The organism is Desulfovibrio cuneatus DSM 11391, from assembly GCF_000430005.1.
GTDB classification, from domain to species: Bacteria; Desulfobacterota; Desulfovibrionia; order Desulfovibrionales; family Desulfovibrionaceae; genus Frigididesulfovibrio; species Frigididesulfovibrio cuneatus.
The window spans coordinates 1-56267 of sequence record NZ_AUCY01000023.1; the positions used below are offsets into that span (position 1 = coordinate 1).

Consider the following 56267-nt stretch of genomic DNA (forward strand, 5'->3'; position numbering starts at 1 on the left):
ACATGGTCTGTGAGCAAATGCCCTTCCAAAATCCTGCATTCCTTCTGTTGGGCAAGAGCGTGGAAGACATCACCAAGCTGCTTTCTCAAACCTTCAAAAAGCTTTTTCTTGCGGTACTTTGGAATCCAAACCACATGGTACTTGCAAACCCATTTGGAGTGACTTAAACTCAAGGCTCCATCCATTTGGGGCCTCCTGTTGATGAACTTTGAGCGGTTCAACAACGGAGGTCTCTTCTATTTCTGGAAAAGTCAAACTTTGGGAGTCCCCAGGCAGAGCCTGGGGTTTACCGATTTTTTATTACAACAGCCGTTTCCCCAAAGCTCACCGCCATGCTGGAACACACCCGTTTTTGGGTAAGCACACTCACCATAGGCATAAGCAACCTTGCCGTTTTTGCAAAATATTCCCCTGTACTGCGCCAAAACCCGGAACTGCTTTTGCCTGCCATGGGGGCCGCGCTGTTTTCAGGCCTTATTTTTCTTGCTTCTGCCGCAATACTTTCCTGGCGCTGGCCGGGGCCACAGCAAGGCTCTTTGTGCCTGTGTTTTGGGGCCACCAACAGCGTTCTGGCCATGATTCTGGGTATGGAATTTTTTGGTATGGCAGAAGCCCTGCCAGGGGCGATGTTTGCCGTTCCCGCTGTGCTTATGGTGCTCCCCGTGCGGGGGCTAATACATTGGAGAAGGGCAGAGGAAAACGAACTACAAGAAGATGCAGAAAAGGCGGAAGCAGGAAAAGTAAAGACACGAAAAGCGTAAAAAAAGTACAATAAAGAACGTAAGCAAAAAAAGCGGGAAATAGAGGTGAGTTAAGTTAGGGAATCACTGATTAAATGGTATCATTGAAACGCGCAGTTATTTCATTTGGCAAGGCGCGAGCTTTTTTTGAAGCAGGAGTGACAATTCCGCAGGAAAGCGGAAGTGGAACCGCCCGTAGGGCGGGAGCCGAAGGCCGAGGCCCAGGACGGGCCGAGTCAACTCTTCCGTCCTTGACTGTTTCAAAAAAATGAAGCAACGCTGCCAAACGGAATAAATCAGCGTTTCCTTAGTCTTCCAAAACACTCTGCCCTTGCACCAGTGCTGCCTTGCGCCGCAACCACCAGTATACCCCCGCGCACCCGCCACCCAAAGCGGCCAGGGCAGCGGCAACTGCACCGCCTGTTACCCCCACATAACGAGCCAAAATGCTGGGCTGCGCTTCTTTCATGGCGTCTGCACTAGGGTAAATGACTATGGAATAAACCAGGTCAGTATTCTGTATTTTGGTCACTGAGCCTGTTTCCTTTTCTGTAGCAAGCATCAAGTCTTCCACTACCAGGGTGCCTGTTTGCACGCGCTGCACGTTGCCCGCATGCAACGTGGCTTTCCATGTACTTTTCTTGCTGGTGGCATTTCCGCTTTCGCCTTCCAATGCAAATGAAAGTTTGGCAGAGCCAAGCCAGATAGGTTCCAGGTATTGGGGTTTGCCTGCATTTTTGGGCATGGGGCCAGAAATAACAGTACTTTCCCCACCTACCAGAGCCACTTCATTGCTGGGAGTGCACCAATAGCTTTGTAAGGCGTCCAGGCCAGCAAGGGCAGCCAATAAAAACAGCACACAGGCCACAACACCCCATACACAGGGGGCCCCACGTACATTTTGCTGTTTTGCATCCATATCAACCTCTCCTGCACATTCTGAATGATAGTGTACCTAGAGCCTCTATTATAACAATAAATATACACTTGTCACGAAATTACAACGAAGATTCCTCTTTATATTATGATAAGCTCTGGGTAAGTAAAGAAGAAAATGCTTGTAGCCCAATTTTTGGCAGCGTGCCACCGCAGGAACTCCCGCGTTACCATCTCTTACACAAACCACCCTCCCGCCACCCTTCCGGCTAAACAGCAAAGCCCCCGAAAGCAAATAACTTTCGGGGGCTTGAAATATGGTGGGTCGTGCGGGGCTCGAACCTGCGACTCTCTCCTTAAAAGGGAGATACTCTACCGACTGAGTTAACGACCCGTGTGGAGAAATCGATTTAGCCCAAACCCCTGCCAAGGTCAACTCTTTTTTTCATTTTTGCCGAAAAAAATTATTTTTTCGGCCAAGTTACCAGCCACGCCCACCGCCGCCGCCGCGTCCGCCGCCGGAAAAACCACCGCCCCCAAGGCCACTGCCCCCGCGGCGCGAAGCAAATTGTGCGGAAAAGGCTGCTGCCCTGCGGGCAGATTCACGGTTTACAGAACTTTCAATACGCCCCATAGAACGGTACAGGTGCCGGGTAAGCTGCATACGGTCCGTTACATTCCCGCCAGTATACCACACAGGGCTGTACCCCACGTCCCCAAAAGAGTCGGCAAACGAATCTGCCCAGGTTTGGGCCACCCCCAAAGCAAAGGCATAGGGTAAAAAACGTTCAAACTGAGCCGTGTTTTGTTCTGGTACAGGGCCGGAAGCCGGGAACAACGCTTCCAGCCTATGCTTTTCCGCGGTGTTCAAATACAGGGTGAACCCGGCAATGGCGTCTGCCAAGGTGCGCCAGGAAGGGGAATACACATACAGCAGCTTGGCATTGCCAATAAAAAGCCCCATAATGGTTAACAGTTGCGGGGCAATAGCCGCAAAAGACACCGTGTGTAACGCATTGAACAGCCCAATGCCCAGGGCAGGAACCAGCAGCAAACACACCCCGGCCATAGCCTTGCGCCGGTAGCGCGGGGAAGGCGTTTTTGCCAGCATTTGCAGCTTTGCCTGGTACAGCAATGCACTGTTCTGGCTCACCACAACCTGCTCATGGTTCGCAAACAGGCTTTCCAGCACAGCAACCGCCGCAGGGCTTAAGGAAGCAGAACTCAGGGATGCAGGCCCCGCGCCCCATGCAGCAGCTTCCCCGCTGCCGGGTGCTACCACTCCAGCGGCTTCGGTGCCGGGCACTGCCATGGGGGGCACAGGCAACACCTTATGCAGAATAATATCTTCGCCCTTATCTTCAATACGCACATAGCCTGCCACAGCCAATTGCAGCAGCGTGGCGCAAAAGCCTGTGTTATCCCACAAGAAGGTGGCGGCATAGCGCAACGCGTGTGGTTCCAGCCCTTGCGGGGAGTGGTACAGGGGAATAACAAGGCCCTGCCCCCGGCTTTTGCGGTACAAAAACAGCAGCAGCCCGAACAAACCAAAAGCCAGCCCTGCCAGCCCAAGGCTTACAGCAAAGGCATTGGCCTGCACAAACACCACTGCTTTTTCTTTAAGTGTTTGCTCCGGGGGGGTCACTACCCCTTTGGCAAACCCAACGGCCACGGTAAACCCTTCCCCTGGCATAAGCGCCCTGGTGGTGCGGAACACGCCATTTTCCAGGCGAAAATCCTGCCCCTTGGCTCCCAGCGGCCCGGTATAGGCGGCATATTCCTGCACCATGGCCCCATTTGGTAAATGCACCCGAAAGGAGGCCGCGCCAATGGGAAAATCCCACAGGTTGCCCGTCACGTTCCAGTACAGCTCGTCCAGCTTTTCCCCGTAATACAAATGGTTTGTCACGGTATAGCGCAGGGTAAAGGTATGCTCCCCCAGCGGTAGGGTACGCTGTGCATCCCCCAGGCGAATGGCAAGGTAGTCCCCTTCCCGCTCAATGGTATAGGGAACAGGGGCGCCATCTAACAGGGCTTCCTGCATGGTAAAGGTAGATGCCCGGCCATTAAAATACGCCCCCCGCGGCATGGGGAAGTCGCGTATAATGCCACGCCGAATGCGCACCCCTTCCACCCACAGGCCAATGGTTTCTTCCACGGCTACAGAAGAATCCGGCAGCACCGTGGCTTCAGCATGGAACTGAATAATCCGCTCTGCCCCGTGTGCGATGGGGGTAAACGCACACAGCACAACAAAAGCAAGTACGGCAACAGCAAAGCTGCCAGCCTGTTCACCCCGCCTGAAACAGCGCACGACCATAGCGTTCATTCCCGCGTTTCCCTAAAAAGACACTTTGGGGGTCTGCTGCGCCACATCAGGTGCTTCAAAAAATTCCATGGGCACATGCCCGAAGCGCGCAGCCAACAGCAGGGCCGGGAATGACCCCATGTACCCGTTATATTCACGCACAGCACCATTATAATAGCGGCGGGAAAGCTGCAATTCATCTTCCAGCCCTGTCAGGGCCGTTTGCAGGTGCATAAAATTCTGGTTGGCCTTCAGGTCCGGGTAATTTTCCGCCAGGGCAAAAATTTGGCGCAGGCCCGTGGCAAGCTGGGTTTCCGCCTCTGCCTTCTGGCCGGGGGTAATGGCCTGCTGGGCGCTGTTCCGGGCGGCAATCACCTTTTCCAGGGTAGCCAGCTCATGGCTGGCATAACCCTTTACCGTTTCCACAAGGTTGGGAATAAGGTCGTAGCGCCGGGTTAACTGCACACCAATGCCGCTCCACCCTTCCTGGGCCAGGGTGCGCAGCCGCACCAGTTTGTTAAAGGCCCCAATGGCCCACAGCACCAGGCCAAGGCCAAGCAGCACAGCACCTGCCATTACGGCAAAGCCAAAGGTAAATGCATCCATATATCATGTCCTTATGAAGATTATTGCACAATAAATGCAGGAACAAACTTATTTAATGGATTTGTTGAAACGCTCAGTTATTTTGCTTGGCAAGGCACGAGCTTTTTGGGAAGCGGGCGCTGGGCTCTTATGCCCTGCCCCGTTTCAAGAAAAAGCAACGTAACGCCGCCAAACGGAATAAATCAGCGTTTCCTTAGCATACCACAGCATGGAAGAACACGCCATACTGCCCACACACCTCCCTGCCCCTTGCCTTTGCCCGCAGAGTGCTTTAGGTTACACATGAAACGCCGCACCACGCGGCCCATTTTTTGTTGCGAGTACCCCCATGAGCCACGCTGCCCTTACTGCCAAATACCGCCCGCAAACGTTTGCCACTGTTGCCGGGCAGGAAACATTAAAGGCCATTCTTTCCCGCGCTGCGCTGGAAGACAAAGTGGCCCCTGCCTACCTTTTTAGCGGCACCCGCGGGGTGGGCAAAACCACCCTGGCCCGTGTGTTTGCCAAAGCCCTGAACTGCCGCCAGGCCCCCACAGCCGAACCGTGCAACCAGTGTGAAATGTGCCGCAGCATAACGGCTGGCAGCGCCATGGACGTGGTGGAAATTGACGGCGCTTCCAACCGTGGCATTGATGACGTGCGCCGCCTGAAAGAAGTGGTGGGCTATGCCCCCATGGACGGGCGCTACAAAATTTTTATTATCGATGAAGCGCACATGCTCTCGCGCGAGGCCTTCAACGCCCTGCTCAAAACCCTGGAAGAACCCCCGGCCCGCGTCACCTTTATTATGGCCACCACGGAACCGCACAAGTTCCCCGCAACCATCATTAGCCGTTGCCAGCATTACGTATTCAAGCGTGTGCCGGAAGCCACCCTGGTGGCGCATTTGGGTTCCATCCTCCAGCAGGAAAATATACGGTGTGAAGAAAGCGCCCTGCGCCTTTTGGCCCGGCGCGGTGCTGGCAGTGTGCGCGACTCCATGTCGCTTTTGGGCCAAGTGCTGGCCCTGGGGCCAGGGGAACTGACAGAAGCTGCCGTGCGCCAGGTGCTTGGCCTTGCCGGGCAGGAAGCCTTTACCACCCTGTTGGCCGCCCTTGCCACGGGGGATGCTGTTTCCATCAGCCGCCTGCTGCGGGAAATGCTGGACGGTGGCCTGGACATCGGCTTTTTCCTGCGTGAGCTTGTTACCCTGTGGCGCAACCTGTTTTTGCTGAACCAGTCAGGCAGGGCCGCCATACCTGTGGTGGAATTGCCGCAAGAAGAAGCCAACACCCTGCTCCAGCAGGCAGAAAAGCTTTCCCTGCGGCACATTCATGCTTGCTGGCAAATGACCCTTGAAGGCCAGCGCCGCGTGCTGACCAGTGTGGAACCTGCCCTGGCCCTGGAACTGCTCTTGCTGAACCTTGCCTTGCTGCCGCAGTTGCTTTCCCTGGAATCTCTTTCCGCCATTGGCAGGCGCACCACCCCGCGTGAAGCCCCGGCCCGCCCCCTGGCCCCAGCCCAGGGGCAACACCATGGGCTGGGAATAAGCCACACAAAAGACCAAGCAACAGGTCTGGCTGAAAAAAAAACTCCTGAGTTCGGGGAACTAGCCCCAGAAGCGGCACCAGCCCAGGAAGCGGAAGCAACGCCCGCAGGCATTATGCCCCCGGCTGCCACAAGTTTCGCCACAAGCACTCCAGAACATGTTGCCATGCCTGAACCAGCACCCATGCTGGAACCGGAAGCCATGCCCGACTATGTGCAAGAACAGGAAGCGTATTTTGCCGCCATGCCGCCAGAAGCAGACGTGCCCCACGATGCAGTCATGGCAGACGTGGCACCAATGGACTATGCAGTAGCCCCCCATGCTTCCCCTGTTCTGCCCACTGGCGCGGAGTTTGGGGCAGAGCCACCCCAGCCAGCCAACCAGCCCGAACAGGCGCAGCCAGGCCAGCAGGCAGCCCCCAGCCCCACAGGGTATGAGCCTGCCCTGGAAGATATTGTGGCCCGTGCCCTGCAAAATGAAGAAGCACCCGCCTGGATTGGCGCTTTGCTGCGCCGCATTACCGGGGTATGGGAAGGTGGCACCCTGGTGCTGCAACCGGAAGACACCTTCACCGGGCAGCGTGTGGCCGATACCATAGCGCAGAACCTGCTGCGGGAAGCCATTCAGGCATTGCGGGTAGAGCCCTTCACCATTACGGTGGCAGAACCTGTGGTGGTGCGTAAGGATAGAGACAGCCTGCGCAAGGAGATATTTGCGCATCCGCTGGTGCAGATAGCCGAGGAGAAATTTCAAGCGCGGATCATCGACTTTGGGCAGTTGCGTTAGGAAGTACTTTTGCCTGCACAAAAAATTCTATCTTTTCACCAACGCCCCGCCCAAGCACAGCCCCCCTTGCTCGCCCGTGAACGCGCAAAGCCGCGTCCCAACGCTCGCAAGGGCTTGGAATGTCCCTATGCCGTAGTGTTACCCAACACAACCCTACGCCAAGGTCTTCCCTAAAGCCGACGGCAGTCGCGAGCGTAGCGAGCCGTGGAGCGACAAGGCGGGGCGAAGGCGGCTTTGCCGCCGAAGCATCTAACCCGCCGCAGAAGCGGAAATATGTAAATTCACAGGAGCTATATATGTTCAATATGCAAGATATCATGCGCCAGGCCCAGGAAATGCAAGGGAAAATGGCGAAAATTCAGGAAGGTCTTGGGGAAAAGCAGGTGGAAGGGCAAAGCGGCGGCGGCATGGTGCGTGTGGTATGCACCGGCAAGCAGGAAGTGGTTTCCATAACCATAGACCCAGCCGCCATAGACCCTGCCGAGGCAGACATGTTGCAAGACCTTGTGTGCGCTGCGGTGAACGATGCCCTGCGCCGTGCCCGGGAGCTTGCCGAAGCTGAAATGAGCGCCCTGACGGGCGGCATGCGCCTGCCGGGCATGATGTAACCCCCAATTTTTTCCAAAGGACTCTCTGTGCATCCTCTTCCAGAACCTTTGCGTGCCGTGGTGGACCAAATGGCACGCCTGCCGGGGCTTGGCCCCAAATCAGCCCTGCGTTGCGCCATGGTACTCTTAAAATGGCCGGAAGCAGAAGCCCGCCGCCTGGGGCAGGCCATACACGACCTGCGCACCACCCTGCGCCTGTGTTCCCGTTGCGGGGCACTTACCGACCAGGAACCCTGCGGCATTTGTCTGGACGCCACCCGCAGCCGCGACACCCTGTGCCTTGTGGCCGACTGGGACAGCATGCTCACCCTTGAAGGGGGCGGCTTTTACACCGGGCAGTACCTTATTCTTGGTGGCCTGCTGGCCCCCCTGGATAACGTGAACCCGGACAGCCTGGAACTGGACGCCCTGCTGGCCCGCCTGGCAGAAGGTGAAGTGCAGGAAGTGATTCTGGCCCTTGGGGCCACGGTGGAAGCGGAAAACACCGCCTCCTTCATTTCCCGCAAGCTCCATGCCCGCTTCCCGCACGTGGCCATAACCCGCCTCGCCCAGGGCATTCCCCTTGGTGCAGAAGTAAAATTCATGGACAAAGAAACATTACGTCAGTCCCTCAAGCACCGCCAAGTTCTTTAGGGAAACGCTGATTTTTTCTTGGGGAAGCTCTGCCTCCCCAAACCCCTCCACCAAGGGCATAATGCCCTTGGAACCCCTATCAGCGTTTGCCTTCCCGCAAAGCGGGAAAGCAAACGCAAATATGGGGGTCAAGGGGCGTCACGCCCCTTGCAGGGGTTGGGGGACAGCGTCCCCCAAGTGCAATATCTCACGTAAATCAACATCTTTACTATAGACCTACCATGAGCAAGAAAAAAACACCGTTTTTCCCGGCACCGGCCCTGCCCTGCACCGGGGTGGAAACCCACGCCCATTTGAACAGCAAGCAATTTGCTGAAGACCTTGAAGCCGTGCTGCAACGGGCTGCTGCCGCAGGCGTTGCCCAGCTTATGCAGGTGTTCCTGCACCCCACAGTGTATGAAGCCCAAAAGCACCTGTTTGCCCCGCACAGCAACGTGTATTACCTGCTGGGCATTCACCCCACAGAAGCAGACCAGTACACCCCGGAAGCGGAAGCCGCTACGGCCCGCCTGATGCGCGAAGAGCCGCGCTTTCGGGCCATTGGGGAAATTGGGCTGGACTATTACTGGAAAGACCAGCCCGCAGACTTGCAAAAACAGGTATTTGCCGCCCAGCTTGCCCTGGCCAAAGCGTGCGACATGCCTGTGGTTATTCATTGCCGCGACGCGGAAGAAGACACCCTTGCCATGCTCCTGGAGCACGGTTTTTCCGGCAGGCCGCTGCTGTGGCACTGCTTTGGCGGCACCGCCGCCTTTGCCCAGCGTGTGGTGGAACACGGCTGGCACCTGTCCATTCCCGGCCCGGTAACCTACCCGGCCAACACCCACCTGCGCGAAGCCGTAGCAGCCATTCCCCTGGAACGGCTTATGGTGGAAACAGACTGCCCCTACCTTGCCCCGGTGCCCCTGCGCGGGCAGCGCAATGAACCCGCCTACCTTGGCTATACCATTCAGGCCATGGCAGAGGCACGGGGCATGGACGTTGCCGAGCTGTGGACCACTTGCGGCAACAACGCCCGGCGTTTTTTTGGGTTGCCGGAACTGGCGTAAGGCTTTGTGTTTGGCTTTGGGCGTGGCACTTTGGTAATACTAGCCTTTTTCACGAAATCTCATTTATTAGGCAATCACTGATTAAATGGCCTTTTGGAAACGCTAAGTTTTTCGTTTGGCAAGGCACGAGTTTTTTTGGTGGCGGGTGCTGGGCTCTTCGGCCCTGCCCCGCCGCAAAAAAAGCGAGCAACGTAGCCAAACGGAAAAATCAGCGTTTCCAGCCTGCTGCCAACCCCTGCCACGCTTGCTCCTTGGCTTCCAAACGCTGGCAGCGGCTACCGTAATACGCCATAAACTCCAGCACATCTTCTTCTGTTACGGATGCCAGTCGCCCTGCCACTCCGGCAGGCACTCCCTCTCGCGGGTCGTTTTGCGCGGTTAATACATTCCCGCTTCCTGCTGTGCCTACCCCCGGAACCCCGGCTCCAGCGGCAGCACTTGCGGTTCCTGCTCCAGCAGCACCCCCGGCACCACCGGGGGCGGGCACGGCACGGGGGGCGGGGCTAACCGCCCCGATGAAGCCGTTCCACAGCCGCACAAATTCAGCACTAAACACATGCACACTGCCAGCCGTCGCATTTTTAATTTCCCTCCGCATGGTTTGGGCCTGGGTTTCCAGGGCATTGTTTTTCGCACTTAAGGTTTGGGCTACCCGCTGCGCCGCTGCCACTTCCTGCTGGTAACGGGCAAGGGTTTCTGCCAGGGCAGTGCCATACGCCTCCGCAGCGGCCCGCCGCTCTTCTTCGCGTTCCACCTGCACAAGGCGCACGGCGGCAAGCCCTTCGGCTTCCGCCCTGCCAAAGCCCAGTTGGTATGCCCCAAAACACACGGCCCCAAGGCACACAACCAATATTCCCCACTTCATGGCAACACTCACACAGCCTCCTCCTTATTCTGCGCTTTTGCGGCGAAATACTCGGCCTGTCTGTCTGGCACCTGGCATACAGGCACAGCCCCAAGGGGCTTCCATGGCTCCGGCACCAGGGCCACCCGCACCCGCTTCAACCGCCCGGAATACGCCATGGTGGGGTCCACCCCTTGGGCCATATCTTCGCAGCTAAAGCCGCGCAGCCTGCGCCAGCAGTCTTCGCAGCGGTAATTGGTGGTGGGGGCACCGCAGGTGGTGCACCGCCTTCTTCTTTTTGCCTTCACCAGGGGGGCTTCCTGCAACGCCTCATCATACGTTTGCTGTTCTGCCATACTTGCCTGTGTTGCCTATCTCCCTGCAACGCGGGGCTTGCTCCCATTCCAGCGTTGAAAGCCTGCAATGGTCGTTACAAAAATTTGCCTCATGGCGCCTGCCTTTGCCGCGTGCAATAAAAGGAGCCTGTGCACCAATAATAAATAAGCGCATAGTGCAAAACCTTTACAAATCGTATATGCAATTGAAAAAGCATAAAGTCAAAGCAAAAATGAGGTAACGCAGCATATGCGCAAAAAAAAATGTGATTTTTCTGCACATGCTGGCAAGCGGCAAAAAAAACCCTGAATGAGGCAAGCACATTCAGGGCTATGTGGTGGTGCTCATACTTTGTAACGGTAGCCCACCCTGTGCGGCATAAAAAAAGGCCTGGGAGCTTCCCAGGCCTTTTTTTATGGCAAAAAACAAAAATACTCCGAGGGTTCCTTGGGCTAAAAAGCCAAAGGAACACCAAACGTGCGCAACACGGTACGGTCCATGCAAATACGGGCGGTCTTCAAAGGGTCTACCACCTGAGAAATGCGCGTCTGCCCACATGCGCTCATAAGCCAGCAATGCACACTGGCAACCTATTGATATTCCTGGTGGAGCTGATCAGAATTGAACTGACGACCTTTCGGATGCGAACCGAACGCTCTCCCAACTGAGCTACAGCCCCAATCTTATTTGGTTATGCGGGAAAGAGGAAGTGATGTCAACTCCTCACCAGGGTTTGCTCACGGCACCAGCGTTCCCCGCACAGCCTGTTCAGCCTGTATTATGGCAGGGGCGTAAAGGCAAAGCCCTGGCCCTGTTTTGCAATGGTGCCAAAGCCGGGCAGGGGCAAGTGCATACCGCCCACAGGGATGTTATGCTGGGCAACGTAGTCCAGCACGGTTTTGCGGCTTGCCACAGCGGTAGGGCCGTCGGTATCAAACACCAAAAAGGCTTCCGGGTGGGGCATTTGCACGGAAAGGGCATGCACCAAGTCACCCCATATAAGGAAATTTTTGCCTTCCGATTCCAGCAAATACATGGTGTGCCCCGGCGTGTGCCCAAAGGCCGCCACAGCCTTTATGCCGGGCACAACGTCTTTGGGGCCTTCGGCAAAGGTGGCAGGGGAAAAGGTGCGCAGCACCGGGGTGTAGGCATCAAGCACCCTGCGAGCCGCTACAAAGTAGGGTTTCACTTCTTCCGGTACAGAATTCATAATGGCATCATTACGCCAAAACGCCACTTCCTGTTCCGCTACGAACACAGCCGCCTTAGGGAACGCCACCTTGCCCGCTTGCAACATAGCGCCAATGTGGTCGATATGCATGTGGGTTAGCAGCAACACATCCACATTTTCCGGCTGCACGCCCAGGGTATGCAAGCGCTCCACCATGACATTTTCTGAAAATCCGGCATCCACCAGAATATTCTTGCCATTCACCTGAATAAGGTAGGCAGACATGGTAGAGGGATATTGCCCTTTGGGAATGAACTGTTGCATCACTTCAGCGGGCACACCCTTAAGGAGCGACTCCACCTTGGGGCCATCCCACATACCGCTTTTTTCCACAAGCTGGTGCACTTTGGCGCTGCCTAGCGTGTGGGACACAATGGTATTTTCTTCCTGCGCAGCATAGGCTGCCTGCGTTGCCAACAGCGCTACCAGCGCACAAAAAACGCCAACGAGAACGGATGAACGGATCATGATAATTCCTTGAATAAGAAGGGGTGAGCAAAATTGGGAACCGCAGGACGGAACCCGAAAACCGAGGCCCAGAAAGGGCCGAATCAATCATGCCCTTTACGCCAACGGCAGTTGCGAACCTGGTGAACCGTGGAATGACAAGGCAGGCTGTAGGCGGCTTTACCGCCGCAGCATCTACTGCGCTGCGGGAGAGGAAGGAGGCAAGGCTTGGGGAGGCAAAGCCCCCCCAATAAAGCAGCCTAACGCATGGAACTCATGCCCACGAGGCGTTCATATTCTTCCACCAGGGAATCAATGACGTCGGGGTTGGAAAGGGTTGTTAAATCGCCCAGTTCATCAATTTGCCCAGACACAATTTTGCGCAGCACGCGGCGCATTATTTTGCCGGAACGAGTTTTGGGCAAGCCCTCTGTAAACTGAATGTACTCTGGCGAGGCGATGGGGCCAATTTCACGGCGTACCCATTTGCGCAATTCACTGCGAATGCTTTCCGTTGCTTTTTCATCGGCGTTCAGTTGGACAAATGCGTAAATCACTTCGCCTTTCACCGGGTGGGCCATGCCCACCACGGAACTTTCCGCCACTGAAGGGTGGGCATTAAAGGCAGCTTCCATTTCCGCCGTGCTGAAGCGGTGGCCGGAAACGTTAATCACGTCATCCAGCCTGCCCAGCAGCCACAGGTACCCGTCTTCGTCCATGCGTACACCGTCGCCGGAAAGGTAGCGCCCAGGAAAACGGGAAAAGTAGTTTTCCTTGAACTTGGCCGGGTCGCCAAAAATACCCCGCAGCATACCGGGCCATGGCTTGTTAATAACCAGGTGGCCTTCCTCGTTCACTTTGGCGGGTTTACCGTCTTCGCGCACAACGCTCACATCAATTCCTGGCAATGGCTTTGTGGCGGAGCCGGGCTTGAGCGGTGTGGTAAAAGGCAGGGGGCTTATCATAATGCCGCCTGTTTCAGTTTGCCACCAGGTGTCCACCAGGGGAATATTCCCGTCCCCCACCTTGTCCCGGTACCAGTGCCAGGTTTCCGGGTCAATGGGTTCACCCACGCTGCCCAGCAGGCGCAAGCTGGAACGGTCGCTGCGCTCCAGCCATTCATCCCCTTCGCGAATAAGAATACGAATGGCTGTGGGGGCTGTGTAAAAGGTATTTACCCGGAATTTTTCAATAATCTGCCAATATCTGTCCGGGTCGGGCCAGCGCGGGCCACCTTCAAACAGCACCGTGGTGCCCCCCAGCAGCAGCGGGCCATACAAGGCATAGGTGTGCCCGGTTATCCAACCCACGTCTGCCGTACACCAGTGCACATCTTCCTCACGCGTATCAAAAATGGCCTGCGTGGTGTGGGCTGCATAGGTTAAATAGCCCCCAGTGGTGTGCATAACCCCCTTGGGTTTGCCTGTGCTGCCGCTGGTATACAAAATAAACAGCAAATCTTCTGCATCCATGGGTACGGCAGGCAGGCGGGCGTTCAAGGAACGGTCTGCCATGAGGTCGCGCCACCAAATGTCGCGCCGTTCTTTCATGGAAGTGGACATGTTGGTGCGGTTCACCACAATCACACGCCGCACGGTAGGGCAGTCCTTCAAGGCTTCGTCGATGTTTGCCTTCAAAGGCATCACCCGGCCAGCGCGGAACATGCCGTCTGCCGTAATAACCACCTTGGCTTCACAGTCTTGAATACGGCTTTGGGCGCTGGCAGCAGAAAACCCTGCAAAAACAAATACATGTACTGCCCCAATGCGGGCACAGGCCAGCATAACCACCACGGCTTCGGGTATCATGGGCAGGTACAGCACCACCCTGTCGCCCTTGCGCACCCCAATGTTTTTCAGCGCACTGGCGCAGCGGCACACCCTGTCGTACAGCATTTGGTAGGTCCAAATGCGCACATCGTCTTCAGGGTCGCCCTGCCAAATAAGGGCCACTTTGTTGCGGCGCGGGCCTTCCACATGCCTGTCTATACAATTGTAGGAAGCATTCAACTTGCCGCCAGCAAACCATTCCACCCTGGGTTCATTAAAATCGTAGCTCAGCGTTTTTTCCCAGGGCTTGAACCAGTGTAACAGACTTTTTGCCCGTTCGCCCCAATAGCCTTCCGGGTCTTCAAGGGCTTTCTTGGCAACAGCTTCATACTCTTCCATGCTGGCAAGGGGCTTGTACCCGTTCTTTCTGGTGCCTGCTTTATGGCTGGCAGGCGGGGTTGCCTTGGCTGCCCCGGTTTTTTGGCCTGAAGCGGCCTGAGGGGTTGTTTGCTGTGTTTGCGAACTGTTTTTTGTTTTTCCCTTAACACCATTTTTTGTAGGTTGAACCATAACGCCTCCGCTGGAAATGCTGTGTTGTAAAAGAACGCAACGTACTCTTCAACTGTACACACATGCGCCGTGCTTCGTGTGAAACCCATGCACGGCCTCAATCAACAGCAGCTCCAGCTTGTTTCCGGGGGTCCCGGAAACGGGTTCTGCAAGCCAGCTCACCACGGCAAAGCAAATACAGCCAGTGCCTTACGTGCTGCGCCTCCTTCCCACCACACTCTTACATGCACTGAACCACACTGCTTCTTCCAGGTGAAAACTGACCTAATACCAATTTTTGGCGCACACTGCTCAAATTGGTATTATGAAGTTTGCATAAGCAATGGAATAAGGCAGAATACAGAAAGACAGGATGCTCGCTAGACATACTGTTCTATAAATAGGCTGCCCCTGTCAAGAGAGGGCCATAAAATTATCTTACCATTCAAGACTATTGTGCAAGAGTCTTAAAGCGACTTCCCGCAGGGTAGACGCTGCAAAAAGCGCGAATACGGAAATTAATTTTCCTGTAAAATGAGTGCGTTTTGCGACTTAGGCCATATTTCGCGCTGCGCAGGCAAAGGGAAATAGAATGAAAAAAGCTCGCAAAACGTAGTTTTACAATGGTCGTCATTAGACAATTGCACCTTTTTGTACACACACCCCCTGCATACTGGCGTGTTATGGGTAACTATGCTAAGAGAAAATTATGTAAGATACTAATTCACTGGTGCACGCGGCCTTCAGGCCATGCCGCACCAGCCAAGAGGCCGCCATGCGCAAATATTTCCCCCTTTTCCGCCGTATTGCCCTTGTTTGCCTGTGCGCCAGCACCCTTGCGGGCTGCGCCCACGACGCCAAGCTGAAGCCTGCCCTGGAAGCCATGCACACCATTAACGATGCCACCCGCACCTTTGGCCCCCCAAGCAAGGTTGTGGACTTGCCTGATGGCACCACCACCTATGTGTGGAGTGCCGAACGCGCCAGGGTGTACCCCGGCCAGCCTGTGGTGCAGCGCTATGCCCGCCCGGCATGGGTGCCTGTGTACGACCGCCATGGCCGCCGCCGCTATGCACCCGGCTATGCGTATGATACCGCCGTGGTGGGCTACACCCCGGACGAAGTGCGCTACAGCGAGTGCGAACTGCGCATTCAGGCAGATAGCGTGGGGAGGATTCTTTCCTCTTCTTACCAGGGCAATAGCTGTGATGATTTACTGATGAGTGGCAATGTGGTGGTGCCAGGGCCTGCACCCATAGCGGAGCAGCCTGCCCAGCCTGCGGCTGCCCCTGCGAGCGCACCGGAAAAAGAGAATGGAGAAAAGCGGGAAGTGAAAGAACCTGCCAAGAAAAAGGCGCCTGCCAAAGCGGCACCCCCTGTGCAAAAAGAGGGTGAAAGAGCTGCGGGGCAGACGACGTAGTTTTTTTTACATTGAAGAAAACGGTTAGGGCATTACCATGGGGTGGTGCCCTAACCGCTTATGATCATTCGAGGAAACTTGATTTCGTGCGGCGTGCCGCCTTGCCTGCTCTTTCTTGTTTTGCTTCTCGCTCCGCTGGGGTATGTTCCCCCTCTACTCCAGCCCCTCAATAAATGCGCTGGCAAACGTAATGGCTTCCACTGTCAGGCCTTCGCATTGGTGGGGGGCGTCATCGGGCGTGAAGCCGCCGGGGCGCAGCACGCTGCATGAGAGCGAGCCGAAGCGTTCCGTAAAGCCAGCGGCGAACTGGAAGCAGTTTTCCGTAATGGCTTCCGGGGTTTTGCCCTGTGCCGTGCCAAGCATACCCAAAAACATCAGTGTGCCTTCCACAAGGCCGCATTGGGCGCGGAACCTCCCGGCCCCGTGCATACCAATGGAGGCATGCATCACCTGTGTATCCAGCGGCAGGTCGTGCAAGGTGGAAAGCACCGTCAGGGTGGTTCCGGCGCAGTTGGTGTCGTGTGTCCAGTAACTTTCGTGCACCATTTTCTGTATGGGCTTTGTCTTCATGGGAAGCTCCGTTGTAAGACGAGTGTTTGGTCGGAACTATGGGGGACGCTGTCCCCCATACCCCCTGCAAGGGGAATGATTCCCCTTGACCCCCATTTGCGTGCAGCTTTTCGCGTAGCGAAAAACTGCACGCTGATGCGGGGTTCCAAGGGCATCATGCCCTTGGCGGTGGGGGTTGGGGAGGCAGAGCCTCCCCAAGAAGTATTCAGCGTTTCCTAAGGGGTTATGAGCATGGCATCCCCATAAGAAAAAAAGCGATAACCCTGCTGCACGGCTTGGGTGTAGGCATCCAGCACGCGCTCCCGCCCGACAAGGGCAGAAACCAGCATAAGCAGGGAAGATTCCGGCAGGTGGAAGTTGGTAATAAGGCCGTCAATAACATGGAACTGCTTGCCGGGGTAGAGGAATGTGTTGATCCAGCCCTGGAAGGGAGCAAGGGAAAAGGGCCCAGGCTCCCCATGTGTTTGTTCCTGCCCTTCATGCTGCACCTGCCAAATGCCTTCCAGCACACGGGTGCTGGTGGTGCCCACGGTAATCACCGGGCGGCCTTCCTGCTTGGCGGCTTCAATGGCAGCGGCAGTGGCAGGGGAAAGTTCGGCATATTCCGCGTGCATGGGGTGCTGGCGAATGTCTTCACAGCGCACCGGGCTAAAGGTGCCATAGCCCACGTACAGGGTCACTTCTGCCCACTGCCGCCCGCTGGCCAGCAGGGCTTCCTTCAGGGCCGGGGTAAAATGCAGCCCGGCGGTGGGGGCCGCCACGGAACCTGCCTTGCCGCTGTGGGCGTACACCGTTTGGTAGCGCTCCGCATCCATGGCATCCAGTTGTTGGGCGGCACCCGGCTGGGCTGTTGTTGCGCCCGTTTCCGGTGCCACTACCGCGCCTGTTTCCGGTGCCGCTACCGCGCCTTGCTGGCGCTTGATGTACGGCGGCAAGGGCAGCCTGCCTGCCTCGGTTATGGCTTCCAGCAAATCGCCCTGCCAGTAAAAGGCCAGCTTGGCGTGCCCGAATTCACCGCGTTCCAGCAGGGTGGCCTGCAAGCGGGGGGAAAAGGCTACGGTTTCGCCCTGCGCCACTTTTTTGGAAGAACGCAGCAGCCCTTCAATTGCAGCCCGTTGCCAGCCTGTGCCCGTGGCAACTGTTGTTGCATCGGCCTTGGGCAGGCAGGCGCAGGGCTGGCCCTGCACCAGGGGCAGGGGGGTAAGCACCAGGCATTCCACCCGGCCCCCGGTAGGGCGCTGGCCGAACAAACGGGCAGGCACTACGCGGGAATTGTTGGCTACCAGCAGGCAGTTTTCAGGTAAGTGACTGATAAGTTCCGAAAAAAGCGCATGCTGCACAGGCCCTTGCTGCCGTGGCAGCACCATAAGGCGGGAAGCGCCACGCACCGCCGGGGGGCATTGGGCTATTTGAGCTTCCGGCAGGTCAAAGCGGTAGGAAGAGAGGCAAAAATCGGTTTCCAAGGTGTGTCCGTTGCGTGTGGCAAAAGGGGTTATGCAGGCGGTGCCGGGGCGGGGTAATTATCCGGCGTTGCTTTTTATCTGTTTTTCACTAGAATAAAGTGGGTGTCGGAACGTGTTTCCAAGGAAACGCTGATTTATTCCGTTTGGCGGTGTTACTTTATTTTTTTTGAAACAGTCGAGGACCGAAGAGTCCACTCCTGCTTCAAAAAAAACTCGTGCCTAGCCAAACGAAATAACTGCGCGTTTCCAAAATGCTATGTAATCAGCCATTCCCTAAGGAACCACTGATTTAATGGTATGTTGGAAACAGGCCTGTTCAGGCCACGTTGCCTTGGCGCAAACAATAACATACTTCATTTGCGGCGAAAACCCCTGTCCCCAGGGTGCCGAAGCAGGAGCCAGCAGTGCGCGTACTTATTATTGGTTCTGGCGGGCGTGAACACGCCCTGGCCTGGAAAATAAACCAAAGCTCCCTTAAGCCAGAGGTGTTCATTGCCCCTGGCAACAGTGGCACCGCCACGGAAGGCACCAACGTGCCCATTTCCGAAGGCAACATTGCCGCCCTTATGGCCTTTATTAAGGAAAAGGGCATCGACTTTGTCATTCCCGGGCCGGAACTGCCCCTGGTGCAAGGCATTGCCGATGCCTGTGAAGAAGCCGGGGTGCCCTGCTTTGGACCAAAGCGCTATGCCGCCGGGCTGGAAGCTTCCAAGTCGTTTTCCAAAACAATGATGCTGGAAACAGGCGTGCCCACCGCCCCCTTCAAGGTATTTACCAATTACGAAAAAGCCGCAAAATATGTGGACTCCTGCGCGCGCCCCCTGGTGGTGAAGGCAGACGGCCTTGCCGCAGGCAAAGGCGTGGTGGTGGCAAAAACAGCGGATGAAGCCAAAGCAGCCCTTAAAGCCATGCTGGTGGACAAAATGTTCGGTTCTGCTGGCAGCACCGTGGTGGTGGAAGATGTGCTGGTGGGGGAAGAAGCTTCCTTCCTGGCTTTTTGCGACGGCGAAACCGTTATTCCCCTGCCTTCCGCCCAGGACCACAAAGCCGTGTTCGATGGCGACACAGGCCCCAACACAGGGGGCATGGGGGCCTACAGCCCTGCCCCGGTGGCCCCGGAACATATGTACGACGAGCTTGTGGCCCTTAGCATGCGCCCCATTTTGAAAGAACTGAAAAAACGCGGGCAGCCCTTTACCGGCATTTTGTATGCAGGCCTTATGATGACAGAAAAAGGCCCCCAAGTGCTGGAATATAACGTGCGCTTTGGCGACCCGGAATGCCAGCCCCTGCTTATGCGCCTTGAAGGTGACCTGTTGCAGGTTATGCTGGCGGCCGCCCAGCACCGCCTGCATGAAGTAACCCTGGCTATTTCGCCAAAAACCGCTCTGTGTGTAGTGATTGCTGCCAAAGGCTACCCCGGCGAGTTCCCCAAAGGCATGCCCATTTCTGGCCTGGAAGCGGCAGAAGCCGCTGTGCCGGGCAAGGTAAAAGTGTTCCATGCCGGGGCACGCACTGAAAATGGACAGGTTGTTTCCGCTGGTGGGCGCATTCTTGGGGTAACGGCCCTTGGGGCCGACCTTGCCGAAGCGCAAAAAAATGCCTATGCCGCCGCTGCCGCCATTCGGATGGAAAACATGCACTTTCGCCGCGACATTGGCAGCAAAGGGCTTACTAATTGCTGGGCCTGTTCCGGCAAGGGGGAATAATGACACAAGTAGCCGTTTTTATTGGTAGCGGTTCGGACGAAGACACCGTGCGCCCATGTGTTGATATATTGGAAAAGTTGGGTATTTCCTACCTGTTCACCGTTACTTCCGCCCACCGCACCCCCCAGCGCACTGAAACGCTGGTGGAGCAAATGGAAAAAGAAGGCTGCCAGGTGTACATTTGCGCCGCTGGCATGGCTGCCCACCTTGCGGGCGCTGTGGCTGCCCGCACCATTAAGCCCGTGGTGGGTATTCCTGTAACGGCTTCTGCCCTTGGGGGCATGGACGCCCTGCTGGCTACGGTTATGATGCCCCCTGGCTTCCCTGTTGCCACGGTTGCCCTGGATAAAGCCGGGGCCCGCAATGCCGCCTGGTTTGCCGCCCAAATTCTGGCCCTGCACGACCCGGCCCTGGCAAAACGCTTGCAGGAAGAACGTTCCGCCTTTGTGGATGATGTGAAAAAGGCTGCCAAAAAAGTAGAAGGCCGCTAGGCATGGGTCCCCTGGCCCGCGTTGCGCGTTCGCTTGGGTTAAGTGCCGCCGTGCTTTGCCTTGCCATTGTGGCAGGGTGTGCGGGCAAGGGCACGCAGCCTGAGCCCGGCGGTGCCGGGGCCGCTGCCCCTGTGCCCCTGGCCCCTTTGGGGAGCTATGCCCTGGAAGGCCCCCCCCTGTTCATTGTGGGGGAATTTAAGGGCGTGGCCCTGGAAGGCACCATGGACAGGCACGTTATGGTGGGTCTTGGCAAAATGGAAATGCACGGCACGGACAAAGCCCAGGGTTTTTTTTGTGAATCCAGGGTGAATGCCCAGCCCACAGAAAAAGGCCGCATTCGCGGGGTGTTTGATTGCACGGAAGGTGTGGTGCTGCTCTTTACCATGCGCGCCCTTGGGCCAGACCAGGGCATTGCCGTGGGCAGGGCCGAAGCCAAGGGTGAAACGCTGGTGCTGTTCTTCCACAGCAGCAAGGAAGAAGCGGAACGCCGCTTCCCGGAAGTGAAGCGGACTGTACTGGAAGCCGTGAAGCGAACAAAGTAAAATTGTATTTTATTGGGGGACAGCGTCCCCCATACAATTAATACATTCAAGATGCAATGCTCTCTAATTGTTCTTAGATTTTAGTCTGGAGCCATTATGCCCACCGCCATCCACTGGAAGCACCGAATGTTCGCCGCCCTGCTGGGCATTGCCATGCCCGGTTTGGGGCAGCTTTATGGCGGGCAGCAAAAAAAAGGCCTGTGGGTGTATACCCTGATGCAGGTAGGGTTGCCATTTGCCTTTTTGGCGGTGTGGGGGCTTGCCCCGGCAGGGGCAGTGTACCCCATGTTGCTGGCCCTGGCAGCCACCACGTTTGCCCTGTTGCTGTGGAGCCTGGGGGATGCTGCGCTGGAAGTAAACCCGGAGTTGGAGCAGGCATTTTTTGTGGGCACTGGCAAGCAGCAGCTTACCAAAGTGGCCCTTGCCCTTGTGCTGTTTGCGGGCATGCTGCTGAACCCCTTTGAGCAGGTGTGGACAAACCGGGTAGCCAATTTTGTTATGGGGTCTACCTCCATGGCTCCTGTGCTGCAAAAGGACGATTCTTTTTTTGTGAACGTGCAGGCCTTTGCTGCCCATGGCCCCCAGGTGGGGGATATTGTCACGGTTCGTCCTATGGTAGGCAGTGAACATTCCGTGGTGCGCCAGGTGGCAGGGTTGCCAGGGCAGGTGGTTGCGCTGTTGCCAGAAACCGCTATGCCGGAAGGCTTGCCGCGGCCAGCAGCAAACGAGCCCTTTACCTTGCCCCCTGGGTTTATGTATGTGCGTACAGTGAACCCGGAATTTTCATCTGCTGGCATAATGCCAATAGGGTTGTTGCAGGGCAGGGTGGAATATATATTTTGGCCCCCCTCCCGCCTGGGTGCAGTGAGCGGTGCGGGGCACATGCCCATAGTTATTCAATAAATTTATTGGTTTATCTTGGGGGACGCTGTCCCCCAACCCCCCCTGCAAGGGACGTGACGCCCCTTGACCCCCATTTTCGTTCATGTTTCCGCTCTACGGGAACATGAACGTAGATGCGGGTTCCAAGAGGACAATTGTGCAGGAAGCACAATTGGGAACCGCCCGCAGGGCGGGAGCCGAAGGTCGAGGCCCAGGACGGGCCGAGTCAATCATGCCCTTGGCGGAAGGGTTTGGGGAGGCAGAGCCTCACCAAGTAAAGGACCACGACATGCCTACATCGCCGGAACGGCGTTTATTTAAGGAGCTTTTATGACTATTGTTCACGGTTTTTCCCTTGTGGAAGAAACACATATTGCCGAACTGGACAGCACGGCCCGCCTGTGGCGGCATGAAAAAACGCAGGCTGTGCTGCTTTCCTTTACCAATACCGATGAAAACAAGGTGTTCGGGGTGAGCTTTCGCACCCCGCCGCCTGATTCTACCGGGGTGGCGCACATTCTGGAACACTCTGTGCTGTGCGGTTCTGAAAAATACCCGGTGAAGGAACCTTTTGTGGAGTTGCTTAAAGGCTCGCTGCAAACGTTCCTCAATGCATTCACCTACCCAGATAAAACCTGCTACCCAGTGGCAAGCTGCAACCTGCGCGATTTCCGTAACCTGACGGACGTGTACCTGGACGCGGTATTTTTTCCGCGTATTACCGAAGAAATTTTCCAGCAGGAAGGCTGGCACCTGGAAGCAGACAGCGCCGATGCCCCCCTTACCTACAAGGGCGTGGTGTATAATGAAATGAAGGGTGTGTTTTCCTCGCCGGAATCGGTGCTGGGGCGCTATTCCTTGCATGCCTTGTTCCCGGACACGGTGTACGGCCTTGAATCCGGCGGCGACCCCAAAGTTATTCCGGCCCTGACCTATGCCGATTTTGTGGGCTTTCACCAGCAGTATTACCACCCCACCAACGGGCGCTTCTTTTTTTGGGGCGACGACAACGAAACGGAACGCCTTGAACTGCTGAACAAGGTGCTGCAACGCTTTGACGCCCGCCCTGTGGATTCTTCCATTGGCATTCAGCCCTTTTTTACTGCCCCGCGTGAAGTGCAGGTGCCGTTTGCCGCCGGGGAAGGGGAAAAGGCCATGGCCACCCTTAACTGGCTGCTGCCGGAAACGGCGGAAACAGAACTGAACCTGGGCCTGCGCATGCTGGAACATATTCTGCTGGGTATGCCTGCCTCGCCCTTACGCCGGGCGCTTATGGAATCTGGCCTGGGGGAAGATTTGGCAGGACAGGGCCTGGAAACAGAACTGCGCCAAATGACCTTTGACATTGGCCTGAAAGGCATGGCGGAAGAGAACATTCCCCACATGCAGGCCCTGATTCTGGAAACACTGCAAACCTTGGTGAAACAGGGCATTAGCCCCGAAGCGGTGGACGCTGCCGTGAACAGCATTGAATTTTCCTTGCGGGAGAATAACACAGGCAAGTTCCCTGTGGGGCTTTCCGTAATGCTGCGGAGCCTGACCACCTGGCTGCATGAAGGGAACCCCTTTGCCCCGCTGCGGTTTGAAGGCCCCCTGGCCGCCATCAAAGGCCGCATTGCCAGCGGGGAACGCTATTTTGAAGGGCTTGTGCAGCGCTGGTTGCTGGAAAACACCCACCGCATAACCGTGGCCCTGTTGCCCCAGCCGGAGCTTGCCCAAGTGCAGGAACAAGAGGAAAAAGCCGCCCTTGCCGCCATTGCCGCAGGCATGAGCCGTGCAGAACGCCAGGCTGTTGTGGAAAATGCCGCTGCCTTGCAACGCATGCAGGGTGAACCGGACAAGGCCGAAGACCTTGCCACCATTCCCCGCTTGCTTGTGGGGGATTTGCCCCGCACCAACGCGCACATTGAGTCCAAGCAGGTTGCCCCGGCCCCGGTGGTGTTTTTTCAGCCCCAGCCCACGGCAGGCATTGCCTATGTGGAAGTGTGCTTCAGCCTAGATGCCGTACCCGACCAACTCTTGCCCCTGGTGCCTTTGTTTGGCAGGGCATTGGTGGAAATGGGCACCCAAAACCGCTCCTTTACCACCCTGAACATGGACATTGCCCGCTTTACCGGGGGTATTGATTCTGACCTGCTGTTCCTGACCCGTGCAGATTCCGGCGCGGCCCTTGGTATGATGGGTATTTCCGGCAAGGCTGCGCCAGACAAGCTGGAAGCCCTGTTTGAACTGCTACGCGACGTGCTTGCCGCCCCAAGTTTTGACCAGAAAGACCGCTTTTTAAGCATGGTGCTGGAAGAAAAGGCCCGGCAGGAGCATGGTCTTGTGCCCGCAGGGCACACCGTGGTGGCGGCCCGGCTGCGGGCAAGCCTTGCCCCGGCAGCCTGGCTCAGTGAACAGGCCAGCGGCCTGGAAGCATTGTATGCCCTGCGGACTTTGGCTACCCAGGTGGAAAACGACTGGCCCGCTGTGCTTGAAAACCTGCACACCCTTGCCCGGTGCATTATTACCCAAAGTGGTATGCAGGTGAACCTGACCGCCCTGCCGGAGCAGGAACAGCCCCTTGGCCGCCTTACCAGTGCCCTGGCAGCAGCCCTGCCTACAACATCCCCACCCAAGGCCCTGCGCAGCGTGGCAAACATTCCGGCGCGGGAAGCCCTGGTGCTGCCTGCCCAGGTGAACTATGTGGGCAAAGGCGTGAACCTGTTTACCACTGGCTATGCCTGGCACGGTTCTGCCGCAGTTATCCTTAAATACCTGCGCACAGGCTATTTGTGGGAAAAGGTGCGCGTACAGGGGGGTGCCTATGGCTGCATGTGCGGGCTGGACCGTACAAGCGGTGCCTTTTTCATTGTGTCATACCGCGACCCCAACGTGCTGCCCACGGTGCAGGTGTATGACGGCGTAGCCGCCCACCTGGCCGAAGGCAACGTGGGCAAGGCAGAACTGGACGCCGCCATTGTGGGGGCCATTGGCGAGCTGGACAGCCACCTGCTGCCAGACGCCAAAGGCTCTGCGGCGTTTGTGCGCCGCCTGTGCGGCGATACGGAAGCCCGCCGCCAGCAACTGCGTGAGGACATTCTGGGCACCACTGCGGCAGATGTACGCCGCTTTGGGGAAGCCCTGGCAGCCTTTACCCAACAGGGCCGTATCTGCGCCCTGGGGGGCAATGCCGTGGCCCAGGCTGCGGCTGAGCAAGGGTGGACGAGCGTTACCATTCTGTAGTGTGTTTTCCGGCCTATGCGCCGGGGCAATGTGTCAAACATATGGCGGCAAAGTTTGCCGCCCGCAGCGAAAGCCTAACGGCCACGCTGTGAACCCGCACAGCAGGAGAATTATTCCTGCTGTGCGGTATTTTTTTAGGGGTTGGGGAAAACGAAACTATTTTGGGAAACTAGGGTGACAAAAGGGGGTTATTACTGGGAAGCAGTGGAAGGGATTTTGCCAATGTGGCATTGTTCATGCATAATAATGCGGGTTGTACAGTACTTGTGCCGCTGGTTACGGCTGTTCAACGTAAAAGGTCGCTTCAAACTTTTTACGCGTTCCCTCCTTGGAAATGGAATTAGGCCTGTTTCTGTACGGCATACAATATCTCATCAATTTGTCGAAAAAGCCCTTTGAATGGCTCTTGTGCCCAAGGGAGTGTTGACAAGAAAATAGTTGCGCAGTAGGATAGAACTTATGTTTTTTCATCAAAAATACTTTCCCCAATGTGTTCGTATGCTTACAGGACGCTTTGCCCTGGCCCTTTCCTTGGGTCTTATGCTTTTTGCTGTGGGCTGTGCCAAGCTGCCTTCCCCCACTGCGCCCGTGGGCAAAGGTTCTGCCAGCGGCCAAGCCATTACCAAAACAGCTTTGTCCAACATTGGCGTACCCTACCGGGCAGGGGGCAACAACCCCAGCCGCGGGTTTGACTGTTCCGGGCTGGTGTGCTGGACCTATGGTCAGCATGGCATAAATATGCCCCGTACTTCCCAGGAGCAAATGAGCGCTGGCAAGGCGGTTCCTGCTTCCCAGTTGAAACCGGGCGACCTGGTAGTCTTTAAAATTTCCAACCGGCGTGGGTACCATTCCGGTATTTACTCGGGCGACGGCAAGTTTGTGCACAGCCCCCGCAAGGGCGACACTGTGCGTGAAGACAGCATGAGTTCAAAATATTGGGCCCCCAAGCTGGTGGCAACGCGACGTGTGGTAAGTAAGTAGCTCCGCCTGCCCTGTACATAATGTTTAAAGCCCCCGCAACCATGGTGTGTTGCGGGGGCTTTTGTTTGTGTAAGCACCATTTTTCAAAAAGCGCAGCCAGTTATTCCTGTTCTTGTGCTTGTGTGTTTTATTCTGCTGCACGCAGGAAGCGGAACAGTTCTCTTGCAAAGCGCGGCGGGCGTTTGTTTTGCTTTTCGGACATCCTTCCGCTCCTTCGGTGGGCTGCATGCTTCGGCGGCAAAGCCGCCTTTGCCCCACCTTGTCGCTTCACGGCTCGCTACGCTCGCGACTGCCGTCGGCTTTAGGGAAAGGGCAACAGGGTTGCTTGTTTATTCCTGTTCTTGTGCTTGTGTGTTTTCTTCTGCTGCACGCAGGAAGCGGAACAGTTCTCTTGCAAAGCGCGGCGGGCGTTTGTTTTGCTTCTCGCCCATTGCTCCCTGTACCAGATGTTTTAGTTTGGCAGCGTCTGCCCCAGGGAAGCGGGCAAGGGTTTCTTGCACGGCGGTTTCGCGTTCTGCTTCTTCCGCGTGCAGCAGTTTGGCCCGTAAGTCTTCCAGGTGGTGGAAGGCACGGGCATTGGCGTGCTGGCCGTCTTTTTCCGCAGCAAATGCAGCAAGAAGGCCTTCCGGGTCTGGGTGTTCACGCATGACCCGTCCAATGTATTGCATGTGGCGGCGCTTGGTTTCATGCCCTTTCATGCTTGCATGCTCTTCCAGGGCAGCCAAAAGGTCTGGGGAAAGGGGCAGCCTGTGCCATACGCTGGGGGCAAGCATGGCAAGCTCTTCTCCCATTTTTTGCAAGGTTGTACTTTCCCTTTTTTTTTGTGATCGGCTTTTGTAATCATCTTCCATTGTGTTCTCCAAGGCGGCGTGCCCGGCGGCGTGCAGCCCGGCCCATACTGCCCCTTGGGGCAGGGGTGGGGCTGTGGGCGGTGGCACATGGCGGCACCGGGCTGGCATTGTTATATTGTAAGGAAAAATAAGGCATGTCCCAAAACTGAATGCGCTGGCGGCAAAGCCCAAGAGCGGTGTAGGCCTCTTCCAAATCGGCCCTATGGCCCCAAAACTGGCCGGAATAGCGCTGTGGCACATGCAGGGTGAAATCTTTGCCCTGGTGGGCGGCCAGCGCCGGGTTGTGGAGCAACTGGGTGCGTATGTGGGTATGCAGGGCCAGGGCACGGGCCTGGGAACCAAGGGCAGGGTGAAAAGCCCCTGCCAGCACGGCTGTGTCCAGGTTCTCTTCCGGGGCAAGCCCGATGCGGGCCACAGCAATGTGTGCACGCCACAGGGCAAGGCATGCTTCCGCCAGGAAGGAAACGGTTTGGCCCATTTCCCATGGCTGGTATTCACCGCGCAGCCAAGCCTGCTCCAGGGCAGTCCCCTTGAGCACAAGGCAGGGGTACAGGCGTACAAAGTCCGGCTTGAGTTCTGTACACAGGCGCACATCTTCCAGGGCATGGGAAAATGTTTGCCCCGGCATACCTGGCATAAGCTGAATGCCAAGGCGCATGGAAGTGGCTGTTATGGCCCTGGCCGCTTCCAGAGCCACTTGCGGGGAATACCCGCGTTGTGACACTTCAAGAGCCGGGCCAGCAAAACTTTGAATGCCAAGTTCAATTGTTGCCACCCCGGCCTTGGCAAGCTGGTGCAAAATTTCAGGGCTAATGCAGTCTGGCCGGGTGGAGCAGCGCACAGAGTGAACTTTTCCCTGGGCCAGCATGGTGCTGGCAAATTGCAGGCACTGTTCAAGCTGGTGGTGTGGCAAGGCGGTAAAGGTGCCACCATAAAAAGCCAGTTCAGGCAGGGGCAAGTGGGCTGGCCGGCGCACGAGGTTGTATTCCGCCTCTGCCAGAGCGTTTGCAACACTTTGCTCCCCTTTTCCTGTTTGTATGTCTTGGGCGCAAAACAGGCAACGGGTAGGGCACCCTGCATAGGGTATAAAAACCGGGTAAACGATTTCTTTCGTGGCTGTGGCTTCAGGATGCCGAAAAAGAAGCCCGCCACGTTCTCTTCTATCTATAAGAAATGAAAACATACTTGATTATCTCGTTTATTTCCCGTAAAAGCATAGGTAAAGTGTATTGCGTGGTTTTGTTGCGGTGCGTGAGCCTGATGCTGCCTTTGCAGATCTTCTAGGTTGCATACCGGGAAACAAGCATATGAACAAGGCTTAATAGCGCTTTCTGCTTTTTTTTGCAATTTTATTTGCCAGGCTAGGTGGCGGGCATGGAGTTTGTATGAGTGCAGTGAATTGCCTTTTTTGTAACATTATTTCAGGGCAAATTCCTTGCGCCAAAATTTATGAAGACCAGCACGTTCTGGCCTTTCTCGACATTAATCCCATTGCGCCGGGGCATACTTTGGTGTTGCCCAAGCCACATTACCCCACGCTGCTTGACCTTGCACCCGGTCAGGGCGAAGCGTTGCTTCAAGCGTTACGCAAAGTGGGGGCTGCCGTACAAAAAGCCACCAATGCGCCGGGTTTCAACGTTATGCAGAATAATTTCAGTGCAGCCGGGCAAGTTATTTTTCACCTGCATTTTCATGTTATTCCCCGTTTTGACAACGATGGGTTGCCAGACTGGGCAGGCAAACCCTATGCGGACAATGCCGCAATGCAACGCATGGCACAAGCGATTGCCAGCATACTTTAACGCCCTTAGCTGGAGGAGTGTGTATGAGCGAAAAAACTCTGACCAAAGCCGATGTCATCGACATGATTTACGACAAGACTACCCGCAACCGTAGCGAAGTAAAAAAACTTGTTGAGTCATTGTTGCAACTGACAAAAGAAGCCATTAAGCGCGACAACTTGTTGCTTGTGAGCGGGCTTGGCAAGTTTGAGGCGTATAGTAAAAAGGCACGCAAGGGGCGCAACCCCCAAACGGAAGAATCTATTATGCTGCCCCCACGCAAGGTGGTAGTGTTTCGCCTTTCCCGTAAGTTCCGTTCTGAAGTGAACGAAGACGAATAACCCCTTCCACAAGTATGGGAAATTTAGGAAGAGGAAGTGCATGTTTTTTGCGCTTCCTCTTCCTTCGTGCTTGTAGCCGTGGTGGCAGGCTGCTTGGGGGGTGCTAACAGCCTTTTTGTGAAGGCGTTATGGTTTGCGCCGAAGCAGACGTGCCTTAAGCTTGGAAAATGTAAAATTTACCGGTAATCTTCCTTGGCGAGTGCGCTATTATTGGAAAAAAGAACCAAAGGGCTTGCCCACGTTAATACGCACTTCCACTGGCATATTTTCCAGGCTCCACTGGGAAAGCTGGGGGGCCAGTTCCGGGGGAACCTGGTTAATTTTTGTAGTTACAAGGTATTTATATTCAATAGTGGGTTCGCCTTCTTTTGTGCGCCCCCCCCCAATGGGAATAAGGCGTACGTCATCCACCTGTCCGGCAAGGTGTTTTTGGGAGTGCCCCGGCACGGTAATTTCGCAGGGCATACCAGTGGCTATTTTGCGTGCCTCTTCCATGGAAAGCAGCCCCTCTGCCCGTAAGGCAACATTGTCTGGGGTAATTTCCAGGGCAAGGCCCCCATTGGCAAGAATGCTTCCGTTTTTCACCTGCACATTGCGTACAGTTCCTGCCGCAGGGGTAATAATGACCATGGCTTCCAGGGCCGCTTTTGCTTCCGCAACCCTGGCCAGTTGTTCTTCATACACCTGGGCCCTGGCCACGGCTGTTTTTTCGGGTATGTTTTCCTGCTGTTGGGCCTGGCGTATTAAGCCCATATCCCGCTCAAGCTGGGCCCGCTCCCCGCTGAATTTTTCCAGCATTTCCCGGCTTCTGGCCAGTTCTTGCCGGGCATTTTCATGGGCGGCTGCCAAGGCAGCCATTTCATTTGAGGCAGGCCTTTTGTTTTGTGGCTGTATCTGAGCCCTGTTCAGGGCAATGGCTGCCCTGGCTTCGGCTTCTGCCAGGGTGGCCACATTGGCTCGTGTTGTTTTTTCATCCAGAAAGAGCTGCTCAAGCTGTTCCCCAAGGGTAAGAGGCCCTGCATTCTTGCCTGCTTTTGCCCGCACTAAACGCAACTTTTCCGGGGGGGTCTGCATTTCCGCTTCCAGCAACCGTGTTTGGGCCTCAGCGTAAATGCGCTCTTTCTCTTCCGCCGCCAGGGCGAAAAGGGGGTGCCCCTGCGCAACAGTTTGGCCTTCAATGACAAATACTTCGCTTACACGTGCACCTGCTTCGGCAGTAACAGGAAGGCGGGCTTCACTCAGGCGTGCCCCTTCAAGTACTACCTGGCTGGAAGCGTTCCACCAAAAAGCGCCCCCAACAGCACACAGCACCGCAGCAGCAATGCCCAAAAGAATAACGGGGTTTTTCTTTTGGGCGGGCTTGGGTAGTTTCAATTCCAGCATGTTGCAGTCCCCTTTATAAAACTATTGAAAATAGTCTTTAAGCGCTTGTCCATTGGGAAGACGCTCCAAAAAGCAGGCAAAACGAAGTTTTGCAGTGGTCTTCAGTGTAATCTACGAAATGGGCGCAGGTGTGTTTGTTTGTTGGCACGCGGCGTTAAGGGCCACACAGTACAGGAGTTTCCCCCGGTTACGGACAAAGGCCTTCAGTGCGTGCTGCATTGCGGCGTGAACAATCCCCCAGGGAACAGGCCTTGGCCAAGCTTTCGCACGCTTCTTCTGTATTACTATCGGCAAATTCCACTAAAGCTTTGGTGTTCCACACCACAGGTTTTGTGTCGTCTGCTTTCAGGGCGCGCGTTATATCGCGCCGGGCCGTTTCTGCTTTACCCGCTTTCAGGGCAACCGCAGCCCGAGCGGCAAAATGTTCTGCTGTGGGGGCAAGCTGGATGGCTTTGCTCAAATCGGCAAAGGCGGCATCAAACTTGCCAAGGTCGCTTTGGGCCATGCCCCGGCGGACATAGGCCGGGGTGTATTCTGGTTCCAGGGTAATGGTGCGGCTGAGCAGTTCCACTGCTTTTTGCGGGTTGCGGCACACTTCGCCGTCTTTAGCCCGCAACACTAAATTTTCGCGCCATAACACACGAGCCTGGGAATATGCGCGTTCCGCTTCCGGGGCAAGCTGGCCTGAAAGGCCCATGGGGTTTACCACACGGGGTTGGGGTTTTTCCGGGGTGGAAGAACACCCTTGAGTGATGCAAAGCAGGGGAAGGAGAAGAAGCAAAAAAGAGAATGCGGGCATGGAGGCTCCTGAACCGCTATGGCTGTGAGAGTAATGGCTGTTTTGGCTACGCACAGAGCAACGGCAGCATACTGGTGCCCTGTGCCTGTAGGTGTACTGCGTTGCGTAGTTCTGGGCAAGGAAAAGATGGCGAAAGAAAAGTTGTCAAATGATAAATAATGCGTTGCCATGTATGTTAAAACACTATACAGGTTATTGCATAGGGTGCATGCATCGTTTGGGGTTCATGTGTATGCTTGGTGTACTTTTTTGCGCAGTCTTGCAGGGCATAAATGCTTCTGGCAAGCCTTACGCCAACAGGGCATACAGCGCACTCTCTCCGGCATGTTTCCATTAACAGCAAGAGGTAATACTGTTATGAGTTCCATTATGTCAACAGATGCGCTTTGCAACGCAGTGCATTATTTTGAAGAAGAAAGCAGCAGGCAACCGTATGAACAGGTGTATGGTTTGTGCGCTGCGGGGTTAAAGGTTATATCTGAAAATCTATTCCCGTTGGGACAAGAGCTTGGGGTGACCCGGCCCTATTTGCAGGAAATGGAAGGGTTGCTCACTTCCTTTGGGAAGAAAGCGCAATGCCCTTGGGAAGACCCCCAGGCGGCGGCTTTTCAGTTGGTGGAAAATATGGCGGTGGTGTTGCGGGAGTTTTACACGCGCACAGGCAAAGCGGTGGACGCCAACACCCAGGCGGTGTTTTCCTATTTTGAAACCAGCGGGCACTGGCAGGCAGACGACGGAACGCTTGTTTCCACATGCTACCATAGCTTATAGTCCTATATTTTGGTAACTCGCCGCGCAGGAATGCCGTTCGCCCTGCTCTGCACTTTTGCAGAGCAGGGCGAACCTTTATAGTGCCGAAAATGCGAGGGCGTTTACAGCAAATGGACCAGCCCCAGGCAGAGCATGGCCAGAATGCCTGCCATGACGTCGTCCAGCATAACCCCAAGGCCACCGGGGAAGTCTTCACAGCGGCTCACAGGCCAGGGCTTGGTGATGTCGAACAGCCGGAACAGGCCAAAAGCCAGGGCATAGCTCCAAAAACCCAGATGAGCAAAAGGCAGGCATACCAGCCATTGGCCGACAAATTCATCAATGACAATTTCTGAAGCGTCAGGCTTTTGCAGCATCTCTTCCGCTGCGCTTGCGGCGTGCACCCCCAGCCAGAACAAAAAGGCCAGCGCAAGAAGCCTGCCGGGCAGGGAAAGGGGCATGAACAGCAAGGGGCACAGCACAATGGCCACCAGGGAGCCAACAGTGCCGGGGGCTTTGGGGCTTTTCCCGGCAAAGCCTACACGGGCAATGGAAAGCAAGCAGTTATGGTACACGGTATCCTCGTTATTCCAGAACGTGGTAGGCACGAAGCGCAGTGATAGTTTCCGCCAGGGGCAGGCCCACCACATTACTCCAGGAGCCCTCAATGGATTCAATGAGAAAAGCGCCAATACCCTGAATGGCATAGGCCCCTGCCTTGTCGGCAGGTTCCCCTGTGTCCACATAGCGTTGCAGGGTTGCAGTACTGGCTGCCACCATGCGCACTTTGGTGTGCACGGCAAAGGCAATAGCCCCAGCAGGGCAAAGCACTGCTACGCTGCTGAACACATCGTGTTCCTTGCCAGCAAGGCTTTGCAGCATGGCCAGGGCTTCTTCAGGGTGGGCGGGTTTGCCCAAAATACGGCTGCCAACGGCTACTACAGTGTCTGCGGCAACCACAGCGGCTGCCATGCCCTGGGGGGCAGGAATGGCCCTGGCAAAGCATGTGGCCTGAATAAAGGAAGGGGGCAGCGGGGCGAGCGACGGGGCCTGTTCTGTGGTTTGCTCCGTGCCCTGGTCCATGGCCTGCCAGAAAAGAGCAGCATTATGGCTGGAAATAGCAAAGGCCTTGCCCCCACATAAGTCAGGGACAAGGCTGAATGCTTTGAGGCATGCCGCACGCACAGCGAACAGCATGGGGCTTTCGTCCTTTTCCGGAAGCGGTTCTGCCCCCGCAGGGGGAAGCAGAACACGAAAAGGAAGGCCCATATCTTCGAAAAACGCACGCCGCCGGGGTGAACCAGAGGCCAGCACCAAAGGAACACGGCAGGTATAAATAAGTTACTCCTGAAGTGTTTGGCGCAGTTGTGTATCTTCCTCCAGTAACCGCTGGGCAATAGTGTGGCTGTCCACCACATATTCCCCCGCAGCAACCCGTTCCCGAATGGCGTTGAGCTTGTCTCTGCGCACGTCCGGGGCTTGGCTGGCTGCGTTCAGCGCTACGGTACGCACTTTGGCTTCCCCTGAAAGGCTAATGCGGTCGCCCTGGCGCGGGGCATTAAATGCCTCAATGGCGCGTTCGCTTAGTCTTGCAGCAGGTTTAGCCTCAACCTTGTTAAGCAACAGGTCTATGCTACCATGCTGAATGTTTTTAATGTTCATGTTCTAGCCTCCCGGCTTTCCATTCCCGCCAGAATAGGGGAAAAAAGACCCTGTGGCAACACAATTACAGCATGGTGGCGTCTACTACTCGTAGTGCCACCTGCCAAAGGGTTGCCAGTAAACGGGCTTTGTCTTCTCCCACAAGTTCCACTTCTCCCCCTGCTTCTGTGTTGCGCAAAATATGCACTTCCATGCCTGTGGGGGAAAAACGGAACGTATGGGTTGCCCCTGTTTCCTGCTCCAGCTCTTCCAATACCTGCCGAACAATCAAATTATCACTTCCGGAAAAAATCAGATTGTCTGTAATTTCGCGGGCCACCCGTTCCACCGTTAGGGAGCGTTGGTGGGCAGCTTCGCGCTGTTGCGGCGGCGTAACAACGCCAAGCCCCCCGCCCATGCGGGCAAGTCGCCTTGTTGTTGCCAGTTGCTTGCCGTATTGCAGCAACATTTGGCGTGTATAGTAAGATGGAGTATCCATAGCCACATAATCCCCGTATTGGTCCCTATCGGTACCATCAAGAAGTCCTTTAGGGGAAAAAGTCAAGCGAAACGAGAAAAAAAGTCACGTCCAAAGCGTATTATAGGCTACACCCCACCCTGGCAACGGGTGAATTGGCATCACTAAAAAAAGAAATACTCCACATCTTGCTCTTTTGCATAAGCTGAGGCATTTTATTCCTGTTCCGTGTAGCTGGCTGAAGCTTGCTTCTACAAAGAATTTTCTTTGAATAATTCACCTTTTTTAAAAAAGTCATTATGCCATGAACATAGCAGAAACACGAATTCCTGGGCTTTTGCTGTTTACCCCGGCCGTGCACCGCGACCACAGAGGTTTTTTTGCGGAAACCTGGCGTGAAGAATGGCGCCAGCCCCTTGGCCTTGCTCACCCCTTTGTACAGGATAACCACGCCCGTTCAGAAGAAAAGGGAGTGCTGCGCGGCCTGCACTTTCAAACGGAGCCCACCAGCCAGACAAAACTGGTGTGGGTTACCCGTGGGGCGGTGTTTGATGTGGCGGTAGATTTACGGGTGGGTTCCCCCACTTACGGCCAGTGGGAAACTGCTGTGCTTACCCCGGAAAATGCCACGCGGTTCCTGGTGCCCCAAGGGTTTGCCCATGGGTATATGACCCTAGAGCCGGGCACGGAGTTTCATTATAAGGTGGATAATTACTATAGCCCGAGCCATGAAGGGGGCATCCGCTGGAATGACCCGACATTGGCTATTCCCTGGCCGGATATTCCCCCGGTGCTTTCGGAAAAGGATAAAGCGTTGCCGCTGTTTGAAGGGTTTGTTTCGCCGTTTGTGTTTTAGGGGGAAGAGATAAGAGGTGGGGGGTAATCCCCCCTTTTTTTACTACAAAAGAATGCTTGTGGAAACGCTGATTTATTCCGTTTGGCGGCGTTGCTTTGCTTTTTTTGAAACAGCCGAAGACAGAAGAGTTGACTCGGCACGTCCTGGGCCTCGCCTTTGGCTCCCGCCCTTTGGGCGGTTCCCAATTCTGCTTTCCTGCAGAATTGTCACTCCTGCTTCAAAAAAAGCTCGTGCACAGAGTCTATGTCCCCGACCTTGCCAAACGAAATAACTGCGCGTTTCCCAAATGCCCTTTAATCAGTGTTTCCTTGTAAAATGTATGAGCAATTTTTATAATTCCATCCACCGCTCTCAAAAAAAGAGAGGTTGAAATCATGCGTTTTGTACCAAATTTGTACCACAATGTGCATTTAATTAAATTAACCACAAAAAAAGGGGCCACCCTTGCAGGTAGCCCCTTGAAATTTATGGTGCGCGGTATAAGATTCGAACTTATGGCCTTTGCCTCCGGAGGGCAACGCTCTATCCAACTGAGCTAACCGCGCTCAAGCAGGGGATACTAGCGCTTGCATCTTGTACCTGTCAAGATGTATAGTGCAAAAAGCAAAATGAATTGGCAAGATAAAGGAGGGTAAAGGATGAACGAAACCGTTACCTGGCATGGGCATTCCAACTTCCACGTAGCATGGGAAGGCGGCAGCCTTGTTATCGACCCATTCTTCACCAACAACCCAAAAGCCGTTGTGGCACTAGCCGATTCACCTAAGCCGGACTACGTGTTGCTTACCCACATGCATGGTGACCACATTGGCGACACCGTTGCTTTGTGCCGCGAATACGGCGCAAAACTGGTGTGTGCCGTAACCACAAGCGAAGCGATGGTGGCCAAGGGTGTTCCCCAGGAAAGCCTTTTCAATGGTATTGGCATGAACATTGGTGGCACCGTGCCCTTGCAGGGCGCGTTTGTGACCATGACAGAAGCATTCCATACCTCGGAAGCCGGTGCCCCCACAGGGTTTATCGTTCGCCTGCCTTCAGGCTACACCCTGTACCATTCAGGAGATACGGGCATTTTCGCCAATATGGCCACGTGGGGGGCCCTGTTCCCCTTAGACCTTGCCCTGCTCCCCGTTGGTGATGTATTTACCATGGACGGCCGCCAGGCCGCCATGGCCGCAAAAATGTTAGGAGCAAAAGCGGCAGTGCCCATGCATTATGGCACATTCCCCCGCTTGGCTCAAACGCCAGATGCGTTTATACAGCATTTGGAACAAAGCGCCCCGGCATGCCGCTGTAAGGTAATGCAGCCTGGGCAAACCCTTTCACTGCCTTTATAAACGCAATGGACACAGCCGCGCCCCTGCATTGGGTGCGGTCCTTTCGCCAGCGGCAGCCCTGTATACGAACATGGTCGTATCCATGTTTTTTTGGGGGTGCCACGGCAGGTTTAGCGGGTACATGCCCTGCTTCCTGCCCCTTTTTGCGCCGGGTTATGGTCTTTTGCCGCCAGGCACTGTTTTTTTAAGGATTGTGTAAATGAGCATTCGTTTTGAAGATCTCGGCCTTTCTAAAGAAGTTTTGAAAGCTATTGCCGATATGGGGTTTGAAGAAGCCTCCCCCATTCAGGTGCAGGCCATTCCCCACCTTTTGGAAGGTCGTGACGTTATTGGCCAGGCCCAAACAGGCACTGGCAAAACCGCTGCCTTTGGCATTCCCATGCTGGAACGCGTAGACGCGCGCGCCAAGCATACCCAGGCCATTGTGCTGTGCCCCACCCGTGAACTTGCCATTCAGGTTGCCGCAGAGCTGGGCAACCTTGCCGTTCACATGCGTGGCCTTGTTGTGCTGCCAGTGTATGGCGGCCAACCCATTGAACGCCAGTTCCGCGGCCTTGCCAAAGGCGCGCAGATTGTGGTGGGCACCCCTGGCCGGGTGCTGGACCACCTGCAACGCGGCACCCTTAAGCTACAGCAAACCCATTTGGCTGTGCTGGACGAAGCAGATGAAATGCTGGACATGGGCTTTAGGGACGACATTGAAGCCATTCTGGAAAAAACCACCAAGGAATGCCAGACTGTCTTTTTTTCTGCCACCATGCCCCCCGCCATTCTCGACCTTGCCCGCAAGTACTTGAATAACCCGGAGCATGTTAAAATTACCCAAAAGGAACTCACCGTTCCCAGCATTGAACAGCAATATTTTGAAGTGCGTAGCCACCTTAAAATGGATGCCCTGTTCCGCGTGCTGGACGCCCACGACTACCGTAAACTGTTGGTGTTCTGTTCCACCAAGCGCGGCGTGGACGAAGTAACCACCAACCTGCAAACACGTGGCTACCAGGCAGACGGCCTGCATGGCAACCTTGCCCAGGGCCAGCGCGACAGGGTTATGGCCCGTTTTCGCTCCGGCGGCATTGAAGTGCTGGTGGCAACAGACGTTGCCGCACGCGGCCTGGACGTGGACGACGTGGAATGCGTTATCAACTTTGATATTCCCAATGATGTGGAAAACTACGTGCACCGCATTGGCCGCACAGGCCGTGCAGGGCGTAGCGGCACTGCATTTACCTTTGTTTCCCCGCGCGAACAATTCAAACTGCGCGACATTGTGCGTTACACCAAAGCACGCATTGACCAAAGCCAGTTGCCCACCTTGCGTGATGTAACCGCCATTAAAACCAACCGCTTGCTTGACCAGGTGCGCGCCACCATGGCTGGCGGCGGGCTGGAACGCCAAATGGCGCTTATTGAACCCTTTCTGGAAGACGATTACAGCACCATGGACATGGCAGCGGCCCTGCTGAAAATGCTTATGCAGCAGAACTTTGACCACGGGGAAAACCAGGAAGACCCCTTGTATGCAAAGCCAACCTACAAAGACGACCGTTTTGGCCGTGGCGACCGCCCAGACCGTGGTGAACGCCCAGGCCGCCCGGACCGGGGCGATAAAGGCGACCGTGGCAGCTTTGACCGCAATGGTGGTGCCCGTGGCGCCAAAGGCCGCCCCCGTGTGCCCATGAGCCGCCTGTTCCTCAACGTGGGCAGCAAAATGCACGTGGAACCCCGCGATTTGGTGGGGGCCATTGCCGGGGAAACCGGTATTCCGGGCCGCAGCATTGGTGCCATTGAAATTCATGAAAAATTCTGCTTTGTGGAAATTCCCACCGACATGGCAGATGAAGTGATTAAAGGCATGACTGGCAGCCAGATTCGCGGTTACAAGGTAGCCATTGAAAAGGCCCAGCCCAAACAGTAGGAACCGCTGATTAATTGCCATTACTCAGCTTTATGCCCGAACAGGCGAATCTTCGCTTGCTCGGTAAAGGCACAAAACCCGCTTATGGTACATAAGAAGTCAATTCTTTGTATTGGCGGGTTTTGGTCTTTGAACCGCGTAAAAAGACACACGGAAACACACGCGTTGTGGAAACACTGAACAAATCAGCGTTTCCCTGTGTTCCCCCAAAAACCGGAGGAGTGTAGCATGACCAATCTGCTTGACAACATCCGCCCCACCCTGCTTATGGGGCCTGGGCCTTCCTGCGTACCGGACGCCGTGTATGCAGCCCTGGCAAAACCCACCCTTGGCCACCTTGACCCGTACTTCATTACCATTATGGACGCCATCAAGGAGCAGTTGAAAACGGTTGCAGGCACCAAAAACCAGGTAACCATGCCCATGTCTGGCACAGGTTCCGCTGGCATGGAAACCTGCTTCGTGAACCTTGTGGAACATGGCGACCCGGTGCTTGTTCTCATTAACGGCGTATTTGGCAAACGTATGCAAGACGTGGCAGAACGCCTGGGTGCCCAGGTGGACGTGCTGGAATTTACGTGGGGCACCCCTGTGGTACCTGCGACTGTTAAAGAAAAACTTGCCACCAAAGCTTACAAAATTGTAGCGGTGGTTCATGCGGAAACGTCCACCGGGGTGTGCAACCCTGTGGCAGAACTTGGCCCCATGGTAAAAGAAAACGGCGCGCTGTTCCTTGTGGACTGCGTGACCAGCCTTGGGGGTATGCCCGTTGCAATGGACAAATGGCAGGCAGATGCCCTGTATAGCGGCACCCAGAAATGCCTTTCCTGCCCCCCTGGGCTGGCACCCATATCTTTTTCTGAAGCAGCCATTGCCAAGCTCAAAAGCCGCAAAACAAAGGTGCCCAACTGGTACCTGGACCTCTCCCTTATTATCAATTACTGGGAAGGCCACACCCGCGCCTACCACCACACAGCGCCCATTAACATGAACTATGGGTTGTATGCCGCCCTGTACCTTATTTTGCAGGAAGGCCTGCCAGCCGTGTTCAAACGCCACCAGGAAATGCACGCCTACCTTGTGCAAGGGCTGGAAGCCATGGGCCTGCGCATGGCTGTGGCCCCGGAATGCCGCCTGCCCATGCTCAACGCTGTGGGTTGCCCGGAAGGCGTGGATGAAGCTGCCGTGCGGGCAAAATTGCTGGCAGAAGGCATTGAAATTGGTGCGGGCCTTGGCCCCCTGGCCGGGAAAATTTGGCGCATTGGCCTTATGGGCCACACCGCCCGGAAAGAGAATGTAGATACATTGCTAGCAGCTTTGAAAAAAGCTATTTAGTCAGCGTTTTCCTAACCCACACAACACACGAGGGCTTACATGCTGCACCATATTGTTTGGTGGACATTTAAAGAAGAAGCAGAAGGCGCATCCGCAGCGCAAAACATGGCAAAAGTAAAAGCCAGCATTGAAGAGTTGCGCGGGAAGATTCCCTCACTGCTGCAACTGGAAATGAGCGACACAGTGCTGCCCACTTCCACCCGGCCTGCCCAACTGGTGCTGCACACCGTGCATGATAATGCTGCGGGCCTGCACGCCTATGCAGAACATCCTTTGCACGTGGCCGTGCTGCCCTTTGTGAAAGCTGTGGTGGCCAGCCGTGAAGCGTTGGATTTTGAAGTATAGCAGCCATTGCCTGTAATGAAGAATCAAAGAAGCACCCTCCAACATGCTTATGCTGGGGGGTGCTTCTTTTTTACGACGAGCGCATAATAGTCGTAACGTGACTTCCCGCAGGGAAGACGCCCCACCCCCACGGGGTTGTTCCAGAAACTCCAAAGGAGTGCGCGCCATGCACCATATAATAAAAATAGCTGCTCTTTTTTTATTGCTACTGCTTCCTGGGTGCGCAGGCAAAGCCATGCGTACCGTGCCCATAATTGCCATGACAGCCCACGCCATGCAGGAAAACAGGGACAAAAGCCTTGCCGCTGGCATGAATGACCACATTACCAAACCCATTGATATTGACGAACTGCAAGCCAAACTGGTGCTGTGGACAAGCCGGGGGTAGGTAAAACTGGCGGTGGGGCGTGCAAAAAAAGGCATGACCACCGGGAAAGCCTCACACAAACCCAGCCTTGCAGGATGCACAGCACGTAATGAGCCCTTGTTAAACAACAAAAAAACACGGCCCGTTATGCATGTTATTTACTTCAAAAGCTCTGCGCATTACCTGGACGTAATTCGCGTTCTGCATACTAGCATGGATGTGGATATGCACCTGAAGGACAATGCCTAATAGGCTGTGGGCATAGGCGCGGCAAAACTCTAAAACAAAAAAGGGGTTACGACCTTGTACGTCGTAACCCCTTTAAATTGCTGGTGGGCAGTACAGGACTTGAACCTGTGACCCCCGCCGTGTGAAGGCGATGCTCTACCAGCTGAGCTAACTGCCCTTTCGGAAGAGTGAAAATAGTGCAAGCGCTGGGCTGTGTCAAGCATATTGCGCCGGGAAGCGAAAAAAACTTACATGGGTTGCAGCGGAGTATCACTTTTTTTCCTGAAATGAAAAAAAAGAGGCCTTAACCCTTGCCCGTGGTGACAAGGTGCTTATGTTCAATGAGCCAGAATTATGTCTGCCCGTTTTCATATCTTCCCCTACAGTGCAAGGTATTGCGGTGTAAGGGTTGTTGCGGCGCAGTTTTTACGGGCAAATTTTCTTTCTGTGCATGTTTCTGTTTTTTCCTGCACGGGAAATGGGCATCAGCCCTTTACAAGCAGGGAAGCCTGCGGGTAAGAGTAGAGAAACGCTGCGGTATTTCATTTGGCAGCGTTCCCCAAAGTGCACGCGCCCCTGCGGCCCCGCAAAGCCAGCAAACCGGGTGCACACAAAATTTCATGGCAACGGCTTGCCATGCTGCGGGCACAGGCCCGTGGCCCAAAAGCCGTTGCCATTCAAATGGAAGCAACCCCCGCCCTACACAGGCGGGAGCAACCCAACACGGCACTGCCGTATATGCACACAAGCCATCCCCCGGCATGGAAAAGGTGGAGGAAACTGTTATGTGGGATTACACCGATAAAGTTCGTGAATATTTTTTGAATCCGAAAAATGTGGGCGCTCTTGAAGGGGCCAATGCCATTGGCGAAGTGGGCAGCCTTGCCTGCGGCGACGCCCTGAAGCTGTTCCTGAAAATTGAAAACGACCGCATTGTGGACGCCAGCTTCCAAACATTTGGTTGCGCCAGCGCCATTGCTTCCAGCTCTATCCTTACCGAGCTGATTAAAGGCAAAACCCTGGACGAAGCCCTGGCCGTTTCCAACAAAGACATTGCCGCAGCCCTGGGCGGCCTGCCCAAAGAAAAAATGCACTGCTCCGTTATGGGGCAGGAAGCGCTGGAAGCAGCCATACGCAACTACCGCGGCGAACCTGCCATGCCCCACAGCCATGAAGGCCGCGTGGTGTGCCGTTGCTTTGGTATTACCGACCAGCAAATTATTAAGGCCGTGAAAGAAAACAACCTTACCAGCGTGGAAGAAATTACCAACTTCACCAAAGCGGGCGGCGGCTGCGCCGACTGCCTGGAAGACATTGGCGAAATTTTGCGCGCCACCCTGGCGGGGGAAACAGGTGCACCCCAAAAGCCCCTTATTCCCGACATGCGCCCCAAAACAGTGCCCCCGCAAAACGCCCCGCTTTCCAACGTGCAGCGTATGCAGCGCGTTATGTCCGTGCTGGATGAAATTATTCGCCCGCGCCTGAACCAGGACGGCGGCGACATTGAACTTATCGATATTGACGGCAAAAAAGTCCTCGTTGCCCTGCGCGGCATGTGCACCAGTTGCCCTTCCAGCCGCCTGACCATTGAAGGGTTTGTGCAGCAAACCCTGCGCGACCAGGTGGACCCAGATCTTACCGTGCAGGAGGTTACGTCATGAGCCGCGTTATATACATGGACAACAACGCTACCACAAGCGTTGCCCCGGAAGTGCTGGATGCCATGCTGCCCTTTTTGAAAGAGCAATACGGCAACCCTTCCAGCATGCACACCTTTGGCGGCGTTGTGGGCAAAGCGGTTGATAGAGCCCGCCAGCAGGTGGCAGACCTGTTGGGTGCCAGGGTGCCGGAAGAAATTATCTTCACCTCCTGCGGTACGGAAAGTGACTCCACCGCCATTCTTGCCGCCCTGGAAGCACAGCCCGAAAAACGCCATTTCGTGACCACCCGCGTGGAACACCCCGCCGTGCTTGCCCTTGGCCAGCACCTGGAAAAAAAGGGCTACCGGGTTACCTTCCTGGGGGTAGACGCCAAAGGCAACCTGAACATGGATGAACTGAAGGCCGCCCTCACACGGGACACGGCCCTGGTTTCCGTTATGTATGCCAACAACGAAACGGGCGTTATTTACCCCATTAAGGAAATTGGCAACATGTGCCGTGAACGCGGCATCCTGTTCCATACCGACGCTGTGCAGGCCGTGGGCAAAATTCCCCTGGACCTGAAAAACATGCCCATTGATTACTTAAGCCTTTCCGGCCACAAGCTGCATGCCCCCAAAGGCATTGGAGCTTTGTATGTGCGCCGCGGGGCCCCTTTCCGCACCTTTTTGCGCGGCGGCCACCAGGAACGCGGCAGAAGGGCCGGCACGGAAGCTGTGCCCAACATTGTGGCCCTTGGCGCGGCCTGCGCCCTGGCAGCCAAGCACATTGACCAGGAAAACACCGTGGTAAAGGGCCTGCGCGACAAGCTGGAAAATGCCCTGCTGGCCGCTGTGCCGGAATCCATTATTAACGGCGACCGCACCCACCGCCTGCCCAACACCACCAACATCTCCTTCAAGTATGTGGAAGGTGAAGCCATTCTGCTGCTGCTGGACCAGTTCGGCGTGTGCGCCAGTTCCGGTTCTGCCTGCACTTCCGGCAGCCTGGAACCTTCCCACGTGCTGCGGGCCATGGGCGTGCCCTTTACCTTTGCCCACGGGTCACTGCGCCTCAGCCTTTCACGCTATAACACCGAAGCGGAAGTGGATGGAGTAATCAAAACCCTGCCCGGCATTATTGAACGCCTGCGGGAAATATCCCCCTACCGTAATTTGGCGGATAACGTTGCCGAAGGTGAAGCCCATCACTAGAAAATAAGGGGGACGCTGTCCCCCTTACCCCCTGCAAAGGGCATGATGCCCTTTGAACCCCAAAATAAAAAGAACGGTTACAGAATGTCTGTAACCGCTCTTTTTTTTCGCTCCTGCGGCGAGGCGGAGGGTGCGGGTAGCTTTGCTGCCCGCACACCTTCACGAAGCCCGAGCGGAAAAAGGAAGCAAAGCAACGCCGCCAAACGGAATAACTGGGCGTTTTCCCTAGCGGCGGTCGCCAGTAAGACGCAGCAACATAATAAACAGGTTGATAAAATCAAGGTACAGGGTAAGCGCACCCAGAATAACGCCGCGGCGCATGGCAGTGGCGTCGCCTTCCGGTGCGCTTTCACCCATGGCCCGCAAGCGCTGGGTGTCGTAAGCTGTCAGCCCAAGGAACACAACAACGCCCACGCAGCTAATGATGAAGTTCATCATGGTGGAAGGCCAAATCATGTTCACAATGGAAGCAATGATAATGCCAAAAAGCCCCATCATACAAAAGCTGCCAATGGAGGTCAGGTCGCGTTTGGTAATAAGGCCATACAGGCTCATGGCCACAAACATGCCGGAAGCCGTTACAAAGGCCTGCACCACAGAAGTGGAGGTGTACACCAGCAGCAACACGGAAAGGGTTGCCCCGTTCAGGGCGCTGTACAGCAGGAAAATACCTGTGGCAGCCCCGGCAGAAAGGCGCTGAATAGCCCCGCTAATGGTAAACACAAGGGCCACCTGGGCAATGATAAGCCCGTAAAACGTCCATTTGCTGGAGAACACTATGGCCGCAAGGGCGGGTACGGTAACCACGGAATAGGCCATAATGGCAGTAATCAAAAGGCCTGCTGCCATCCAGTTATACACGGAACGCAAGTAGGCGTTGGTCAGCGCGGTAGACTTTTCTGCAACACCCAAAAAAGTTTTGCTGTTGCTGTTCATATCAGTACTCATGGGATTCTCCTGCTTAAGAATGTATTCATCATATAATAGTCAATAACTGGCCACTTGGCAAGGTAATGCCCGCACAAGTCATGCCCTGCAAACAAAGGCTTGCCTTTTGGCAAGAGCTGGCCTACGTTTTCCCTTTCTTCCTTATGCGAAACCATTGCAAAACTGCGTTTGGGGTTGCCTTGCCAGCGCGTTCCCCCACATACTCAAGGAAATGCCATGAACACACCACTGCCGGAAGAACTGGACGGCGGCAGCATTGACGCCCTGCCAGATACCGGGCTTGATGCCAGCGACCGCCGTATTTTAAGCCTTATCCAGTCTGGTTTTCCGCTGGAGCCGCGCCCCTATGCCGTTATTGGGCAACAGGTGGGCCTGGGGGAAGAAGAAACCTTCCAGCGTGTGCTGGCCCTGAAAAAACGCAAAATTATCCGCCGACTGGGGGCCAATTTCCAGTCGCGCAAGCTGGGTTTTCACAGCACCCTGTGCGCCGCCAAAGTGCCCCTTGATGGGCTGGAAGCCTTTGTGCAAGAAGTGAACAGCCACGTGGGGGTAACGCACAACTATTTGCGTAACCATGCCTACAACGTATGGTTTACCTGCATTGGCCCTTCCAAAGAAGCTGTGGTGGCGCTTTTGCACAGCATTTCGGAAAAAACTGGCATTGCCATTTTAAACCTGCCTGCCCATAAAATGTATAAAATCAAGGTGGATTTTCAGCTCAATGCTGAGGAGTAAGAACCCACTGCTATATGCTCAAGGAGAGCACGATGACTGTAGATATTGATGCCCAGATGCAGCTTATTAAACGCGGTATTGTTGACCTGATTGATGAAGCCGACCTGCGCAAGAAAATAGCCAGGGGCAAGCCCCTTACCGTGAAGGTAGGCTTTGACCCCACAGCCCCGGACTTGCACCTTGGGCACACAGTGGTGCTGCACAAAATGCGGCATTTTCAGGAGCTTGGGCACAATGTGGTGTTTTTGATTGGCGACTTTACCGGGCGCATAGGCGACCCTTCCGGCCGTTCAGACACACGCCCCCCCCTCACCGAAGAACAGGTGAAGGCCAACGCGGAAACCTACAAGCGCCAGGTATTCAAAATTCTGGACCCGGAAAAAACCACAGTGGAGTTTAACTCCCACTGGCTGGGGGCCATGAATGCGGCAGACTTTATCCGCCTGACCTCGCGCTATACTGTGGCCCGTATGCTGGAACGCGACGACTTTGAAAAGCGCTACCAGGGCAACCAGCCCATTGCCATTCATGAATTTATGTACCCCCTGTGCCAGGGGTACGATTCTGTCGCCCTCAAGGCCGATGTAGAAATGGGCGGCACAGACCAGCGCTTCAACCTGCTGGTGGGCCGCCACCTGCAAAGCCAATACGGGCAGGAACCGCAGTGCATTATTACCGTGCCCCTGCTGGAAGGGCTGGACGGCATTAAAAAAATGTCCAAGTCTTTAGGCAACTACATTGGCATTGACGAGCCCGCCTCCCAGATTTTCGGCAAGGTTATGTCTGTTTCCGACACCCTTATGTGGCGCTACTACGAGCTTATTTCCACCCGCTCCCTGGAAGAAATTGCCGCACTGCGCGCGGATGTGGAAAACGGCACCCGCCACCCCAAAGCGGTGAAGGAAGCCCTGGCTTTTGAACTGACGGCCCGCTACCACAGTGAAGAAGCCGCCCATGTGGCCCAGCAGGAATTTAACGCCGTGTTTGCCAAAGGCGGCGTGCCGGAAGATGCCCCCACCCACCTGTGCAAAAACGGAGAAGCTTCCACCCCGGTGGCCTTTCTGGCCGATTCCGGCCTGACAGCTTCACGCGGGGAAGCCCGCCGCCTGGTGGCCCAAAAAGCCCTGACCATTGACGACACCCCATGCGAAGACGGCGCAACCCCCCTTGCCCCCGGTGAATATGTGGTCAAGCTCGGCAAAAAGCGCTTCCTGCGGTTAACAGTGCAATAATTGGTTTTTATTGGGGAGGCTCTGCCTCCCCAATCCCCTCCGCCAAGGGCATGATGCCCTTGGAACCCCTATCAGCGCTTGCCCTCCCGCAAAGCGGGAAGGCAAGCGCAAATATGGGGGTCAAGGGGAATCATTCCCCTTGCAGGGGGCTGGGGGACAGCGTCCCCCAATCAAATTCAAGCCTATTTTCTGTGCCCCAATCTCGACCGGATAGACATAATGCCAGCCAAACACATCCCACTCCACTGGTTTATAACCCCGCACAAGCGCCCCCGGCGCTGGCTGGTGGTGTGTTCTGCGCTTGTGGCCCTGTACGCCGTGCTCCTTGGGGTTGTAGCCCCATGGTTTGCCATACGCCATGCCCCGGCAATAATAAGCCAGGCCTTGCACAACACCACCACCATAGAGCGTATTTCCATTAATCCGTTCACCCTGCGCTTTACCCTGGAAGGAGTGGCCCTTACCTACCCCGGTGGGAATGATCCCTTTTTCAGCGCCCGGCGGGTGGTACTGGACCACGGCATAAGCAGTGTACTACGTTTTGCCCCTGCCCTGCATGCCGTAACGGTGGAACAACCCATCCTGCATTTTTCCCTGGAACAAGACGGCACCACTTCCTTCAGCCAGTTTGCCCGCCCCGGTGAGCAGGCCAAGCAGGAGGAAGGCAAGCCAGACAGGCTGTTCCCCTTGGTACTGAACAACATCACCATTGACGGGGGCACCATTGAATTTGCCGACAATATGCACGGCACCCACCACACCCTGAAGGACCTTTTTCTGTTTGTGCCCTTCACTTCCACCTTACCCGCAGACCAGGCCCGGCAGGTGCGGCCCACCCTGAATGCCACGTTAGATGGCTCCATTATTGGGCTGGAAGGCCGCACACGACCATTTTCGGAAAGCCTTGCCACCTCGTTCCGTATGCATTTGGGGGAAATTGCTCTGGAACAATTGCGGCCCTACCTTACGGCCTATACTTCCCTCACCCTTGATGGCGGAATTGCCACGGCAGAAATTAGCCTGGAATTTGAACGCCATGAAGAAGGCACCAACATTTCTCTAGCAGGTTCCCTGCATGTGGCAGACCTGCGCCTGAGCGCCCCCCAGGAAGGGGTGGTGCTGGAAGTGCCCTTTGGCGTTATTGAAGCTGAACGGGTACTGCCGGAACATGGGCGCTTTTCCCTGCGCGAAGTGGTGCTGGAAAACCCGGTGGTGCTTGTAGCACGTAAGGCTGACGGCAGCATGAACTGGAGCCGCTACCTGACGCCACAACCCCCTGCCAACACGGCTCCGGCTAAGGGCGAAGCCCCTGCGGCGGCTAAACCAGGGGAGGCAGGCACACCCCCACAACCTGCGGGAAATGCTGCTGTTGCAGCAGAAACAAACGCCACACAGCCCCAAACCAATGGCACCATGCCCCAAACCAACAGCACTGTGGCCCAAGCCAATGGAACTATGCCCCAAGCCAATGGCACGGTGGCACAAACCAACAGTACTGCAATAGAAACCAATGGCACGGCCTCCGGGGTGGCTTTTGTTCCCCCTGTCCCCAACCCCAATGCAGGCCCCCTGTTTGCCCTGGAGCAATTCACCATAACCAATGCCAAGGTGCTGTGGCGCGACGCCACCTTGGGCAGCACGTTCCAGCAGGAAATTTACCCCCTGAACATTCAGGCCAAACGCCTTGCCACAGAAGCCCCAGAACAAAACACCGGGGCTGAACAGCCTGCCCCTGGTGTTACGGCTTCGCCTTTCACTGGTCTTGCCACTGCCGTGGCCCCTGCCCCATCCTCAACAGCGGGGCAACCCCCTGTGCAAGGGCTAGCGGAGGCAGGCAACACAGGGCATATGCTGGCAACAGAATCTTCCGGCCTATTTTCCATCACTCTTGGCAGTGCGGTAAGCGCAGACCCCAAGGAAACCGAGGCCTTTTTCCAGCAGGCTTTGGCCCTGGAGGCTGATGCGGCACAAAAGATGGCAGAGGCTACAGCCCCTGCCACCGAAGAGATGACTACCACACCGGAAGCTCTTGTACAGAATGCCACTGCCCAGAATGCAGCAGGCCAAGAAGGCCAAGCCCAAGGAAATGCCACTGCCCCGGCAACCTCTGGCTTGGCAACGTCTGCCCCAGAAGCGGCCCAGGCCCCAAAGCCAGCCACTGCACCCCTTGGCAACATGGCCTTGCGGGGCACGGTGCAACTGTATCCCTTTGTTCTGGACGCCCGCGTCCGGGTGAACAGTTTTCCCATGGAGCGCATTGGGCCTTACACAGCCCTTTCCGGCCTTGCCATGCAGGGCGGGCTGCTGAACATAGACACCCAGTGCCGCCTAGCCATTCAAAATGGTATGCCCCACCTTGCCTTGCAGGAAGGGGCCCTTTCCCTGCACGACTTTGTGGTTACCGTGCCCTTTCCCGGTGGTTCTGCCGTGGCCCGTTTGCAAAACCTGCTGGTGCGCCGTGTTACGGTGAACCCGGAAACCTCGTTGCTTACCCTGGGGTCTGTGGTGGTGGATGCCCCGCAGTTCAGCGCCGTGCTGGCGGCCCCTGGCAAAGAAGCCTCCCCTGCCACCGCCCCTACGGCTGGGCCTTCTGCCCCGGCAAAAGAGAGTGCAACGGGTGCCCCCACAGGCAGCAGGGCTGAAGGAACAGCCAATAAAGCACTGGATGTGACCATTGAAAGCCTGGGGCTAAAAGACGGGCGGCTGGACATTACCAACGAAGCCGCAGTGAAAGCCCCGTTGAACATTACAGGTTTTGCCCTGACTGGTAGCAATGTGAGCACATTGCCGGGGCAGAAAATTTCCATGGAAGCTTCCGGCACCTGGAACGGTTCGGGCAAGCTTGGCATAAAAGGCACAGGCACGGTAACGCCCCTGAACCTGGCCTTTAATACCGCCCTCAGCAAGGTGCCCCTGCGTTCCCTTGGGCCATGGCTGGCGGCTATTTCCACCCTGGAAGTAAAGCAGGGCGTTGTTTCCTGCGATATTAACGTGAACGTGGCCCAAAGCGGCATTGCTGTGAAGGCAGAACCCAAAGCCGGGGCCACGGCCCAGCGCAATGCCCCGCACCCTGGGGCAATTGCCACCCCCAGCCTGCCCCGGCAGGAAAGCAAAGCCGCAGAACACGGTGTTGGCCTTGCCCTGGCTGGCAAGATGGAAGCCGATGAAATGGTGCTACTGGAAGAAGGGCGCGAAGTGTTCAGCCTTGACCACATGAAGCTGCTTGGCCTGCGGGGCAACACGGCAGCCCGCACCTTTGACATAACAACCCTGCGCCTGGAAGGGCCGCGCCTTTCCTTCAGCCGTTACCCGGAAGGCATAAACACCCTGACCAAAGCGTTCGACGTGACAGGAGCACTCACAGCCAACGCCAAGGCCCGGTACAAGCAGCTTGGCACCGTTACCCTGGAGCAGGCCATGAAGGCGGCAGAACAAACAGCCGCCAAGGCCCCCAATACGCCCATTAGCCCTGCTGTTACCCTGTATGCCGACGGTCCGCAGCATTCCGTAGTGCCGGGGCTTGCCCGCCTCAGCATTGCCACCCTGCAAATGGAAGGCGGGGCCGTGCGCTTTCATGATGAAACACTGGCCCGGCGGGCTTCTGTTTCTTTTTCCAATTTAAATATGAAGGCCACAGGGCTTTCTTCTGCCAGCCGCCAGCCTGCTTCCTTTACCCTGGCAGGCAAAGCTGAAGGGGCACCCTTGCAGCTAAGTGCCACAGCAAACCCGTTTTTTCTGCCCTTGCAAGCCAAGGCCACGGCTTCCCTTAAGGGCATGGACATGATTCCCCTTTCCCCCTATGCAGAGCAGTTTCTGGCCTACCCCATCAGCAAGGGGGCGCTGTTTCTGGATTCCACCGTGCAAACCGACGGTCAGGTGCTAAGTGCCCAAAACAGCATTACCCTTGGCGGGTTGCAGCTTGGGGCACAAGTGCCGGGGCGCACCCCCCCCAACGTGCCCATTAAAACAGGCCTTTCCCTGCTGGCAGACAGCAAGGGCGACGTGCGCATAGACCTGCCCATAAGCGGCAAACTGGGCGACCCGCAGTTCCGCGTGGGCAACGTGGTGACCAACGTTATTGGCAACATGTTTTTCAAGGTGGTGGCTTCCCCCTTCAATTTGCTCGGCGCGGTTATTTCCGGGCTGGATAGTGGCGGCCCTTCCCTGGACAGCATTGTGTTTGCCCCTGGTGACGACAGACTAGACGCCAAGGGGGCCAAGGTGATTGCCGCGGTGGTGGAACTGCTGCAAAAACACCCCAAAATTGCAGTGGTGCTGCATGGCATGGCCGATGAAGCGGAAAAAACGCAGCTTGTGGCGGCGTTTATTCGCAAAGGGGTGGAAGAAGCCAAGTGGAACAGCCTCGGCCGCAAAGAACGCGAAACCAAACGCTCTACCGACATGCGGGTTGACCCGCGCCTGACCCCTGCGGAATATGAAGAATTTTTGTTTGATTTTTATAAGGAAGCAGACATACCTGATAAACCCAGCACCCTTGGCCTTGTGAAAAAACAGCCTGTGTCGGTTATGCTGCAAATGCTGGAAAAAACCGTGGCCGTGAACGACAAAGCCCTGGAAAGCCTTGCCCTGGCAAGGGCCGCAGCGGTTAAGGCGGAAATTGTACGCCTGGACGCTTCCCTGGCAGGCCGGGTGGCTGTGGACCCCACCCCCAAGCTGCGGGAAGCTGGCAGCGGGCAGCCGCTTTACAGCCGGGTGGAGTTTGGTGTGGCAGATAAAGGCAAGTAAAAGTGCGGCGAAGCGCCGCGAGATTTTATTGTGAATAATTGATACCGCGTAGTGTTGTGCGGCGTGCCACAATAAAAAGCAGCCTTTCCCGGAACCGGGAAAGGCTGCTTTTTTTATGGGCAGCAGGGCCACCCTTTTTCTTAATCGTTTATGCTTACTACTGGGTAAGAAGCAATTGCTGCATAAGCTGCTCTGCCGTTATGGTGCTGTTTTCCAGCACAATAACCTGATCAAAGCGGCCTTCAGCACTTTCACCGCTGGTGCTTATGTTCAGCACGGTGTTGCCATTTTCATGGGTCACGTTCAGGTAGTTGTCCAGGTTATCTTTGGCACCGTCGGTCAGCAGGCCACTCAGGTCCAGCTTGTCGCCTTCATCAATGTTAAAGTCAGTTACCACGTCGGTGGCAGGGGCATCTGCTGTGCCTGCATCGCCTGCCTTCCACACAAAGGTGTCTGCCCCGGTACCGCCAGTCAGCACGTCGTGCCCGGAACCGCCCACAAGAATGTTGTTGCCAGCATCACCAATAAGGGTGTCGTTGCCAGCGCCGCCATCTACTATGCCGCCGTGGGCACTGCCGTGCAGCACCACATAGTCGTTGCCTGCACCCATGGTGGCCTGCCCGGTGAAGTCGCCCTGAATGCTCAGGGTGTCGTTGCCGTCGCCCAGCACCAAGGTGGAGAGGTTGTCAACAGTGCCATGCAGGGTAACAGCGTTGGTACCGCCCATAAGATTCATTTGGGCATTTTCCAGGCCGCCAGCATCTACATGCAGGGTGCCTGTGTAGGTGCTTTCAGTGGTTACATGGGCATCAATCAAGTTGCCTGCAACGGTCAGGGTGTCGTGCCCGCCGCCTGCAAAGGTCAGGTCGGTGTGGCTTACATCGCCTGTCACGCGCACAACGTCATCTTGCGTGGAAGCAAAGGTGTGGTCGCTGTGATTACCACCAGAAAGGGTTCCGTCAAAGTCCCCTTCATGGAACACGTTGCCCATGTCGCTATGCACTTCCGTTCCGGTAAGCAGGACTTCCGGAAACAGCACTTCCACATTTTGAAAGGCTGCTCCGCCAAAGAAGTTGTGCAGGTCGGCTTTGTCTTGAGCCGACCATGTTTCATTGTAGATAATTTCAATGGATTCAACGCCATGGCCAGTTGCCATAAGGGCATTCAGCCATGTTTCGTATCTGCCTTTAAACTCGGCAAAGTCTTTTGCCTTCAGGGTAAGAATGTCGTGGCCAGCGCCCATTTCCAGGGTCAGCCCCCCCCCATTCACTGCGCCGTCCAGCACCACGCGGTCGTCGCCGCCACCAGTGCTGATACTATTTTGGCCGCCATATATGGCAATAATATCACCCTTAATGGTAATAAAGTCAGCTTTCTCTGAACCTACTATGCGGTTCTCGCCCAACGACTCCGCGTACATGGCATAGGCTTTGCCACCGTTGCCGGCAGTTACGGTAATGCGAACTTCCAAACCGGTTGAACCGTCATTGGCCTGGATGAGGTTTACGCCTTTATCAGTAGCGAAAAGAGCTGCGGTGGAATAACTGTTGGCACCTGGGGCGGCGTTGTTTACATCAATGGACAGCGACTTGCTGAGAGTAAGAGTGTTTGTTCCACCCACGGCCTGAAGGCCCCTGGCTATGCCACTTGCTGTTTCAGTTACCAGGCTCACGTCACCTGTGGCATTTACTAGGTTATGACCACCTGAACCAGCATTCATAGCGGAACTCGAGGTGCCGCCACTGGCGGTAATGGTAAGCCCCCCGCCCAGTTCGTTCACAGTATTGGTGCCGCCTGCCTCAGCGTTTAAACCCACGGCAGTGGTGCCAGCTGTTGCGGCAAGCGTAATATCATTTCCTGTCAGGGTATTCTGGGCACCTGCGCCTTTTGCAGCAACACCAATGGCCTGCCCAGCAACGGCTGTGGTCATAACACTCAGGGAACTGGTGGAGCTCAGGTTATTTTGGCTGCCAGCGCCAGCGTACAAGCCCCACGCATTTGTTGCAGAAGAGACATCAACCGATACGGGACCTGTACCAGTAATGGTATTCGTGCCACCGCCCAAGGAATATACGCCTAGAGATTGGGTTCCGCTGTTGTTTTTTGCGATTATGTCTATATTGACCCCGTTAATGGTGTTGGCCCCTGCCCCGTTGGCATACACGGCATAGGCCATGCCCGTGTTGGTTGTGGCGTTCACAGTCACGTCTCCACCAGCATTCAGGGTGTTGGTGCCGCTGTTGGTGGCAGCCATGCCTGTGGCCGTGCCCGAGCTCGGGTTCAAGTTCTGTGCGCTGACGGTCACATTTTTGTCGCTTAAAATGATGTTTTTACCAGAAGTATCAGCCTGCACACCATAGGTGACACTCCCTGTGGAAGCTGCTTGCACCGCCACATCGCCTTTCGCGGAAATGATATTCTGGCCTTTGCTCGCAGCGCTCATAGCCACATAGGAGTTATTGCCGCCGTTCACAAATACACGGCCTTCCACATCTGTAATTTCATTTTTGCCCGTAGCAGCTGTCATGGCATTGGCAATGGTTACATCGCCGCCCACTGTGCGCACCGTGTTGGTGCCGCCGTTGCTTTGCACAGAAAGGCTGCCAATGGTCACATTTTTGCCGACATTTTCAATAAGGGTTTCACCGTTATTATCTACGGTCAATTGTCCCTCAATGAGCACATTGCCTGTAACATCCGCAATGCGGGTTTGCACGTTGGTGCCATAGGTGAATATAGCTGTATTGGCGCCAGTTAATCTAACATCGCCACCCACGTTGGTAATGCTGTTCTTGCCACTCACAGTGTCTATGTTAAACGAACCCGTGGAGTTCAACGTCACGTTGCCAGCCACATTGCTTATGGTGTTGCCATCGGCATTACTGCTCACACCAGTGTACATATTAAGGCCACCAGTAATGCTCACACTACCTTTCACATCGTCTATACTGTTCTTGCCACCGTAACCAAACACATACATACCGTTGCCACCATAAAGGTCAACGTTGCCAGTTACATGACTGATGGTATTGGTGCTATTCCCCCAGTTATCCATGGCAATACCCTTGGAGCCAGCGTCAATTTTTACATTGCCGCCCACTTCCGTAATGGTGTTGCTGCCACCAGAGGTTCTGTAGCCCCCCATGCCGGAAGCAGTGCCGCTCACAGTTACGTTGCCGCCCACCGTGCTGATGGTATTGCTGCTGCCTGTACCGTCGGCTTGCATACCGTAGTTGCCGCCGCCCACAGTCACGTTGCCGCTTACATTGGCAATGCTGTTGGTGCCGCCGCTTTTTGCGTCCATGGCGGAAGCAAAGCCAGCGCCGGGGTTGCTTGCGGTAATGGTCACATTCTCGGCTTGGGTAATTTCGTTTTTCCCGCCTGCTTCAGCCCGCAGGCCATAGGCATTGGGCACGTAAAAACCACCTGAGGCGGTTGTGCCTGTGGCAATGTTGGAAGTGGCGGTTATGTTCACGTCGCCGCCAGCGCTCAGGCTGTTGGTGCCGCCATAGGCATTGGCACCGTAGGCAATGCCGCCTGTGCTTTGGGTGTTCAGGGTAATATCGCCTGTGCTGGCAATGGTGTTCTGGCTGTTGGCAGCGCTGGTGTACATGGCTGCCGCTTCACCACTGGATACCCCTGTAATGTTCACAGAGGCAAAGTCTTTAATGATGTTTTGCCCGCCAGCGGAAGCTTCCATGCCGCGCACTTTGGAATATTGCCCGCCAGTGCCGGAAAGGTTCATGGTAAAGCTGGCGTTATCTCCTGTGCCCTGCACAAGGTTAGTGGCTGTGGGAGTGGTGCTGGAGGTAGCACCTGCAACCATGCCAACGCCTGTGTAGCCTTTCAGGTTCAGGTCTACATCATTGCTTATAATGGTGTTACTGGCGGTGTCGCTGGCGGTCATGCCTGTGGCCCATCCAGTAACATCGGCATTCATCTGCACGTGGTCGGCATCAATCAGGTTTTGCCCGCCGCGTGAGGCGCTCATGCCTGTTACAAAACCGCCGCCCAGGTTGATGTTCACCTGGCCTGCACCGTCTGTAGTGCGGGCCGTAATCGTATTTTTCCCGGCAACATCAGTGGAACCAGACATGTAGGTGTCCATGGCCACGGCTTTTTCTGTTCCGGTAATGGTCATGTTCACGGTGTCTGCCGTAACGCGGTTTTCAGCCCCTGTGGTTTGCGCCACAAGGCCTTTGGCGTCAATGGCAGCCTTCACATCAATCTGGGCCTGCTTGGCCTCAATGGTGAAGGTGCCCGGGCTCTGGTTGTTCACACCCCAGGCGTAGGAGCCGGGGGTGGCTATTTCCTGGTTGGCCTGCAAGGAAACCGTGCCATTTTTGGCGCTCAGGGTCACATCCACGTTGCCGCCTGCCATGTTAATGGCGTTGGCACCTTCGCTTCTGGAACCGCCGGAACCTGTGGTGAACACGCTGTTGTCGTCGGCACTAATGGTAATGTTGCCGCTTGTGCTGGTAATATCCAGGGAACTTTCAGTGGTGTTCCCCCAGGTGTAAATACCCCGTGACGCACTGGAAGCATCAACCCCCGCAGCACTTTCTTTGGTGCTGCTAATGGAAATATCGTTGGTGGCCTCCATGGTGGTGGTGCCTGTGTTTTGTACAATACCTGTCACCGAAGACTTGCTGCCCGTGCTGCTGGCGCTAATGTCTATGCTTTCGGCCTTGATGTTGAGGGAACCGTTAGAAGACACACCGGAAGTGCCGGAGTTCATTCTGGCGAACTCATCCACCGTATTCAGGTTGGCGGCATGCACAGTCAATTTACCGCCTGCTTCCACAACCGTAGTACCTGTATTGCTTATGCCTGTGGCCCCTAATTCCTGGCTGGTGGCGTCAATGGAAATGTCGCCCCCCGCCTTCAAGGTACCTTGCCCGCTCATGCCATAGGCACTTTTGGCCATATGCACATCAATATCAATGTCTTTTCCGGCAGTAATGTTGTTTTGCCCAGCATCCACAGTAGAGTAGTTGGTCAGGCCACGGCCTTCGCCTTCCCCACTCACATCTATGGAAACGCTGCCTTCTGTGGCCTCAAGGGTGTTAGTGCCGCCTGCCTTGGTATACATGCCGTAGCTGGCGGAATGAATGTCGGAATGGGCCGTCAGGGAAATGTCGCCAGTGGCGGTTTTCACGCTGTTGCTGCCATTTTCGGCATACATGTTGGTGCCCGCGTTACCCGAAGCGTTCAGGATGACATCAGCAGAATCGGTGGTAATGGTATTGCTGCCGCCTGTGGTGGTCATGGAGTAGGCGGTGGAACCCGGTGTTACCTGTTCCACCGTTACGGTGCCACCGTCGGCAGTAACGGTGTTGGTGCCTTTCAGGCCACCAAGGTACACAATGTCGTAGCCTTTGCCAGCATCAATGGAACTGCCAGAAACAACGCCCGTAAAGCGGATATGGTCGTCCAGGTCGCTGGAAGACAAGTTACCGTTATTCAGGGCCTGGCCCTGGTGCCATTCGCCATGCTTCAGGCCACCGTTTGCCAGGTCGTAGCCGCCGTTGTCGCCGGCTGTTTCACCATCCAGCGATTTGGAAGCCACGTTGTCGTTCTGGTTCAGCACCACCTGCACGGTGTATTCCACACCGCTGGCGTCGGTCAGGGTAATATAGCCGTAAGCATTGTTGCCGCCCTGGGCAGCCAGAAAATCTTTCCCGGCCTGGTTCAGGGTCAGGGTCAATTGCCCGCTGGCGTCAATACTAACATCAAAATAGTCTTTAAA

General features: G+C 55.6%; 46 protein-coding genes and 4 tRNA genes. 26 read left to right on the forward strand and 24 right to left on the reverse strand.

From position 1 onward, the window contains the following. Window positions 1-185: IS200/IS605 family transposase (gene tnpA, locus G497_RS0106935; protein WP_027187607.1), on the reverse strand; the 185-nt coding region annotated here is incomplete at its 3' end. 147 nt (window positions 186-332) lie between these two features. On the opposite strand from tnpA, the gene G497_RS0106940 reads away from it, so the two are divergent. Beyond that, window positions 333-761 (forward strand): hypothetical protein, encoded by a 429-nt coding sequence (locus G497_RS0106940; RefSeq protein WP_027187608.1) that lies wholly within the window; start codon window positions 333-335, stop codon window positions 759-761. A 286-nt stretch (window positions 762-1047) separates the two neighbouring features. Here G497_RS0106940 and G497_RS0106945 read toward each other — a convergent pair whose 3' ends face one another. From G497_RS0106945 to G497_RS0106960, 4 genes are all read right to left on the reverse strand, one after another. Then, a complete protein-coding gene (locus G497_RS0106945; protein WP_027187609.1) occupies window positions 1048-1659 on the reverse strand; it encodes a hypothetical protein in 612 nt (203 codons plus the stop codon). Between the two features lie 275 nt (window positions 1660-1934). Further along, window positions 1935-2010 (reverse strand) — tRNA-Lys (locus G497_RS0106950). Between the two features lie 87 nt (window positions 2011-2097). Beyond that, the gene (locus G497_RS0106955) at window positions 2098-3945 is read right to left on the reverse strand and encodes a DUF2207 domain-containing protein (RefSeq protein ID WP_027187610.1); all 1848 of its coding nucleotides are present in this window, start codon (window positions 3943-3945) and stop codon (window positions 2098-2100) included. Window positions 3946-3957: 12 nt separating this feature from the next. Further along, window positions 3958-4530, reverse strand: coding sequence for a LemA family protein (locus G497_RS0106960; RefSeq protein ID WP_211228748.1), 573 nt, complete (start codon window positions 4528-4530; stop codon window positions 3958-3960). 328 nt (window positions 4531-4858) lie between these two features. Between G497_RS0106960 and dnaX the strand changes: the two genes are divergently transcribed. From dnaX to G497_RS0106985, 4 genes are all read left to right on the forward strand, one after another. Beyond that, on the forward strand, window positions 4859-6844 hold the full coding sequence (dnaX, locus tag G497_RS19805; protein ID WP_027187612.1) for a DNA polymerase III subunit gamma/tau: 1986 nt from the start codon (window positions 4859-4861) through the stop codon (window positions 6842-6844). A 296-nt stretch (window positions 6845-7140) separates the two neighbouring features. Then, window positions 7141-7452, forward strand: a complete 312-nt coding sequence (locus G497_RS0106975; protein ID WP_027187613.1) for a YbaB/EbfC family nucleoid-associated protein — start codon at window positions 7141-7143, stop codon at window positions 7450-7452. A 27-nt stretch (window positions 7453-7479) separates the two neighbouring features. Beyond that, the gene (gene recR, locus G497_RS0106980; protein WP_027187614.1) at window positions 7480-8085 is read left to right on the forward strand and encodes a recombination mediator RecR; all 606 of its coding nucleotides are present in this window, start codon (window positions 7480-7482) and stop codon (window positions 8083-8085) included. A gap of 221 nt (window positions 8086-8306) precedes the next feature. After that, window positions 8307-9134, forward strand: coding sequence for a TatD family hydrolase (locus tag G497_RS0106985; RefSeq protein WP_027187615.1), 828 nt, complete (start codon window positions 8307-8309; stop codon window positions 9132-9134). A gap of 208 nt (window positions 9135-9342) precedes the next feature. Here the strand turns inward: G497_RS0106985 and G497_RS19095 are convergent, their stop codons facing one another. From G497_RS19095 to acs, 5 genes are all read right to left on the reverse strand, one after another. Beyond that, window positions 9343-10011 carry a hypothetical protein gene (locus tag G497_RS19095; RefSeq protein ID WP_027187616.1) on the reverse strand — a complete coding sequence of 223 codons (669 nt, stop codon included), beginning with the start codon at window positions 10009-10011 and terminating at the stop codon, window positions 9343-9345. Beyond that, the gene (locus tag G497_RS0107000) at window positions 10008-10334 is read right to left on the reverse strand and encodes a hypothetical protein (RefSeq protein ID WP_027187617.1); all 327 of its coding nucleotides are present in this window, start codon (window positions 10332-10334) and stop codon (window positions 10008-10010) included. Before G497_RS0107000 ends, G497_RS19095 begins: the two co-directional genes overlap by 4 nt. 583 nt (window positions 10335-10917) lie before the next feature. After that, window positions 10918-10993, reverse strand: a tRNA-Ala gene (locus G497_RS0107020). Between the two features lie 99 nt (window positions 10994-11092). After that, a complete protein-coding gene (locus tag G497_RS0107025; protein ID WP_051257924.1) occupies window positions 11093-12013 on the reverse strand; it encodes an MBL fold metallo-hydrolase in 921 nt (306 codons plus the stop codon). A gap of 239 nt (window positions 12014-12252) precedes the next feature. Further along, on the reverse strand, window positions 12253-14331 hold the full coding sequence (acs, locus tag G497_RS17170) for an acetate--CoA ligase (RefSeq protein WP_245576362.1): 2079 nt from the start codon (window positions 14329-14331) through the stop codon (window positions 12253-12255). 754 nt (window positions 14332-15085) lie between these two features. Between acs and G497_RS0107035 the strand changes: the two genes are divergently transcribed. Continuing rightward, the gene (locus tag G497_RS0107035; RefSeq protein ID WP_027187619.1) at window positions 15086-15730 is read left to right on the forward strand and encodes a hypothetical protein; all 645 of its coding nucleotides are present in this window, start codon (window positions 15086-15088) and stop codon (window positions 15728-15730) included. Window positions 15731-15883: 153 nt separating this feature from the next. On the opposite strand, the gene G497_RS0107040 is transcribed toward G497_RS0107035, so the two are convergent. Together G497_RS0107040 and G497_RS0107050 are read right to left on the reverse strand one after the other, a co-directional pair. Beyond that, window positions 15884-16300 carry a C-GCAxxG-C-C family protein gene (locus G497_RS0107040; RefSeq protein ID WP_027187620.1) on the reverse strand — a complete coding sequence of 139 codons (417 nt, stop codon included), beginning with the start codon at window positions 16298-16300 and terminating at the stop codon, window positions 15884-15886. A gap of 215 nt (window positions 16301-16515) precedes the next feature. After that, window positions 16516-17763, reverse strand: coding sequence for an S-adenosylmethionine:tRNA ribosyltransferase-isomerase (locus G497_RS0107050; protein WP_027187621.1), 1248 nt, complete (start codon window positions 17761-17763; stop codon window positions 16516-16518). 404 nt (window positions 17764-18167) lie between these two features. Here G497_RS0107050 and purD point away from each other — a divergent pair, with 404 nt between their 5' ends. The 6 genes from purD (at window position 18168) to G497_RS17175 (ending at window position 25593) form a co-directional block, all read left to right on the forward strand. Next, window positions 18168-19472, forward strand: coding sequence for a phosphoribosylamine--glycine ligase (gene purD / locus G497_RS0107055; protein ID WP_027187622.1), 1305 nt, complete (start codon window positions 18168-18170; stop codon window positions 19470-19472). Next, window positions 19472-19963, forward strand: coding sequence for a 5-(carboxyamino)imidazole ribonucleotide mutase (gene purE, locus G497_RS0107060; RefSeq protein WP_027187623.1), 492 nt, complete (start codon window positions 19472-19474; stop codon window positions 19961-19963). The genes purD and purE overlap by 1 nt, the downstream gene beginning before the upstream one ends. 2 nt (window positions 19964-19965) lie before the next feature. Beyond that, on the forward strand, window positions 19966-20505 hold the full coding sequence (locus G497_RS0107065) for a hypothetical protein (RefSeq protein WP_027187624.1): 540 nt from the start codon (window positions 19966-19968) through the stop codon (window positions 20503-20505). 96 nt (window positions 20506-20601) lie between these two features. Further along, window positions 20602-21408, forward strand: a complete 807-nt coding sequence (locus G497_RS0107070; RefSeq protein ID WP_084516084.1) for a S26 family signal peptidase — start codon at window positions 20602-20604, stop codon at window positions 21406-21408. A gap of 309 nt (window positions 21409-21717) precedes the next feature. Further along, entirely contained in the window at window positions 21718-24612 is a 2895-nt protein-coding gene (locus tag G497_RS0107080) for an insulinase family protein (RefSeq protein WP_027187627.1), read from the forward strand. 498 nt (window positions 24613-25110) lie between these two features. Next, window positions 25111-25593 (forward strand): C40 family peptidase, encoded by a 483-nt coding sequence (locus G497_RS17175; protein ID WP_084516091.1) that lies wholly within the window; start codon window positions 25111-25113, stop codon window positions 25591-25593. A 329-nt stretch (window positions 25594-25922) separates the two neighbouring features. Here G497_RS17175 and yjgA read toward each other — a convergent pair whose 3' ends face one another. Together yjgA and G497_RS17180 are read right to left on the reverse strand one after the other, a co-directional pair. Then, window positions 25923-26552 carry a ribosome biogenesis factor YjgA gene (gene yjgA, locus G497_RS20340; protein ID WP_342663659.1) on the reverse strand — a complete coding sequence of 210 codons (630 nt, stop codon included), beginning with the start codon at window positions 26550-26552 and terminating at the stop codon, window positions 25923-25925. Then, the gene (locus G497_RS17180) at window positions 26434-27627 is read right to left on the reverse strand and encodes an elongator complex protein 3 (RefSeq protein WP_051257928.1); all 1194 of its coding nucleotides are present in this window, start codon (window positions 27625-27627) and stop codon (window positions 26434-26436) included. The genes yjgA and G497_RS17180 overlap by 119 nt, the downstream gene beginning before the upstream one ends. A 202-nt stretch (window positions 27628-27829) precedes the next feature. Here G497_RS17180 and G497_RS0107110 point away from each other — a divergent pair, with 202 nt between their 5' ends. Further along, window positions 27830-28246: an HIT family protein gene (locus G497_RS0107110; RefSeq protein ID WP_027187630.1), complete on the forward strand. Its 417-nt coding sequence runs from the start codon at window positions 27830-27832 to the stop codon at window positions 28244-28246. Between the two features lie 23 nt (window positions 28247-28269). Further along, window positions 28270-28566 (forward strand): HU family DNA-binding protein, encoded by a 297-nt coding sequence (locus G497_RS0107115; protein ID WP_027187631.1) that lies wholly within the window; start codon window positions 28270-28272, stop codon window positions 28564-28566. A gap of 207 nt (window positions 28567-28773) precedes the next feature. Here the strand turns inward: G497_RS0107115 and G497_RS0107125 are convergent, their stop codons facing one another. Together G497_RS0107125 and G497_RS0107130 are read right to left on the reverse strand one after the other, a co-directional pair. Further along, on the reverse strand, window positions 28774-29949 hold the full coding sequence (locus G497_RS0107125; RefSeq protein ID WP_027187632.1) for an HlyD family secretion protein: 1176 nt from the start codon (window positions 29947-29949) through the stop codon (window positions 28774-28776). Between the two features lie 187 nt (window positions 29950-30136). Next, the gene (locus G497_RS0107130; protein ID WP_027187633.1) at window positions 30137-30748 is read right to left on the reverse strand and encodes a tetratricopeptide repeat protein; all 612 of its coding nucleotides are present in this window, start codon (window positions 30746-30748) and stop codon (window positions 30137-30139) included. A gap of 369 nt (window positions 30749-31117) precedes the next feature. On the opposite strand from G497_RS0107130, the gene G497_RS0107135 reads away from it, so the two are divergent. Next, window positions 31118-31519 carry a hypothetical protein gene (locus G497_RS0107135; RefSeq protein ID WP_156907982.1) on the forward strand — a complete coding sequence of 134 codons (402 nt, stop codon included), beginning with the start codon at window positions 31118-31120 and terminating at the stop codon, window positions 31517-31519. A 101-nt stretch (window positions 31520-31620) separates the two neighbouring features. Here G497_RS0107135 and G497_RS0107140 read toward each other — a convergent pair whose 3' ends face one another. The 4 genes from G497_RS0107140 to G497_RS0107155 form a co-directional block, all read right to left on the reverse strand. Beyond that, window positions 31621-32073 carry a phosphatidylglycerophosphatase A family protein gene (locus G497_RS0107140; protein WP_027187635.1) on the reverse strand — a complete coding sequence of 151 codons (453 nt, stop codon included), beginning with the start codon at window positions 32071-32073 and terminating at the stop codon, window positions 31621-31623. A 10-nt stretch (window positions 32074-32083) separates the two neighbouring features. Beyond that, window positions 32084-32836, reverse strand: coding sequence for a Maf family protein (locus G497_RS0107145; protein WP_027187636.1), 753 nt, complete (start codon window positions 32834-32836; stop codon window positions 32084-32086). A 3-nt stretch (window positions 32837-32839) separates the two neighbouring features. Continuing rightward, window positions 32840-33160 carry a flagellar biosynthesis anti-sigma factor FlgM gene (gene flgM / locus G497_RS19100; protein ID WP_051257930.1) on the reverse strand — a complete coding sequence of 107 codons (321 nt, stop codon included), beginning with the start codon at window positions 33158-33160 and terminating at the stop codon, window positions 32840-32842. Window positions 33161-33224: 64 nt separating this feature from the next. Next, complete coding sequence (locus G497_RS0107155; protein ID WP_027187637.1) at window positions 33225-33638, reverse strand: DVU0524 family FlgM-associated protein; 414 nt, start codon at window positions 33636-33638, stop codon at window positions 33225-33227. Window positions 33639-33921: 283 nt separating this feature from the next. Here G497_RS0107155 and rfbC point away from each other — a divergent pair, with 283 nt between their 5' ends. Next, window positions 33922-34473: a dTDP-4-dehydrorhamnose 3,5-epimerase gene (gene rfbC, locus G497_RS0107160; protein WP_027187638.1), complete on the forward strand. Its 552-nt coding sequence runs from the start codon at window positions 33922-33924 to the stop codon at window positions 34471-34473. Between the two features lie 468 nt (window positions 34474-34941). Here the strand turns inward: rfbC and G497_RS0107165 are convergent. Then, window positions 34942-35018, reverse strand: a tRNA-Arg gene (locus G497_RS0107165). Window positions 35019-35111: 93 nt separating this feature from the next. Between G497_RS0107165 and G497_RS0107170 the strand changes: the two genes are divergently transcribed. The 5 genes from G497_RS0107170 (at window position 35112) to G497_RS20580 (ending at window position 39796) form a co-directional block, all read left to right on the forward strand. Next, window positions 35112-35810 (forward strand): metal-dependent hydrolase, encoded by a 699-nt coding sequence (locus G497_RS0107170; protein ID WP_027187639.1) that lies wholly within the window; start codon window positions 35112-35114, stop codon window positions 35808-35810. Window positions 35811-36009: 199 nt separating this feature from the next. Continuing rightward, entirely contained in the window at window positions 36010-37728 is a 1719-nt protein-coding gene (locus G497_RS0107180) for a DEAD/DEAH box helicase (RefSeq protein ID WP_027187640.1), read from the forward strand. Window positions 37729-37956: 228 nt separating this feature from the next. Beyond that, complete coding sequence (locus tag G497_RS0107185) at window positions 37957-39063, forward strand: pyridoxal-phosphate-dependent aminotransferase family protein (RefSeq protein WP_027187641.1); 1107 nt, start codon at window positions 37957-37959, stop codon at window positions 39061-39063. Window positions 39064-39102: 39 nt separating this feature from the next. Next, window positions 39103-39408, forward strand: a complete 306-nt coding sequence (locus G497_RS0107190) for a Dabb family protein (RefSeq protein ID WP_027187642.1) — start codon at window positions 39103-39105, stop codon at window positions 39406-39408. Between the two features lie 166 nt (window positions 39409-39574). Continuing rightward, a complete protein-coding gene (locus G497_RS20580) occupies window positions 39575-39796 on the forward strand; it encodes a response regulator (protein ID WP_027187643.1) in 222 nt (73 codons plus the stop codon). A gap of 309 nt (window positions 39797-40105) precedes the next feature. On the opposite strand, the gene G497_RS0107205 is transcribed toward G497_RS20580, so the two are convergent. Continuing rightward, a tRNA-Val gene (locus tag G497_RS0107205) sits at window positions 40106-40181 on the reverse strand. A 607-nt stretch (window positions 40182-40788) separates the two neighbouring features. On the opposite strand from G497_RS0107205, the gene nifU reads away from it, so the two are divergent. Then, window positions 40789-41664, forward strand: a complete 876-nt coding sequence (nifU, locus tag G497_RS0107210) for a Fe-S cluster assembly protein NifU (RefSeq protein WP_027187645.1) — start codon at window positions 40789-40791, stop codon at window positions 41662-41664. Continuing rightward, window positions 41661-42857, forward strand: coding sequence for a cysteine desulfurase NifS (nifS, locus tag G497_RS17190; RefSeq protein WP_034637089.1), 1197 nt, complete (start codon window positions 41661-41663; stop codon window positions 42855-42857). The genes nifU and nifS overlap by 4 nt, the downstream gene beginning before the upstream one ends. Window positions 42858-43082: 225 nt before the next feature. Here nifS and G497_RS0107220 read toward each other — a convergent pair whose 3' ends face one another. Then, window positions 43083-43793: a Bax inhibitor-1/YccA family protein gene (locus G497_RS0107220; protein ID WP_051257933.1), complete on the reverse strand. Its 711-nt coding sequence runs from the start codon at window positions 43791-43793 to the stop codon at window positions 43083-43085. 228 nt (window positions 43794-44021) lie between these two features. Between G497_RS0107220 and ahbA the strand changes: the two genes are divergently transcribed. From ahbA to G497_RS0107240, 3 genes are all read left to right on the forward strand, one after another. Then, the gene (ahbA, locus tag G497_RS0107230; protein ID WP_169726981.1) at window positions 44022-44540 is read left to right on the forward strand and encodes a siroheme decarboxylase subunit alpha; all 519 of its coding nucleotides are present in this window, start codon (window positions 44022-44024) and stop codon (window positions 44538-44540) included. Between the two features lie 32 nt (window positions 44541-44572). Then, complete coding sequence (gene tyrS, locus G497_RS0107235) at window positions 44573-45772, forward strand: tyrosine--tRNA ligase (protein ID WP_027187648.1); 1200 nt, start codon at window positions 44573-44575, stop codon at window positions 45770-45772. A 219-nt stretch (window positions 45773-45991) separates the two neighbouring features. Next, a complete protein-coding gene (locus tag G497_RS0107240) occupies window positions 45992-50518 on the forward strand; it encodes a DUF748 domain-containing protein (protein WP_027187649.1) in 4527 nt (1508 codons plus the stop codon). Window positions 50519-50675: 157 nt separating this feature from the next. Here G497_RS0107240 and G497_RS0107245 read toward each other — a convergent pair. Continuing rightward, the coding region (locus tag G497_RS0107245) for a type I secretion C-terminal target domain-containing protein (RefSeq protein ID WP_027187650.1) at window positions 50676-56267 on the reverse strand (5592 nt) is incomplete at its 5' end.

What these genes read in the sequence shown, in the direction of transcription:
- G497_RS0107110 (WP_027187630.1), top strand. Translation starts at nt 27,830, where the DNA reads ATGAGTGCAGTGAATTGCCTTTTTTGTAACATTATTTCAGGGCAAATT.
- G497_RS0106940 (WP_027187608.1), top strand. Translation starts at nt 333, where the DNA reads ATGCTGGAACACACCCGTTTTTGGGTAAGCACACTCACCATAGGCATA.
- G497_RS0107180 (WP_027187640.1), top strand. Translation starts at nt 36,010, where the DNA reads ATGAGCATTCGTTTTGAAGATCTCGGCCTTTCTAAAGAAGTTTTGAAA.
- G497_RS17175 (WP_084516091.1), top strand. Translation starts at nt 25,111, where the DNA reads ATGCTTACAGGACGCTTTGCCCTGGCCCTTTCCTTGGGTCTTATGCTT.
- G497_RS0107170 (WP_027187639.1), top strand. Translation starts at nt 35,112, where the DNA reads ATGAACGAAACCGTTACCTGGCATGGGCATTCCAACTTCCACGTAGCA.
- G497_RS0107070 (WP_084516084.1), top strand. Translation starts at nt 20,602, where the DNA reads ATGCCCACCGCCATCCACTGGAAGCACCGAATGTTCGCCGCCCTGCTG.
- G497_RS0107065 (WP_027187624.1), top strand. Translation starts at nt 19,966, where the DNA reads ATGGGTCCCCTGGCCCGCGTTGCGCGTTCGCTTGGGTTAAGTGCCGCC.
- G497_RS0107025 (WP_051257924.1), bottom strand. Translation starts at nt 12,013, where the DNA reads ATGATCCGTTCATCCGTTCTCGTTGGCGTTTTTTGTGCGCTGGTAGCG.
- G497_RS17180 (WP_051257928.1), bottom strand. Translation starts at nt 27,627, where the DNA reads ATGTTTTCATTTCTTATAGATAGAAGAGAACGTGGCGGGCTTCTTTTT.
- G497_RS0107220 (WP_051257933.1), bottom strand. Translation starts at nt 43,793, where the DNA reads ATGAACAGCAACAGCAAAACTTTTTTGGGTGTTGCAGAAAAGTCTACC.
- ahbA (WP_169726981.1), top strand. Translation starts at nt 44,022, where the DNA reads ATGAACACACCACTGCCGGAAGAACTGGACGGCGGCAGCATTGACGCC.
- G497_RS0107185 (WP_027187641.1), top strand. Translation starts at nt 37,957, where the DNA reads ATGACCAATCTGCTTGACAACATCCGCCCCACCCTGCTTATGGGGCCT.
- flgM (WP_051257930.1), bottom strand. Translation starts at nt 33,160, where the DNA reads ATGAACATTAAAAACATTCAGCATGGTAGCATAGACCTGTTGCTTAAC.
- G497_RS0106955 (WP_027187610.1), bottom strand. Translation starts at nt 3,945, where the DNA reads ATGAACGCTATGGTCGTGCGCTGTTTCAGGCGGGGTGAACAGGCTGGC.
- G497_RS0107040 (WP_027187620.1), bottom strand. Translation starts at nt 16,300, where the DNA reads ATGAAGACAAAGCCCATACAGAAAATGGTGCACGAAAGTTACTGGACA.
- dnaX (WP_027187612.1), top strand. Translation starts at nt 4,859, where the DNA reads ATGAGCCACGCTGCCCTTACTGCCAAATACCGCCCGCAAACGTTTGCC.
- G497_RS0107035 (WP_027187619.1), top strand. Translation starts at nt 15,086, where the DNA reads ATGCGCAAATATTTCCCCCTTTTCCGCCGTATTGCCCTTGTTTGCCTG.
- G497_RS0107240 (WP_027187649.1), top strand. Translation starts at nt 45,992, where the DNA reads ATGCCAGCCAAACACATCCCACTCCACTGGTTTATAACCCCGCACAAG.
- G497_RS0106945 (WP_027187609.1), bottom strand. Translation starts at nt 1,659, where the DNA reads ATGGATGCAAAACAGCAAAATGTACGTGGGGCCCCCTGTGTATGGGGT.
- G497_RS0107130 (WP_027187633.1), bottom strand. Translation starts at nt 30,748, where the DNA reads ATGCCCGCATTCTCTTTTTTGCTTCTTCTCCTTCCCCTGCTTTGCATC.
- acs (WP_245576362.1), bottom strand. Translation starts at nt 14,331, where the DNA reads ATGGTTCAACCTACAAAAAATGGTGTTAAGGGAAAAACAAAAAACAGT.
- purE (WP_027187623.1), top strand. Translation starts at nt 19,472, where the DNA reads ATGACACAAGTAGCCGTTTTTATTGGTAGCGGTTCGGACGAAGACACC.
- G497_RS0106975 (WP_027187613.1), top strand. Translation starts at nt 7,141, where the DNA reads ATGTTCAATATGCAAGATATCATGCGCCAGGCCCAGGAAATGCAAGGG.
- G497_RS0107190 (WP_027187642.1), top strand. Translation starts at nt 39,103, where the DNA reads ATGCTGCACCATATTGTTTGGTGGACATTTAAAGAAGAAGCAGAAGGC.
- yjgA (WP_342663659.1), bottom strand. Translation starts at nt 26,552, where the DNA reads ATGCCAGCCCGGTGCCGCCATGTGCCACCGCCCACAGCCCCACCCCTG.
- G497_RS0106985 (WP_027187615.1), top strand. Translation starts at nt 8,307, where the DNA reads ATGAGCAAGAAAAAAACACCGTTTTTCCCGGCACCGGCCCTGCCCTGC.
- nifU (WP_027187645.1), top strand. Translation starts at nt 40,789, where the DNA reads ATGTGGGATTACACCGATAAAGTTCGTGAATATTTTTTGAATCCGAAA.
- G497_RS0107115 (WP_027187631.1), top strand. Translation starts at nt 28,270, where the DNA reads ATGAGCGAAAAAACTCTGACCAAAGCCGATGTCATCGACATGATTTAC.
- G497_RS20580 (WP_027187643.1), top strand. Translation starts at nt 39,575, where the DNA reads ATGCACCATATAATAAAAATAGCTGCTCTTTTTTTATTGCTACTGCTT.
- G497_RS0106960 (WP_211228748.1), bottom strand. Translation starts at nt 4,530, where the DNA reads ATGGATGCATTTACCTTTGGCTTTGCCGTAATGGCAGGTGCTGTGCTG.
- G497_RS0107000 (WP_027187617.1), bottom strand. Translation starts at nt 10,334, where the DNA reads ATGGCAGAACAGCAAACGTATGATGAGGCGTTGCAGGAAGCCCCCCTG.
- rfbC (WP_027187638.1), top strand. Translation starts at nt 33,922, where the DNA reads ATGAACATAGCAGAAACACGAATTCCTGGGCTTTTGCTGTTTACCCCG.
- nifS (WP_034637089.1), top strand. Translation starts at nt 41,661, where the DNA reads ATGAGCCGCGTTATATACATGGACAACAACGCTACCACAAGCGTTGCC.
- G497_RS0107125 (WP_027187632.1), bottom strand. Translation starts at nt 29,949, where the DNA reads ATGCTGGAATTGAAACTACCCAAGCCCGCCCAAAAGAAAAACCCCGTT.
- G497_RS0107155 (WP_027187637.1), bottom strand. Translation starts at nt 33,638, where the DNA reads ATGGATACTCCATCTTACTATACACGCCAAATGTTGCTGCAATACGGC.
- tyrS (WP_027187648.1), top strand. Translation starts at nt 44,573, where the DNA reads ATGACTGTAGATATTGATGCCCAGATGCAGCTTATTAAACGCGGTATT.
- G497_RS0107135 (WP_156907982.1), top strand. Translation starts at nt 31,118, where the DNA reads ATGTCAACAGATGCGCTTTGCAACGCAGTGCATTATTTTGAAGAAGAA.
- G497_RS0107080 (WP_027187627.1), top strand. Translation starts at nt 21,718, where the DNA reads ATGACTATTGTTCACGGTTTTTCCCTTGTGGAAGAAACACATATTGCC.